Source organism: Methyloligella solikamskensis (assembly GCF_042676065.1).
GTDB lineage: Bacteria > Pseudomonadota > Alphaproteobacteria > Rhizobiales > Methyloligellaceae > Methyloligella > Methyloligella solikamskensis.
Genome location: NZ_JBHTJO010000002.1, coordinates 369,699 through 424,224 on the forward strand (window position 1 = coordinate 369,699; position 54,526 = coordinate 424,224).

Consider the following 54,526-nt stretch of genomic DNA (forward strand, 5'->3'; position numbering starts at 1 on the left):
ACCGCGGGCGAAATTGGTCCCGAAATGCTTCAGGGTCTCGGCGATGAACTCCGCATCGCCGTGACGCGCCACCATGGCCACCACCTCGGGCACCCAGGGCGGGCGCATCTTCGGCGCCAGCAGAAACTGCCCGTGCCAGGTGATGAAGATCTGGGGATCCTGATCCTTCAGGCGCTGGTCGAGATCGTCCGGCGTTCGCCGGATGTCGCTCGTGCCATAGACCAGGTTGATATATTTAGCGCCAAGCCAGCCGGCCAGGGCGACCAGGCGGTTCGAACGGGCGAGACTCTTGAACATAGCCCTCGCGCGCTATTTCGTGGCCAGCGCGACGGCTTCCGGATCGCCGGACTCTTCGTCCGGTTCCGCGTCGGCCGCATCGCCGCCGATATCGAATTGGGTCTTGTGCAGCCGCGCATAGAGCCCGCCCTTGGCGACCAGCTCTCCATGGCGTCCGGTCTCCATGACCCGCCCGTGATCGAGCACGCAGATCAGATCGGCCTTCTGCACCGTGGAAAGCCGGTGGGCGATCATCAGCACGGTCCGGCCGCGCATGAGTTTCTCAAGCGCCTTTTGCACCTTGGCTTCCGCCTCGCTGTCCAGCGAGCTCGTCGGCTCGTCCAGAAGCAGGATCGGCGCGTCCTTGTAGATGGCGCGCGCGATCGCGATGCGCTGGCGTTCGCCGCCGGACAGCAGCGTGCCGGCCTCACCGACGCGGGTGTCGTAGCCCTGCGGAAGCTTCATGATGAAGTCGTGGGCCGCCGCCGCCTTGGCCGCCGCGATCACCTCGTCTTGGTTTTCGGGACGCGAGCCATAGGCGATGTTCGCCCGCACGCTGTCGTCGAACAGCACCGGGTCCTGGGTCACCAGCGCGATGGAATCGCGCAACGACGCGATGGAAACGTCCGAGATGTCCTGCCCATCGATCGTGATCTTGCCGGCGGACGGATCGAAGAAGCGAAGCGCGAGATTGACCATGGTGCTCTTGCCGGAGCCCGAAGGTCCGACCAGCGCCACGGTGGAGCCCGGGGCGACGGTGAGGTTCACGCCTTGCAGCACCGGCTTGCCAGGCTCATAGGCGAAGGTCACGTCGTCATAGGTCAGCTCGCCCTTGGTCAGCTCCAGGGCAGGGGCGTTCGGCACCTCCTTCATCTGGGTCTCAAGGTCGATGATGCCGAAGACGCGGCTTGCCGCCGCCATGCCTTCCTGAAGCTGGGTCTGCAGCGTGGCCGCGCTCTTCAGCGGCGGATAGATCAGCAGGGCCGCCGTCATGAAGCCCATGAAATGGCCGAGCGTCAGGTCGCCCCGAATGCCCTTGGTGCCGGCGAAATAGATCGCCAGTGCGAAACCAAGCCCCGTGATCAGCTCGATAGAGGGGCTGGACAGAGCGCGGGCACGCGTGCCGCGCATGGTGAATTCGAGCGCCCGGTTGATGGCGCTCGCCGCGCGCTCCTTTTCCTTCTCTTCCTGGGCATAGGCGCGCACCACGCGAATGCCGCGAAGCGTCTGGGTCACCAGCGCGGAGAGATCGCCGGTTTCCTGCAGCGACTTGCTGGTCGACTTGCGCATCTTGCGGCGCTGCCGGCCCAGCATCACCCAGCCGATTGGCATGAACAGAAGGATGAGGATGGAGAAGCGCGCATCCATGTAGAACATGGTGGCGACCAGGATGATGATCTTCAGATAGCTCTCACCCAGCGTCACGAGCGAGCGGCTCGCCGCTTGGCGGATCAGGTTTGAATCGTTCAGGAAGCCCGACAGCAGCCGGCCCGAATGGATCGACTGGATCCAGCTCAGATCGGCGAAAGCCAGCCGGTTGAACATGCGGATGCGAAGATCGGCGATAAAGCGGTGGCCCAGATAGCCGACGGTCACCTCGGCCACGTATTCGGCCAGGCATTTGATCACCGAGACGCCGACGATACCGGCGGTCACCCAGTAGATCATCGACTCCTTCTTGGCGACGAACACGTCGTCGGCGACCACCTGAATGAGGAACGGGATCGCGCCCGTCGTCGCCGCGGTCAGCAGCATGGCGATCGCGGCGACGATCAGGATGCCGAGCCGCGGGCGCAGGTTCTCGCGCCAGATCCGGCGGACGAGGTCCCCGGTCGTGTACTCGGTGTCCAGGCCGTCCTTGCTGCGCGCAATGCTGCGCGTATCGCTGAACAACTGGTCTTTCAACGATTGATCCCCAAAGCTTGGGCTGCCGGCGGCGAGCCCGTTGCGGCCGCCCGAAACGCGGTCTGGGCGGGTCTTAACACCAAACGATCCCTTGACCCAACCGGTCTCGTTGCGGCGTGTCGCGCCTGCCGCACGCGGCTCGACCTGATCTGTCTGCTTGGCCCGTCTACTTGGAAGGGTCGATCAGGCTCTGCAGGTCGACGATGAAGTAGCGCCGCAATGCGTCGTCGAGATTGCGGTGGCTCACGTCTTTCCAAGCGTTATAGGCCGCTTCGTAGTCGGGGAATATCCCGATCATGTCGAGCGCATCCGGATTCTTGAACGCCACGCCATCCAGATCTTTTAGCTCGCCTCCGAACACCAGATGCAGGACTTGAGATTTGGGTGCGACGGTTTCGGCCATAAGACTAAATTACTCCCTCAAACGCATTTCCGGCAGACTGCCCAAAGCTGCCGTGGAAATCCAAGCTTGCCCTACAATTCAACGTGCCGCGTGCGCTCGATGATCGCATGGTGGATGGCGGGCGGCGCGCCCACGACGCTCCCGACCCGCGGGTCAGGCTGGTTATAGCGGAAGCCGTGTCCCGCATGATCGGTCGCGCACCCGCCGGCCTCTTCCACGATCAGCGCTGCCGCGGCGATATCCCATTCGCTCTTGGGCGTCAGCGAGATGGTCGCCTCCGCCTTGTTGGCGGCGACCAAGGCCAGCCGGTAGGCGACGGAGTTCACCCATTGGGTCTCCACGTCGGGCCAGGGCTCCCGCCAGACGGGCTTGCGGAACAGTCCGCCGCTGGCGATCAGCCGCGATCCTGCGAGCTCCTTACTGTCGTCGATATGAATGCGCTCATCGTTGAGAAAGGCGCCGCCGCCCTTGATGGCGTGGAAGAACTCGTCCGTGACCGGATTGTAGACCGCGCCCAGCACCGGCTCTTCGTCCCGCACCAGCGCAACGGAGACCGTCCATTCCGGCACGTTCCGGATGAAGGCGCGGGTCCCGTCGATGGGGTCGACCACCCAGACATTCTGACAGTCCAGCCGCTCGCGCGTGTCCTCGCTCTCTTCCGAAAGCCAGCCATAATCCGGGCGGGGCGTGCAGAGATCGAGCTTCAGCGCCGCATCGACCGCCGTGTCCGCCTGACTCACCTCGCTGCCGTCGGGCTTCTTCTTCACGTCGAGCTTCTGCTCGTTGAAATAGGTCAGCGCTAGCGCCCCCGCATCGCGCACGGCGACTTTGAGAAGATCAAGATCCTCTTCGATGGACGGGTGGGGCTCCCGCTTGCTGGCGCTCATAGCTGTCATGGGGGGACTGTATCGCCTCCTTCAGGAACGATCACACCTTCCGATACGGGTTGTTAACACTGTCCCTTAAGCGATTCGGAAAGCTTCTCGTTGAAAGCTTGTCGTCGAAAGGGCTTGGGGATGCCGCCCCAAGCACTCAAATCAAAAAACCATCACCGCAGGAAATTGTCGGCGAGGCGTCTTGGAAGTCCCGGGAATGCGAAAAGCGTCCCGGGATTTCTTTTGTCCGCAGGCTCTAGAAGACCGCGGCGAGATACATATCCAGCACAATTGCGGCGAAAACCACGAAGCCGAAATCCCGGTTTGAGCGGAATCGCGTCAGGCAATTGTCGCCGTCGTCGATATCGAGAGTGGCCACCTGCCAAAAGAGATGGGCGCCCGCCGCGATCATGCCCAGGAGGAAGATGATCTCTCCACCGGCTGCCAGTCCTGCGAGCAGGATGAGCGTCCACGCGGCGGTGTAGAATCCCACCAGCCATGTTCGCGTGTTGCGGCCGAATTTGAGCGAGGTGGATTTCAGCCCGATCAGGGCGTCGTCCTCCCGGTCCTGATGGCCGTAGATCGTGTCGAAGCCGATAATCCAGCAGATGGCGCCCGCATAGAGCAGGAAGGCCGAAAGTGAGAGCCCGCCGGTGACGGCCGCGAATCCCATGAGAGCCCCCCAGCCGAACGCCATGCCGAGCACGGCTTGCGGCCAATAGCTGAAGCGCTTCACGAAGGGGTAGAGGGCCACGATGGGCAATGCCAGAAGGCCGGTCACGATGGCGAAGGGATTGAAGGAGAGCAGCACCGCCAGCCCAATCAGGCAGAGCAGCACCAGGAAGGCGACGGCCCCTTTCAGACTGACCTGACCGCTGGGAATGGGCCGGGAGCGTGTGCGCGCCACCTGGGCGTCGATCTCCCGGTCGACGATGTCGTTATAGGTGCAGCCCGCCCCGCGCATGGCGAAGGCGCCGATGGCGAACAGAAGAAGTAGCCACAGATCGGGAAAGGTTGCGTCCCGGCTCCGCTCCGCCAAGGACACCGACCACAAGCAGGGCATGGCGAGCAGCCAGAAGCCGATCGGCCGGTCCGCCCGCGCCAAGCGCAGGTAAGGCAGCAGGAAGGCCGGAGCGTAGCGATCCGCCCAGTTTCCCTGCGGCGCATCGGCCACGCCGCCCGCATCGGCAGCTTTGCTCTGTCCAGCCGGACGTGTCATGTCTGAAGGTGCCCCATCCTCGGTCATATAGGCCTTTTTCGGAAAATTTCCCGCCCCGGATGTCTGCAAAGCCCGTGCCGATCAAAATGCCGACTGTCTCGCCCGCCAAGCTTCAGAGACTTTATGTCGAAGCCCCCCTCGCTGAAGGGGCCCGGGCCGAGCTTTCCACCGCTCAAGCTCACTACCTCCTGAACGTCCTGCGACTCAAGGCCGGCGATCACGTTCTCCTCTTCAATGGCAAGGACGGCGAATGGCGCTGCATCGTCGCGGAAGCCAAGAAAGGCGCCGCGATCTTGAGCGCCGAGGAGCAAACGCGCGGCCAGGAAGCAGGTCCTGACCTTCACTATCTTTTCTCGCCTCTGAAGCGTGCCCGTCAGGACTACATGGCTCAGAAGGCGACCGAGATGGGAGCGAGCCTGCTGCAGCCCGTCATCATGCGCCATACGGTCGCCGACAGGATCAAGATCGATCGCCTCCAGGCCAATGCGGTGGAGGCGGCTGAGCAATGCGGCCTGCTGCGCGTGCCGGAGGTGGCCGACCCGGTCAAGCTCCCGAAACTCCTTGAAGACTGGGACCCTGCACGGCCGATAATCTTCGCCGACGAGGCCGCCGCGAACGCATCCCCCATCGCCGCGCTGTCGGAATTGCAGCCCCAGCCGGTCGCGCTTCTCGTCGGGCCGGAGGGCGGCTTTCACGAAGAGGAGAGGGCGGCCTTGCTTGAAAAGCCGTTCGTGCTTCCCATGTCGCTTGGACCGAGGGTCATGCGGGCCGATACTGCGGCCGTTGCCGCGTTGGCCCTCGTAAGCGCCGTGATCGGGGATTGGCGCTAGACGTTAGGAAACTTGCAAGGCCCTTCAGCCATACGCAATAAGAACAGCCGGTCTCTATAAGTCGCGCCCCGCAATCTTAGAGTCGGCCCCCTCCAACCACCGGAGTTCCCCATGTCCACACGCGTGGATGGGCCCTCAAGCCCCATCATCGAATCGCGGGATGAGCTGGTTGCTTACCTGGAGAAGGGCTGCAAGCCGCGCGACACGTGGCGCATCGGCACCGAGCACGAGAAATTCGCCTTCTATCAAAAGGATCACATGCCCGTCCCTTACGAGGGGGATCGCGGCATCGGCGCGCTTTTGAAAGGCATGCAGGACCGTTTCGCCTGGGATCCGATCATCGAGGACGGCAAGCTGATCGCCCTCAACCGGACCGATTGCGACAAGGGCGGCTCCGTGACCCTGGAGCCCGGCGGCCAGCTGGAGCTCTCCGGCGCCACGCTGGAAAACATCCATGAGACCTGCGAGGAGGTGCGCCACCATCTCGTCGAGACCGAGGAGATCGGCGACGAGCTCGGCATCGGCTTCCTAGGCCTCGGCTTCACGCCGAAATGGACCCTGCGCCAGATGCCCATGATGCCGAAGGAGCGCTATCGCATCATGGCCAACTACATGCCCAAGGTCGGCCAGCTCGGCCTGGACATGATGTTCCGCACTGCCACCGTGCAGGTGAATCTGGATTTCGCCGACGAGGCGGACATGGTCAAGAAGCTGCGGGTCGGTCTCGCACTTCAGCCCATCGCAACGGCGCTCTTCGCCAACTCGCCCTTCACCGAAGGCCATCCCAACGGCTTCAAATCCTACCGGGCCGAGATCTGGCGCGACACCGATCCCAATCGCACCGGCGGTCTGCCGCAAGCCTTCGAGGAGGGCTTCGGGTTCGAGCGCTATGTCGACTACGCCCTGAACGTGCCGATGTATTTCGTCTATCGCGGAGGCCGCTATATCGACGTGACCGGCGCCTCGTTCAAAGACTTCCTGGAGGGAAAGCTTCCGGCGCTTTCCGGCGAGAAGCCCACCATGGCCGACTGGTCCGATCATCTGACCACGGCGTTTCCCGATGTCCGCCTGAAGCATTTCCTGGAGATGCGCGGTGCCGATGCCGGGCCGATCCCCAATATCTGCGCGCTTTCCGCCTTTTGGGTCGGGCTTCTCTATGACAGCCAGTCCCTGTCGGATGCCGAAGCGCTGGTCTCAGACTGGACGGCTGAAGAGCGTGAAGAACTGCGCGATTCCGTACCGCGCCGGGCGCTCGATGCGCCGTTCCGGGAGCATACGGTGGCAGACATCGCCCAGGATGTGCTGGCGATTTCGGAAGCCGGGCTCGAGCGGCGCAGCCACCTCGACAGCAAGGGCAGGGACGAGCGCCACTTCCTCCGGCCGCTGCATGAGGCTCTGGAACATGGCGTGCCGGCGGACCGGCTGCTCGCGGCCTATGAGGGACGCTGGCAAAGCAATATCGACCGGCTCTTCGAGGAGGAAGCCTACCGGATCCGCCCGCTGGAAACGGCTTGATTAAACAGTTTCGCGGAAGATTGCTTCGGTTCGGGCGAAAAATCTGCTATAAGGACGCTTGAAAGCGTGGTCCGGTATCTCCAGATATCGACCTAGTTCTCCTCCCATCCGCTACCCTGCACGGATGGGATGGACGTCCGTCCCCCGACGGATGCGGATCGGCGGTAGAGGCCTCTACCGCCGATCTTTTTTGTGCTCCCGAGAATCTGAAATGATGCGCAAAAGCGCTGTCACGCCAAGGGTTTAGCGGCTTGCCGCGGGCTATTTGACGGCTGCGGAGCCGCTGGAGAAGCCTTCCAGGGAGACTGGGATGCCGATGCCGGATTCGTAGGTGTCGAAGATGATGAAGACGGCCTGTTTGCCGGACTGCATCTTCTTGACCACCTCGTCCTGCAGCACGACCTCGGCGATGCATCCGTTGCGGCTGCATTTGAGGAAGGGCGCGTTGCCGACATCCTCGCCGTCGATCTTGAGGCCAAGTCCCGTCGGCAGCAGCACGCCGAGCGGCACTACGACCCGCAAAAGCTGCTTGTCCTCGCCGACCGCTTTGTAGAACACCACCGTCAGCCCGACATTGGGCCGGTCTTCCGCCGTCACGCTCTGCACCAGCGCGCATTTCTCGTCCTGGGCGCCGGGTGGCGTGCGGCAGCTCACCTGCCATGCCCCATGGGTCTCCTTGATCACGCTGCCGGGGCCGGTGATTCCCCCACCTTCCTCTTCGGCCTGGCCTTGAGCCAAGGCCGTGCCGTTCAGCGCCATAAGGGTGAAAGCGGCGAGAAGGCTCGCACGGCAAAAAGAAACGAGGCCGGGGAGACGGGGCAGGGTCATGGATGAAAAACGCTCGGTTGAAGACTCGGTTGAAGAGGTGTGTGAGACGGGCCGCTGGCGCGGTGGCGTTAAGCGGCCAAGCTAGCGGAGGAACGCTGGCGCTGCAAAGCGTTAGATGCGCCCCGTCGTCCCGCGATTGGGCTGCCTTGACCAAGGATTGAGGCTAAAATTCGGCTGTTGCGTAAAGGTCTTGTGGCAGCGCCTTCCGACCTCGGTCCCAGCCCCTGAAGCCATTGAGGTTTCGGCAAAAAATCTATCCCTCAAAGCGTGAATATGCCGCATAGCGTGGGAAGGATGAGTATTGCCAATCTATATTGTTTATGATTTTTACACGTTAAAAGAGCTGACGAGCGATGCGCTCTGAAGGCCGAAAGCAAGAACAAAGAGCTGGGGGGACCGCCACGTCGCGATCGGGAGGATCGCGAGGCCCCATCTTTGTCCAAATGCCGGCCCGATCACACGCGCAACGACGCAGCCCTGGAGGTTAGCGCACGGTATTCGACCCGCTTTATGCGGTCGAATAGGGGCAGACTGAGGAGTGTGAGAATGGGGACCTTCAATCGACGTATTGCCGGCGTTTTGGCCGTTGCGGCGCTGCTGTTCAGTGGCCCGGCCTTCGCCCAGATGGGGCAGCCTGCCCCATGGCAGATCGGCATGCAGGACGCCGGATCGCCCATCATGGCGCAGATCCACGACTTCCATAATTTCGTGACGGCAATCATCATCGTCATCACCCTTTTCGTGCTGGCGCTGCTCGCCTGGGTCATGATCCGGTACAACGAGAACCGGAGCCCGGTCCCGTCGCGCACCACGCATCACACCATGCTGGAAGTGGTCTGGACGATCGTTCCGATCCTCATTCTGGTCGCCATCGCGATCCCGTCCTTCCGTCTGCTGTTCGCCCAGTACGACTTTCCGAAGGCCGACATCACCATCAATGCAACCGGTCACCAGTGGTACTGGAGCTACGAGTATCCGGACGAGGATATTCAGTTCGATTCGCTGATGCTCAGCGACAACCAGCTCGAAGAAGGCCAGCCCCGCCTTCTCTCCGTCGACAACGAAGTCGTCGTGCCGGTCGGCAAGAACGTTCTCGTGCAGGTGAAGTCCACCGACGTGATCCACGACTGGGCCGTTCCGTCCTTCGGCGTGAAGATCGACGCCGTGCCCGGACGCCTGCAGACGACGTGGTTCCGCGCCGAGCAGGAAGGCATGTTCTACGGCCAGTGCTCGGAGCTTTGCGGGCGCAATCACGCCTTCATGCCGATCGCCGTTCGCGTGGTCAGCGAGGAGGAGTACGCCAAGTGGCTCTCCGAGACCAAAGAGGCGGCCCTGGACGACGGCAAGAGCGTCGCGGAGGCTGAGCCTGCAGCTGAAACGGACAACGGCGGCGCAGAAAAGCTCGCTGCGATTGAGAACTAGTCAGCGCGGAGACGCGCCTGGGATTGAGATTTAAGAAGCACGCTTGAGGACGAGGAACACCGTTATGGCAGATCAAGCCCACACTGCTGCTGCGGAGCATCATCACGACGATCATCCAACGGGCTGGCGCCGCTGGGCCTACTCGACCAACCACAAAGACATCGGGACGATGTATCTCATCTTCTCGATCGTGGCGGGTATCATCGGTGGCGTCCTGTCGATCGCCATGCGCGCCGAGCTCATGGAGCCCGGCATGCAGTATTTCGGCAATCCGGAAGTCTTCAACGTCTTCACCACCGCCCATGGCCTGACCATGGTGTTCTTCATGGTCATGCCGGCCATGATCGGCGGTTTCGGCAACTGGATGGTACCGCTGATGATCGGCGCGCCGGACATGGCCTTCCCGCGGATGAACAACATCTCGTTCTGGCTGCTGCCGGCGTCCTACGCGCTCCTGCTGATTTCGCTCTTTGTGCCCGGCACGCCCGGCACCAACGGTGCGGGCACCGGCTGGACCGTCTATGCGCCGCTTTCGACCTCAGGCAGCCCCGGACCGGCCGTCGACTTCGCGATCCTTTCGCTCCATCTGGCGGGCGCCTCGTCGATCCTCGGTGCGATCAATTTCATCACCACCATTTTCAACATGCGCGCCCCGGGCATGACCCTGCACAAGATGCCGCTCTTCGTGTGGTCCGTGCTGGTCACCGCCTTCCTGCTGCTTCTGTCGCTGCCGGTTCTCGCGGGTGCCATCACCATGCTGCTGACCGACCGCAACTTCGGCACGGCATTCTTCGACTCGGCTCAGGGCGGCGATCCGCTGCTCTACCAGCACCTCTTCTGGTTCTTCGGCCATCCTGAGGTGTACATCATGATCCTGCCGGGCTTCGGCATCATCAGCCACATCGTATCGACCTTCGCCCGGAAGCCCGTCTTCGGCTATCTCGGCATGGCCTACGCCATGGTCGCCATCGGCTTCATCGGCTTCATCGTGTGGGCTCACCACATGTATGCCGCCGGTATCGACGTGAACACACAGGCCTACTTCGTGTTCGCCACCATGGTGATCGCGGTGCCGACCGGCGTGAAGATCTTCTCCTGGATCGCCACCATGTGGGGCGGGTCGCTCTCCTTCCGCGCGCCCATGGTCTGGGCCATCGGCTTCATCTTCCTGTTCACCGTCGGCGGTGTGACGGGCGTGATGCTGTCCAACGCCGGCGTCGACCGGGCCATGCACGATACCTATTACGTGGTCGCCCACTTCCATTACGTGCTGTCGCTTGGTGCGGTCTTCTCGATCTTCGCCGGCTGGTACTACTGGTTCCCGAAGATGTTCGGCTACATGTACTCGGAGTTCGTCGCGAAGCTGCACTTCTGGGTGATGTTCATCGGTACGAACCTGACCTTCTTCCCGATGCACTTCCTCGGTCTCGCAGGCATGCCGCGCCGCTACGTGGATTATCCGGACGCCTATGCAGGCTGGAACATGGTCGCGTCGATCGGTTCCTACATGGCCGCTCTCGGCGTGGTGATCTTCCTGTTCGGTGTCGCGCAAGCCTTCATCCGGAAGACCCGTGCTGCAGACAATCCGTGGGGCGCTGGTGCCACGACGCTGGAGTGGACCCTGTCCTCGCCGCCGCCGTACCACTGCTTCGAGACTCTGCCTCGGATCAAATAGGACCAACGGACCGGTGCGCCCCACCAATCCAGGGCGCACCGGCTTCCGCCACTTGCTGAGTAGGTGAGAATGTCAGACGTCTCCCAGACATACGCTCCGAGCCTCGACGCCGTCCCCGGTGGCGAGGTCGGTGACTATTGGGAACTGCTGAAGCCCCGGGTCATGTTCCTGGTGGTGTTCACCGGCCTGGTCGGCCTGGTGGCGGCCCCGGTCCACATGCATCCGGTTCTCGCCATCGCGGCGCTGCTCTGCATCGCAGTGGGCTCTGGTGCTGCCGGTGCCCTCAACATGTGGTTCGACTCCGATATCGACCAGCGTATGGCGCGCACAGCCTCCCGGCCCATCCCGCAAGGCAAGGTCACCGAGAGCGAAGCGCTCACCTTCGGCGCCGTGCTATCTGTCGGGGCCATCGGCTGCCTGGGCCTGATGGTGAACTGGCTGTCCGCCGGACTGCTGGCGTTGACCATCGGCTTCTATGTCTTCGTCTACACCATGTGGCTGAAGCGCTGGACGCCGCAGAACATCGTCATCGGCGGTGCCGCGGGCGCGATGCCGCCCATGATCGGCTGGGCCGCAGCCACGGGCAGCATCAGCCTGGACCCGATCGTTCTCTTCCTGATCATCTTTATCTGGACGCCGCCCCATTTCTGGGCCCTGGCCATCTGCCGCTCCAAGGAATACGAGCGCGCCGGCGTACCGATGCTTCCCGTCACCCATGGCGACGATCACACCCGCAACCAGATCCTGGCCTACAGCCTCCTGCTCGCGCCGCTCGGCTGCGTGCCCTCGCTGATCGGCCTGGGTGGCATGCTCTATCTGGTGTCGTCGGCTGTGCTCGGCCTGCTGTTCGTCGCCTTTGCCATTCACTGCTGGCGGACCCGCGAGGGTCAGGACGCCTACCGCGCGGCCAAGCAGCTCTTCGCCTATTCGGTGCTCTATCTCTTCCTGCTCTTCGCCATCCTCCTGGTGGAGAAGGGCTTCGGGGTCGGGGGCGGTCCGCTTCCGGCGTTATGGACGATCTGATGGAAGATGGGGATGAGGAATTCAAACGCCGTCGGCACAAGCGAAACATCGCAATCGCTTTGGTGCTCGCCGGGCTTGTTGTGCTCTTCTTCATCGTCACCATCGTGCGGCTTGGCGGCAATGTCGCCAATCGCGCTATTTGACGTTGAGCGAGGATTGGTCGCGTGACGAAGGATAACGAACGCAGCGAAGAGACGAAGGAGCGCAAGCCGTCACGCCACGGCTTTGTGGCGCTTAGCCTCGCCGCGGTGGTCGCCGGCATGGTCGGCCTGTCCTTCGCCGCCGTGCCGCTCTATCGCATCTTCTGTCAGCAGACCGGCTATGCGGGCACGCCCCAGCGGGCCGACGTCGCGCCCGACGAGGTGAGCGATCACACCGTCAATGTGCGCTTCGACGCCAACACCATGCCCGACCTGCCGTGGAGCTTCGAGCCTGAGACGAACGAGATGACAGTGCGCATCGGCGCGTCGAATCTCGCCTTCTTCAAGGCTACGAACAATTCCGACGAGCCGATCGTCGGAACGGCCGTGTTCAACGTCGCGCCCAACAGCGCGGCCCAGTATTTCAACAAGATCCAGTGCTTCTGCTTCACCGAGCAGCGGCTCGAGCCCGGCGAGTCCATGGAGATGCCGGTGACCTTCTTCATCGAGCCGAAATTCCTCGACAACGTGAGCACGAAGCACATTTCGGATATCACGCTCTCCTACACCTTCTACCGGAGCGATAAGGGGCAGGGGGTTGCCGCCGCACCGACGGAGAGCAAGGGGAAATCCGGCTCGTAAGAGACGGAGCGTTATGGGAGGGAGGCGCGTGGATCGCCTCTAGTAGGGAAAGAACGGAGCGCAACGATGGCTGAGACCCACGCCAAGAACCACGATTACCACCTGCTCGATCCGAGCCCCTGGCCGATTGTCGGCGCAGTGTCCGCCTTCGTCCTCGCCGTCGGCACGGTGCAGTTCTTCGTCACCCACAAGGCTGGCGCCTCCGAGCCGCTCTGGCTCCTGCCCGGCATCATCCTGGTGCTCTTCACCATGATCGCCTGGTGGAGCGACGTCATCAAAGAAGGCCGTCAGAACGAGCACACGCCGGTCGTGCAGCTCCATTTCCGCTACGGCATGATCCTGTTCATCGCCTCCGAGGTGATGTTCTTCGTGGCCTGGTTCTGGGCTTATTTCGACGTCGCGCTCTATCCGGACGACGCGGTGACTTATGCCCGGACCGCCGTGACTGGCGGTGTGTGGCCGCCCGTGCCCAGCACCGACACCGATGTTGCGGGCCTCGGCTGGTTCGCCAACACGTACAATCCCTGGGGCCTGCCTCTGGTGAACACGCTGATCCTGCTGCTCTCGGGCACCACGGTCACCTATGCTCATCATGCGCTGCTGGAGAACGACCGTAAGGGCGTCATCCGAGGCCTGATCGCGACCGTGATCCTCGGCATGATCTTCACCGCCGGCCAGGTCTACGAATACATCCACGCCGGCTTCGGCTTCGGCGACCACATCTATGGCTCGACCTTCTTCATGGCGACCGGTTTCCACGGCTTCCATGTCATCGTCGGCACCATCTTCCTGGCGGTCTGCCTGTTCCGTGCCTGGGGCGGCGCCTTCACGCCGGAACGCCACTTCGGCTTCGAAGCGGCCGCCTGGTACTGGCACTTCGTCGACGTGGTCTGGCTCTTCCTGTTCGCCTCGATCTATATCTGGGGCGCAGGCGCCGACTACCCGGCCCACTAGACGGTCGGATCCAATCTTCGAAGGGCGGCCGGAAACGGCCGCCCTTCTCGTTTGAGCGGGAATCAAATCATGACCAGCAAGCACGAGCCCGCAGAGCCGATCCCGCCGCTGGGCCAGACGGCCTGGCGCGGCATCGCGGGGAAGTGTCCCGATTGCGGTCAGGGCAGCCTGTATTCCGGCTTTCTCACCTTGAAGAGTGAGTGCGACGCCTGCGGCCGGGATTTCACCGCCGCGGACGCGGGCGACGGTCCGGCCATCTTCGTCATGCTGATCACCGGCTTCATTATCGTGGGAGCGGCCCTCTTCGTGGAGGTCTACTACCAGCCTCCATACTGGTTCCATGCGCTGCTCTGGCTGCCGCTCGGCATCGTACTGCCCCTCGCCATGCTGCGCCCCCTCAAGGGCCTGCTGCTCGCCCTGCAGTACCGGCACCAGGCCGCTGAAGGCCGTCTCGCCGACTGATGGCGGAGCACGAGACCCAATCGCCGCAATCCGAACCGGAAAGCGTGAAGCGCTTCGTCTGGTTCACCATCTTCATGGTGCCTGTCTTCGCGCTCACGGTCTGGCTGGGCGTCTGGCAGCTTCAGCGCCTGGAATGGAAGCGGGGACTGCTCGCCGCCATCGAAGAGCGCAGCGAGGGCCCGCCCGTTGCCCTTGAGACGGTGCTTGAGAAAGCGAAGGACGGCGAGGACATCGAATACACTCGCGTGACCGTGGACGGCCGCTTCGACCACGCTAGGGAAGAATATCTCTATGCCCTGGATGAAGGCGATCCCGGCTGGCACGTGATCACGCCGCTTGAGACTGACGAAGGCTCCACCGTCTTGATCGACCGCGGATTCGTCCCCGCCGACAAAAAGGCGCCGGAGGCCAGGGAAGAAGGCCAGCTTGAGGGCGAGGTGGAGGTCACGGGCCTCGTGCGCCAGCCTCAGGAGCCGGGCCCCTTCACCCCCGACAACGAGCCTGCCAGGAAACAATGGTTCTGGCGCGATCTGGATGGCATGCGCCAGGCCATGTTCCCCGATAGCGGCAAGAGGGTCGCGCCGTTCTTTATCGAGGTGGAGCCTTCCGACATCCCGGGCGGTCTCCCCAAAGGCGGCCAGACCAACCTCACGCTGCCCAACAACCACCTGCAATATGCCTGGACCTGGTTCTGCATGGCCGCGGTTCTGGGCGGTGCCTATCTCGCCTATGCCTGGAGTGTTTTCCGGAAGAAGAAGGCTTGAATATCGCCCGTCCCATTAGCCTTACACAGCCGCATTTGGTTGCGGCGAAGCCTCCCGCCGATTACCTTCAGCCCACCATTTCAAGCCCGTATTCGAGTCCGCCGTGAAATATGTCAGCACACGGGGCGAAGCCCCTTCGCTCTCCTTTGAAGGTGCCCTTCTCGCAGGTCTTGCGCGCGACGGCGGACTGTACATGCCCGAGACCTGGCCGCATTTCTCGGAAAAAGAGATCGCCGGCCTGGCGGGCCTCGATTACATCGACGTCGCCGAACGGGTCATACGCCCCTTCCTGGAGGACGACCCCTGCCTCGACGATCTGCGCGAGGTCCTCGAAGAGGCCTATGCCGGCTTCGACCATCCCGCCGTCACGCCCCTGAAGCAGATCACGCCGAAGCTCTGGATTCTGGAGCTGTTCCACGGACCGACGCTCGCCTTCAAGGATCTCGCCATGCAGGTCGTGGCGCGCCTCATGGACCGCGCCCTCATCCGTAAAGGTGGCCGCGCCACCGTGCTCGGCGCCACCTCCGGTGACACGGGCGCTGCGGCCATCGACGCCTTCCGGGGCCGCAAGGCCATCGACGTCGTGATCCTTCATCCCAAGGGCAGGGTGACCGAGATTCAGCGGCGGCAGATGACCACTGTCGACGATCCCAACGTGCACAATATCGCCCTCGAAGGGACCTTCGACGACTGCCAGGCCATCGTGAAGGCGCTGTTCAACGATCTGCCCTTGCGCGACCGGCTGCACCTCACGGGCGTGAACTCCATCAACTGGGCACGCATCGTCGCCCAGACCGTCTATTACTTCACCTCGGCCGTGGCCCTCGGCGCCCCGTGGCGTCCTGTCTCATACACGGTGCCGACCGGAAATTTCGGCGATATTTTCGCAGGTTACGTCGCTCAGCAGATGGGTCTGCCGATCCAGCGCCTCGTAATCGCCACGAACGCGAACGATAGTCTGCCCCGCGCTTTCGCCACCGGTATTTACGAGCCGAAAACGGTGATCGCGACCTCCAGCCCCAGCATGGATATCCAGCTTGCGAGCAATTTCGAGCGCCTGATGTTCGAGCTGGTGGACCGTAATGTCGGCCGGGTGAAGGAGCTGATGACCGAGCTTCAGGACACGGGCAAGTTGACCATGACCCCGGACGAGCTGACCAAGCTCAAGGAGGTCTTCGGCGCCTACAGCATCTCCGAAGAAGAGACCCAGGAGACCATCGCCAGGGTCTACCGGAAGACCGGTGTGCTGACCGATCCTCATACGGCGGTCGCCATCGGTTCGGCCCTGGACGAGCGCCGCGCGCTGGATCAGGGCAACACCACAACGCCCATGGTGATCCTTTCCACTGCCGACGCTGCCAAGTTTCCCGAGACCGTGGAGCGCGCCACGGGGCGCGTGCCCGAACAGCCCCAGCGGCTCAAGGACCGGCTCGGCGAAACCGAGCGCTGCACCTCTCTGCCGGCGGATTACCAGACGGTCGCGGACTTCATCTCGAAGCATTCCCGGGCAGGCCAGGGCGAAGAGGTGGACGCGTGAGCGTGACGACCACCAGAAGCTCCGCTCCCACTTCTGAAGTCAGCAGGCTCGCAAACGGCCTGACCGTCGCCAGCGTCACCATGCCCGGCGTGGAGACGGTGTCTCTCGGCATCTGGATCGGAGCCGGTAGCCGCTGCGAGACGGCGTCCGAGCACGGCGTCGCCCACTTCCTGGAGCACATGGCCTTCAAGGGCACCGAGCGGCGCAGCGCCCGCGACATCGCCGAGGAGATCGAGGCGGTGGGCGGCGATATCAATGCGGCCACCGGCGTCGACAGCACTGCCTATTACGCGCGCGTCCTGGCGGAGGATTTTCCTCTCGCTCTCGACATCCTGAGCGACATTCTGCTGAAGCCCCGCTTCGAGACGCAAGAGCTTGAGCGCGAGCGCGGCGTCATCCTCCAGGAGATCGCTGCCTCCTTCGATTCCCCGGAAGACACGGTCTTCGATCTCGCCCAGGAAGCCGCCTATCCCGATCAGCCCTTGGGGCGGCCGATCCTCGGCACCATGCAGAGCATCGGGGAGTTCGGCCGCGAGGACCTCACCCGCTATCTCGGGGCCCATTATCACGCGCCCAACATGGTGCTTTCGGCCGCCGGCGCCATCGATCATGCCGATTTGGTCAAGGCTGCCGAGAACTGCCTCTCCGGCCTCGACGCCACGCCGGCCCCACAGCCGGAGGACGCCCGCTATAGCGGCGGCATCCGCCATTCGGAGCGCTATTTCGAGCAGACCCATCTGGTGCTCGGCTTCGAAGCCCCTGCGCTCCACGATCCCGGCTATTTCCAGATGCAGATGCTGGCCGGCGCGCTTGGCGGCGGCATGTCCTCGCGCCTGTTCCAGGAAGTCCGCGAGAAGCGGGGCCTTTGCTACGCCGTCTATTCCTTCGCCCATAGCCTGGCCGATACGGGCACGTTCAGCATCTATGCCGCGACGGGGCCGGAGTATTCCGACGAGCTCTTCGCCGTGATCCGTGACGAGATCCGCCGCGCCGCCGAGGATGGTTTCCACCCGGACGAACTCGCCCGCGTGAAGGCGCAGGCCAAGATGGGTCTGTTCGCGTCGCTCGAAAGCTCCGCCGCCCGCGCCGAGCAGCTCGCCCGGTATATTCTTCTCTATGGCCGGCCGCTCACCACCGAAGAGCTGCTGGAGAAGGTCGAGGCGGTAACCGCGGACGATCTTCGCCACCAGGCGATGCAGCTTCTCGCTTCGCCACTTACCCTTGCGACAGTCGGCCCGATCGCCAATCGCGCCCGCTTCGATGGAATAGCGGAAGAATTCGTGTTGCCGCCCCGCAAGGCGGCTTAGGGGACGTAGCCATGGCCTTGCTGCGCACAGCCAGTTCCAGCGATATCGGTCCCGTCATCCGGACCGACCGGGTCATGCTGCGCACGCCTCAGATGGCAGACTATCCGGCCTGGGCGGAGCTGCGCGCCGGCAGCAAGGAATTTCTCGCTCCCTGGGAGCCGCTCTGGCTTCCCGACGAGCTGACCCGCGCGTCCTATCGCCGCCGGGTGCGTCACTATTTGCGCGATCTGCGCGAGGATGTGGGCTACGCGCTCTTCGTCTTTACCGCCGATGGGGAAGAGCTTCTGGGCGGTATCACCCTGTGCAACGTGCGCCGGGGCGTGACCCAGGCTTGCACGCTGGGATACTGGATCGGCGAGCCTCACGCCCGGAAGGGTTACATGACAGCCGCGGTGCGGGCTGTTATCCCATTTGTCTTTGATTCGCTTGAACTACATCGGCTCGAGGCCGCATGCCTGCCACATAATTTGGCCTCGAAGCGCCTCTTAGAAAGGACCGGGTTCAGGCGCGAGGGATTTGCGCGCCGTTATCTGCGGATCAACGGCGCATGGCAGGACCATTTGCTTTACGCGCTTCTCGATACGGACGAACGGATCTAAAGCGCGCAAGCCGCATAAGGCTGAGGAGATCGGTACGGGAGTGACGACGTCCTTGCGAGGGAATGCGGCCGTTTCAATGCGAAAGCTCACCGGCTTCTCGCAGCGGTCGGCTTTTGCCTGCTGGCTGGGCGCGCTTTGCACCCTGGCGATACTCCTCTTGTGCGGGCCCGCATCCGCCGTCGACTCCGTTACCGTCAATCCCGACTACACCCGCCTCGACATCACCGCCTTCGCCGAGCTCTACCGGGGCCGCGGCGACCGGCTTCAGATTGAGACCGCGCCGGGGCCAGACGGCTTCGCCGGCCGCATGGCCGTCCAGGCCCAAACCCCGGGCACCACGCCGAGCTGGCTGGTCTTCGCGCTGAGCAATCCGAGCACCGAGCGCATGGTCCGTTGGATCGTCGCGCCGCGTTACACCCTGACCGCCTCGGGCTTGCGCTGGCCCGATCTCGATGCGGACCGGGTCACCGACGTCACGCCCTCTCTCGGCTTCAAGCCAGAACGGCTGGACGAGACCCGCGCCGATACCTTCCGCGTCAGCCTGGAGCCCGGCCAGACCATCACCTTCGCCGCCGAGCTTGCATCGGAAGATGTGCCCCGCCTGTTCCTGTGGGATCCCGACGCCTATCAGGACAAGCAGAAGGACAAGATGCTGTTCAACGGCGTGTTGCTGGGCATCGCCGGCGTTCTGGCCATCTTCCTGACCGCCATCTTTGCCGCCAATCACCGCGCCATCTTCCCCGCCACCGCGCTCGTGGCCTGGGCGGGGCTGGCCTATCTCTGCGTCGATTTCGGTTTCTGGAACAAGCTTTTCCCGGTCAGCGTCGACCGCATGGCGGTCTACCGAGCGGCAGCAGAAGCGGCCCTTGCCGCCTCCATCGTCCTGTTCCTCTACACGTTCTTACGCATCGGGCTCTGGCATAACTGGATCAAGACGGTGTTCTGGGGCTGGATCGCGGTCCAGTTCGGCCTCGTGGTGCTCGCCGTCATCGATCCGGCGGTGACCGCCGGACTTGCGCGCCTGTCGTTCGTGCCCATCGCGGCCGTGGGCTCCGCTCTGATCGTGTATCTGGCCTTCCGCGGCCAGGACCGTGCACTCGCCCTTATCCCGACCTGGCTGCTCTTCCTGGTCTGGCTGTTCGGCGCCGGCATGATCGTCATCGGCCAGCTCCAGGGCGATCTCGCCGTCTCAGGCTTCCTCGCCGGCCTTGTGCTGATCCTCGTGCTGCTCGGCTTCTCGGTTACCCAGTTCGCCTTCCGCAGCGGCCCCGTCGCTCAGCTCGGACCGCTGACCCAATCCCAGATGAAGGCACTTGCCGTGGACAGCGCCGGCGCCTCGACCTGGCAGTGGGACAGCAGCAATTCGGAGATTTCCGTGAGCCCGGAAATCGAGGAGATGTTGGGCCTCGCCCCCGGCACTCTCAACACCAATGTCGACGATTTCGTCAGCCACATCCATGCGGGCGACCGGGACCGCTTCCGGTTGACCCTCATGTCGCTCCAGGAGAACCATGGCGGCGACGTCGATATCGACTTCAGGCTGCGGCGCCATGACGGCACCTATCTCTGGTACGAGCTCAAAGGTCATGCACCGGAGAGCGATAATCCGCGGCTGCTGCGCTGCATCGGTTTGCTGCGCGACGTCACCCCGGAGAAACGCTCCCACGAGCGGCTGATGCACGATTCCGTGCACGACAACCTCACCGGCCTGCCCAATCGCGAGCTTTTCATGGACCGGGTGCAGGGCGCCATCACCCGCCTGAAAGAGGGGCAGGGCAACCGCCCCACGGTCATCTTCATCGATATCGACCGGTTCCGGAACGTGAACCAGAGCCTAGGTCTCGTCACCGGCGACACCATGCTCCTTACCCTCGCCCGCCGGCTGCAGCGTCACCTCAATCCGCAGGACACGCTCGCCCGTCTCGGCAGCGACCAGTTCGCCATCCTGCTGATCTCCGAGATCGATCCGCGCAATGTCGCGCTGCTCGCTGACCGGGCACGTCGCGCGCTCCGCACCCCCATGAAGATCGAGGGCAAGGAGATCGTACTCACCGCCTCCATCGGCATCGTGGTCCATGACGGTACTCAGGACACCGCCCAGGACTTCATGCGCGAGGCCGAGATCGCCATGCTCCAGGCGAAGCGGAGCGGCGGCGACCGTATCGATATCTTCAATCCGGCGACCAGAACCGAAGAGGGGCGTCTGCCGCTGGAGACCGATTTGCGCATGGCCATCGAGCGCAAGCAGATCTCGGTCCTCTACCAGCCCATCACCCGGCTTGCGAACAACCAGCTCGCGGGCTTCGAGGCGCTGATGCGCTGGGATCATCCGACCCGCGGCCGCCTCGGCGCGGAGGACTTCATTCCGATTGCCGAAGAGACCGGCCTGATCGTGGAGCTGGGCTCCTACGTGCTCACCCAGGCCCTGGAGCAGGCGGCCGAATGGCACCGAGCGCTGCCGCGCGTGCGCGATCCGCTCTTCGTCAGCGTCAACGTCTCAAGCCGTCAGCTCTTCCGCCAGGATCTGGTGCAGGAGATCCGCCATCTGCTCGCCCGCGAGACGGTGCCCCGCGGCACCCTCCGACTTGAGATTACCGAGTCGCTGATCATGGAGAATCCGGAGCGCGCCACGGAGATGCTGGAATGGCTGCAGAGTTTCGGCGCCCGCATCGCGCTCGACGATTTCGGCACCGGCTATTGCTCCTTGAGCTACCTGCACCGCTTCCCCTGCGACACCATCAAGGTCGACCGGTCTCTGGTGCGCGACGGCGGCATGAGCGGCACGAGCCCGCTGATCCTGAAATCCATCATCGCCCTCGCTCATGACCTGGAGAAGGAAGTGGTGGCCGAAGGGATCGAGACCGAAGAGCACGCCGCCTATCTGCGGTCTCTCGGCTGCGAATTCGGTCAGGGCTTCTATTACGGCGAGCCCATGTCGGTGAAGCACGTGGCGGCTCTGCTCCACGCCCTGAACAGCCATAAGGGCCGCCGGGAAGAACCGGTCGAGACCGGCGCGATCGCCGCCGGAAATGGCAATGGCAACGGGAATGGCGCGGGCCACGAGACAGCTTCGGAAGATTTCGAGGTCGTCGAGCCTATCGAGACGGACCGTCCTCAGGCAGGCACACCGCCCGACGCACCGCCGTCGAGCACTTAGGCGTGACCGGAATCGTTGACCAGCCGCCCGGCATCGATGCCGATCCGGCTTAGAGCCAGCTCGTATTTCTGCTCCACATCGGGATCGAACAGCAGTTCCGCATCGGCTGGGCAATTGAGCCAGCCATTGGCGTGAATTTCGCTTTCAAGCTGCCCCGGCGCCCAGCCGGCATAGCCCAGCGCTAGAAGCGCCTTGTCGGGGCCTGCGCCGGCGGCGATGTCCCGCAGGATATCGACGGTCGCCGTGAGGCAGACACCTTCGTCGATGGGAAGCGTGCTTTCCGCCTTGAAGTAGTCGGAGCTGTGCAGCACGAAGCCGCGCCCCGTCTCCACCGGTCCGCCAAGATGCACGGTCAGGGAATCGGACCCGTAGCCGGGCAGCGCAATCCGCTCGTCTTCCGGCGCGATATTGAGCTGCTCGAGAAGTTCGCCGAAGCTGATATTCGGAGCGCGCTGATTGACCATGATGCCCATGGCGCCGTCGCCGGAATGGGCGCAGACATAGATCACGGCGCGGTCGAAACGCGGATCGCCCATGGAGGGCATCGCGACGAGCATCTGACCGTCGAGGTAGCCCTCGCGGTCATTGTGATCATCTGTGATCCCTTCTGCCATCGGACAAAGACTATGCTCGCCATTGGATGTTGTGAAGCGGCAATGACCTCGAATGCCATTGATCCGAACAGCGCCGCTCCGGTAGAGCTTGTATCGAACGCACAGATATATGATTGATTTCATGATGTTGAAGAGACGCGCGAAATTCCGGTGCCTGGTCGCCGTATTGGCCGCTGTGCTCATGGCCGGGGTGAGCTTCCCGTCCGGCCAGGCCCAGGCGGCAAGTTCCAAATGGGTCGAGGCGGCGGATTCGAAGCTTCGGCTCATCACCGGCGGCGAGCTGCCTGACGGCGAGGGAAGCTGGGCCGGTATCGAGATCCGTATGGAGCCGGGCTGGAAGACTTATTGGAAGAGCCCCGGCGACACGGGCGTTCCCCCCTATTTCGACTGGTCGGGCTCTGAGAATCTGAAGTCCGCCGAGATCCTCTACCCGGCGCCGAAGAACCTGCCCGATGCCGGCGGCCAGGCCTATGGCTATAAGGGCGAGGTCGTCTTCCCCGTGAAGGTCACGCCGGAACGCGAAGGCGAGTCCGTCACCCTGAAGCTCACCATGGATTTCGGCCTCTGCAAGGATATCTGCATCCCGAACCATGCGGAGCTGAGCATCCGGATCCCGGCCGAGCCGAAGCCGAGCGTTGCCGACTCTCTTCTGATCGACCGCTATCTCGCCTGGGTGCCGAAACCAGTAGAGCAGGGCGATCTGCCCGACATAGCCAATATCGAGAAGCGGTTCGACAAGCTGGAGCCGGAGCTCGTCATCGATATCCGCTATCCGGAAGGTGCCGAGCGCGCCGATCTCTTCGTCGATGCCGGCGAGGACTACATCCCGCCGGCGATGGAAGAGGGCGACGGGAAAGACGGTGCCAAGCGCTTCGTCATCACCTTCCGCGACAAGGATGAGGTTCAGGATCTGAAGGGCGAGGTGCTGACCTTCACCATGGTCAGCGACCGCGGCGCGCGGGAAGCCAAACGAACTCTGGAATAGAGCGACCCCTTCGAATAGGCCGCCCTTGAAGAGCGGTGTGCAAGGACCCCATCTGCACGGGGAACAGCCCGCCGCTTGTCTTCGTTCTTCGAGCCAGTAAGGTGGGCGCCACACCAGTTGACACCCCAATCGACAGCACGAGGAAGAGGCCAATGACCATCGCCGTAGGAGATCGCCTGCCCGACGCCACCTTCATGACGATCGGCGAAAAGGGACCGGAGAAGAAGGCAGCATCGGATATCTTTTCCGGCAAGAAGGTCGTGCTCTTCGCGGTGCCCGGCGCCTTCACCCCCACCTGTCATCTCCAGCACGTGCCGGGCTTCATCGAGAACGCCGACGCGCTGAAGGCGAAGGGCGCCGACACCATCGCCTGTGTCTCCGTCAACGACGCCTTCGTGATGGATGCCTGGTCGGACGTCACGGGTGCTAAGGGCAAGATCACCTTCCTGGCCGACCCGGACGCGGAGTTCACCAAGGCCATCGGCATGGATTTCGATGCCAGCGGCGCCGGTCTCGGCATCCGCTCCAAGCGCTACGCGATGCTGGTCGAGGACGGTGTCGTGAAGGTTCTCAACGTCGAGCCGTCTCCCGGCGAGGCCGAGGAGAGCACCGCCGAGAAACTCCTGGAGGGCATGTAGGAATTAGGGAGGCTAGCGCCCCTGAAAGGGCGCCATGCCCTCCCGCGCCAGCTCGTCGGCACGCTCGTTGTCGTCGTGGCCAGCGTGACCTTTCACCCAATGCCAGCGCACCTCGTGGCGCTGGGCGGCTTCGTCCAGCGCCTGCCACAGCTCGACATTCTTCACCGGCTTCTTGGCCGATGTCTTCCAGCCGTTCTTCTTCCAGCCATGGATCCAGCCGGTGATGCCGCCGCGCACGTAATTGGAGTCCGTATAGAGGTCGACGACCGAGGGGCTCTTCAGCGCGTTCAACGCCTCGATGGCCGCCATCAGCTCCATGCGGTTGTTGGTTGTGTTCGCTTCGCCGCCATTGATTTCCTTGCGGTGGGCGCCGGATTCCAGGATGGCGCCCCAGCCGCCCGGGCCGGGATTGCCGGAACACGCCCCATCCGTATGGATGACCACTTCGGTTTTCTTGTCGCTCGATGCCATCAGCTCTCGTCCAGCCCGTAATCGGATGCCGAGCGGACCTGCCGGTGGAAGCGCAGTTTCCGCAGATACTCGTCTGGCTTCTTCGGCTGCACCAGCGCGCCCGCATCGCGGTTCAGCCAGTCATAGGTGCGGGTCAGCAGGAAGCGTAAGGCAGCGCCCCGCGCCAGGATCGGCAGCGCTTCCCGCTCCGCCGCGCTCAACGGGCGGACGGCCTGATAGGCCTCCAGCAGCGCCCGGGACTTCGTCACGTTGAAGCTGACATCCGGCTCGAAGCACCACGCGTTCAGGCAGATCACCACGTCGTAGGCGAGCTGGTCGTTGCAGGCGAAATAGAAGTCGATGAGCCCGGACACCTTGCTGTCGAGAAACAGCACGTTGTCGGGGAAGAGATCGGCGTGGATGACGCCTTCCGGCAAATCCTCCGGCCACTTGCCCGAAAGCGCATCCAGCTCATCTTCGAGCTCGTCCGCCAGATCCGGGATGATGCCGTTGGCCTCCATCTTTACGGCCTCGAAGAGCTGTGCCCAGCCGTCCGGCCCGAGGCTGTTCTCCCGCCGCATCTGGAAATCGGCGCCGGCCTTGTGAAGCCGTCCCAGCACGTCGCCAAGCGCCGCGCATTGGGCCGTGCTCGGCCGCCGGGCGGAGATGCCGTCCAGAAACGTGATGAGCGCGGCAGGGCGCCCCGCCAGCTCCCGCAAGGCCTTTCCCTCGAGGTCGTGCACGGGCAGGGGGCACGGCAGGCCCTTGTCGGCCAGGTGCTCCATGAGCCCGAGAAAGTAGGGGAGGTCGGCCGCCGAGACCCGCTTCTCATAGAGGGTCAGGATGAAGCGGCCCTTCTCGGTCTCCACCAGGAAGTTGCTGTTCTCCACCCCTTCGGCGATGCCCTTGAAGGAGATGAGCCGGCCCATCCCGTAGCTTTCCAGGAAGGATTGAAGCTCCCCGTCGGAGACATCCGTGTAGACGGCCATCCTAAGACGCCGCGTTTTCGCGCAACGGGCGCGGCAGCTTGAAGGAGATGTTCTCCTGGGCCGTCGTCACGGTCTCCACATCGGCCCTGAAACGCGCCCGGAAGGCGTCGATGATCTCGTCCACCAGGACCTCCGGGGCCGAGGCGCCGGCCGTGATGCCGAGGCTGCCGATCCCGTCGAACATGTCCCAGTCGATCTCCTGGACGCCCTGGAGCAGCACCGCCTGGGGGCAGCCGGCGCGCAACGCGACCTCGACCAGCCGCTGGGAGTTGGAGCTGTTGGGCGAGCCCACCACGATCATCCGGTCGCATTTCGGTGCGATGGATTTCACGGCCTCCTGCCGGTTGGTGGTCGCGTAGCAGATGTCGTCCTTGGTGGGCACCCTGAGCGCCGGGAAACGCGCCTTCAGCGCTTCCAGGATCTCCTTGGTGTCGTCCACCGAAAGGGTCGTCTGGGTCGTGCAGGCGAGCATCTCAGGATCGCGTGGCGTGAAGGTCCTTGCGTCTTCCACGGTCTCGATCAGGGTCACGGCGCCTTCGGGCAGCTGCCCCATGGTGCCGACCACTTCCGGATGGCCCTCATGGCCGATCAGCAGCACCTCATTGCCCGACAGGAACTGCCGCTGAGCCTCCACATGGACCTTGGTCACCAGTGGGCAGGTGGCATCGAGATGGAACATGTTCCGCCGGGAGGCCTCCTCAGGCACCGATTTCGGCACCCCATGGGCGGAGAACACAATCGGAGCTTCCGTATCCGGGATTTCGTCCAATTCTTCGACGAAGATGGCGCCCTTGGAGCGGAGATTTTCGACCACGTAGCGATTATGCACGATCTCATGACGCACATAGACCGGCGCGCCGTACTTGGCCAAGGCCAGCTCGACGATCTGGATGGCCCGGTCCACGCCGGCGCAGAATCCGCGCGGCGCTGCCAGATAGATGGTCAGCGGCTCGGCCTCGGCAGGCTCGAAGCGTGTCGGTTTCAGCTCGTCTTTCAGCACCATTGGCTTTCGGCGATTCGCCTTGTCGTATCGAAGGTTAGGAGCTCAGGCCCCTTGTGGCCGAGGCTGCGGACCGTTAATTTCGCGCTTCCTAGCAGCCTGCGGGATTTCCGGCCAGTCGGCCGGTCTGTCGATCCGCGGCATTTCAGGTGCGCAGGCCCAGCCTGTCAAGCCGACCACGGGGTTAAGTTGACGCGTACGAGTGCAATGAAGTTGCGTAGCCTTGCTTACACGGCCGCGATCCTCGCGATGCCGGTGGTCCTGTCGGGCTGCGCCGTCGGCTCTCTCTCCAATCCGTTCAACAAAAACGATTCGGCCGACGCGCCGCCGCTGCCGCCGAGTACCCTTCCGCAGAACGTGACTGGTTCGGCCCCCGCGCCCTCGAGCGGCATGCCCGAGGCGCCGGTTGCTCCGGTGGCCCAGGCGCAGACATCGGCGCCGCCGGCCGGCGCTCCCTCCACCAATCCGGGCCTGGCGACCTTGCCTTCAGGGCAGGCGGCCAATTGCCCGGAAGTCGTCTCCTGGCCTCAGGACCGCCTGGTCACCGTCTATCAGTCGGGCCATTCCGGCGAGGCCATGGCCATCCGTCATCGCGGTGAGCTGACCAAGCTTTCCCGGGAATGCCGGGTCTATGGCAATCGCATGACCGTGCGCTACGGCATAGCGGGCCGGGTTCTGCTCGGGCCGAAGGGAAGCCCCGGCACGGTCAGCCTGCCAGTCAGCATTCGTGTGGCGGCCGCCGACCAGCGGATCATCCAGTCCAACTCGATTCGGGTCTCCGCCAGCGTTCCGGCCGGCAATCCGGTGGGCTATTTCTCCACGGTGCAGGAAGTCTCCTTCCCCGTCACCACCGGCACGCGTCCGCAGGACTACAAGATCTATGTGGGCCTGAAGCAGACCTAGCGTTTGCTGTGCTATCCCGCGCGCCGCGGAGCAGCCCCGCAGGGTTCATCCGGCCAAAAGAAATCTCGTCCGGCCATAAGAAAAGGGCGCCGGCCCTTTCGGATCGACGCCCTCGTATCTCTTAAGCGAAGAGGCTTAGAAGCGGCCGCTTAGTTCAGCTTCGACTTCAGCGAATCGATGCTTTCGTTGAGCAGCTTGTCTGCCGTCGCCGGAGTGATCTTGTCGGCGATCAGATGTTTCGCGGCGCCGACCGCGGCGTCCACCGCAGCGCTGCGCACATCGTTCACGGCCTGCTCCTCGGCCCGGGCGATCTTCTCTTCCGCCAGCCGGGTGCGCCGCTCGAACTGCTCTTGCATGCTCTTGCGGGTCTCTTCGGCGTAGGATTTGGCCTCACGCTTGGCCAGATCGACGATGTCGTCCGCCTCCTGCTGGGCTTCCTTCTGCTTCCGCTTGTACTCCGCCAGAACGTCCTCGGCCTCCTCGCGCAGGCGGAAGGCCTCGTCGAGCTCGTTCTTGATCTCGGCCGCACGCTTGTCCAGCGCTTGGCCCAGCTTATGGAAGGTCTTGAAATAGACCGCCAGGCCGATGAACAGGAAGAAGGAGACGGCGACCCAGAATTCCGGTGTGAAGAGTTCCATTCAGTCGCCCTCTAGCTCTGCCGGGCCGCCGAAACGGCCTTCTCGGTCTCGCCCTTCGACGGGCTCACGCCGATCAGCTTGTCGACGAGGTCCGCCGCGACGTCCGTAGCGATGCCGTCGACTTCCTTCAGCGCCGAGGTCTTGGCCGCTTCGATGCGCTCCTCGGCGTTCTTCGCCTTCTCGTCGAGCTCTTTTTCGAGCTTCTCGCGTTCCGCCGAGAGCTCGTCATTGAGCTCGTCCCGCGCCTCTTGGGCGATGGCATGAGCCTTCTGCTTGGCCTCCGCCAGGGCCTGCTCGTAGGAGGCGATGGCCTCCTCCGTGGCCCTGCGGAGATCCTCGGCGGTCTGAAGATCCGACTGGATCTTGTTCCGCCGCGCATCCAGCACGCCGCCGACCTTCGGCAGCGCCACCTTCGCCATCAGCACGTAGAGCGCGACGAAGGTGATCGCCAGCCAAATAAGCTGCGGGAGCCAATCACTTGGAACTAGCTGCGGCATGGTCCTATTCGCTTACCAGCTTCTGGCTGATTAAAAGACGAAGAGGATGATCAGCGCCACGACCAGGCCAAACAGGCCGGTCGCCTCGGCGAGAGCAAAGCCGAGCAGCAGGTTCGGGAACTGGCCCGCGGCTGCAGACGGATTGCGCAGAGCGCCGGAAAGATAATTGCCGAAAATCGTACCGATACCGAGACCGGCACCGACCAGGGCGATCGAGGCAAGGCCTGCGCCGATAAACTTAGCTGCTTCGGGTTCCATTCATTCCTCCCATTGGGACTGTGACTAACGACTAGAGATGATGCTCCGTCTCAATGCAGATGAAGCGCGTCATTGAGATAGATACAGGTGAGGATCGCGAACACATAAGCCTGGAGGAACGCGACCAAAACTTCCAAAGCGGTGAAGCCCACCATGAAGGCGAGCGGCGCCCAGCCGCCCAGGAAACCAAGCGCCACGACGAAGGCGCCAAACACCTTCAGCATGGTGTGGCCGGCCATCATGTTGGCGAACAAACGAACGGAGAGGCTCACCGGGCGCGTCAGATACGAGATCAGCTCGATCACCGTGATGAGCGGCACCAAAACGACGGGCACGCCCTTGGGCACGAAAAGCCGCAGGAAACCGGCGCCGTGCTTGATGAAACCGAGAATGGTGATGCCGATGAGGATCGCCAGGGCAAGCGCGAAGGTGACGATGATGTGGCTCGTCACCGTGAAGGAGTAGGGCACCATGCCCAGCATGTTCAGCGCCAGCAGGAACATGAACAGCGTGAAGATGAACGGGAAATAGGGCATGCCGGCCTGGCCGGTATTGTCCCGCACCATGTTCGCGACGAACTCGTAGGAGAGCTCGGCGACCGACTGGCTGCGGGAGGGCACCATCTGCTGACGGCGCATGGCCCAGACCAGGAACCCGGTGATCAGCACGACGGCGATCACCATGAAAAGCCCGGAATTCGTGAACGAAGCGTCGATGCCGAAGACGTCCAGCTCAACCAGACGCTTGATCTCGAACTGGTGCATCGGGTCCGGAAGACCGCCACCGTCGCCATGGCCCCCATGGGCCGATTCTGCTGCGTATGCCTCGAACACCCGTCTACTCGTCCTTTTCCGAACTATCCGGCGGCAGGTCTTTTCCGGGCAACGGCTCGCCCTTCGCCTGCATCGCCTTGGCGCTTCGGATCACGTTCAAAATTCCAGCGGCGGACCCCAGCATGAGGAACACCACCATCATGATCGGGGCTGTGCCGAACCATTGGTCCAGAGCCCAGCCGATAAACCCGCCGACGATGACGCCGGCCACCATCTCGGTGCCGAGCCGCATCGCGTTTCCCATGGCCCGGCCGCGTTCGGAGCGTTCCTCCTCGGCTTTCGGGTTGTGGCGCGCGCGGATCTCTCCGAGCTTCCCCTCAAGACTGTCCAAGCGCCGACGGATCGTGTCGGTGTCCTGGTCGCTTTTTCCGCGTCCCGGGCCCTTGGGTCCGGCCATGGCACTTGCTCTCTTCAAGGGGAACGGCCGGCGGACCGGCTGGTCCTCAGCCCGCGCGCACCTTAGTGAACCTTTCGGCCCTGTCAAGATTTCGCCAGACGAGTCTTTTGTCGCTGGTGAAAAGCCTTAAGAGCTTAGAAAAGTGGGAAATATCGAATGTGTCGCCGGGGGTGTGATTCCGCACGATACCCCTAGCTCGCATCCCGCATCTGCTCGGCCGTCTCCAGATTGACGGAGACGAGCTGGCTCACGCCGCGCTCCGCCATGGTGACGCCGAACAGGCGGTTCATTCGCGCCATGGTGAGCGGGTGATGGGTTATGATGAGGAATCTCGTGTCGGTGGTCTCCACCATCTCCTCCATCATACGGCAGAAGCGCTCCACATTGGCGTCGTCCAGCGGCGCGTCCACCTCGTCCAGCACGCAGATGGGGGACGGGTTGGTGAGGAACACCGCAAAGATCAGGGCGAGTGCCGTCAGCGCCTTCTCGCCGCCCGAGAGCAGGGTCAGCACTTGCGGCTTCTTGCCGGGCGGGCAGGCCAGGATCTCAAGGCCCGCCTGAAGCGGGTCGTCGGATTCCACCAGCTGCAGCTCCGCCGAGCCGCCGCCGAACAGCACGCTGAACAGCCGCTTGAAGTGGGCGTCGACCGTGTCGAAGGCTTCCAGCAGGCGCTTCCGGCCTTCCCGGTTGAGGTTCGAGATGCCCTGGCGGAGGCTGGCGATGGCCTCTTCCACGTCCGCCTTCTCGGTCTCGATCTCTTCCAGCTGAGCGGCGATCTCGGTCTCTTCCTCTTCGGCGCGCAGATTCACCGCGCCGAGCCGCTCCCGGTCCGCCTTCAGCTTGTGCAGCTCCGCCTCGACCTGGGAGATGTCCGGCATGGTCGCCTTCGGCTCCAGACCTGCGATCTTCAGGCAGCCTTCCGGCGCGCAATCGAACGCTCCGCGGATCTGATGGGCGATATCGCTGCGCTTGGCGCGAGCGGCTTCCAGCCGGGCTTCGCTGCGGGCTTTGGATTCGCGGGCCGCGGACAGCCGCTCCTGAACCTCCCGCAGAGCCTTGTCGTGCTCCCGGCGTGCCGTATCGGCTTCGGCCAGGGCGTCGGCAGCCGCAGAACGCTCTTTCTCGGCCTCAGCGATGGAATCGAGCAGCGTGCGCCGCCGCGCTTCGATCTCCTCGGGCAGCTTAGCGATGCCTTCCAGATCGCTGCGGATTTCCTGCTCGCGCGACTGCAGGGTCTCGATTTGCTCCCGCGCTTTGGTGATGCGCTTCTGCCAAAGGTCGTTCTCCGCGGAAATCGCCTCGATCCGCTCCTGACGCAGACGGATAGCCCGCGCATGGCTTTCCAGCTCGGCCTTGGCGTCCGCATGGGCCGCACGCGCCGTCGAAGCCTCCTGCTGGGCTTCCTGCTGCGCCTGCTCGAGGCTGGCGAGCTTGTCCGCAAAGTCCGATGCGTCGCTCAGCTCCGAAAGCCGAGTCCGCGCTTCGCTCAGCGATTCTTCCGTGCGGGTCCGCGCTTCCACCAGGCGGCCGAGCTCCCGGCTCCGCTCCTGCATGGCGTGCTCGATCTCACCGATCTTGTCCCGGGTCGCGGCCAGCTCGTTCTGAGTCTCGCGCAGCTTCTGGCGCAGGCTCTTGGTATTTTCGGAAGCCTCGCGCAGGGCCTCGGTGCTCTTCTCAAGCGCCTCTTGCGCAGAGGTGAGCTCGGATTCCGCCTTGTCCGCCTCGCCTCGCAGGCTCTCAAGCCGGTTGCGTTCCTGCAGCCGCGCCGCTGCCGCCGTGGCCGCACCGGAGCGGATCCGGTAGCCGTCCCAGCGCCACAGATCGCCGTCCTTGGTGACGAGGCGTTGGCCGGGCTTCAGCTCCGCCTGGAGCCGGTCGCCGTCATCCGCTTCGACCACGCCGATCTGAGCGAGCCGGCGGGACAGAAGGTCGGCACCGGTGACGAACCGGCTCAGCGGCTCCGCGCCTGAGGGCAGGGCCGGATCTGAGTCCTGCGCCGAAAGCTTGCGCCAGAAGGCGGGGGCGGCCTCGTCGCTCGCCGCATCGAGATCGTCGCCGAGCGCCGTGCCGAGCGCCTGCTCGTAACCTTCCGCCACCGAAACGTGAGAGATCAGCGGTTCGAATTCTTCGTCCTGGGCGGGCTTCAGAAGCTTGGTCAGGGTTGCAAGCTCGGTCTCAAGCTCCTGACGGCGCAGCCGCGCCGCAGCGGCATCGGACCGCCGGTCGCTCTCCTTGGAGCGGGCGACCTCTTCGGCTTCTTCGGCGCGCCCGAGATCGTCCTCAAGGCTCTGCACGGTGTCGCGCAGCTGCTTCGACGTTTCTTCCAAGCTCTGAAGATCGCTGCTCTCGCCGGCCTGGGCCTCTTCCGCTGCCAGGGTCTGGCCGATCTCGGCCGCCTGGGTTTCCAGCCGGGAGATGCGGCTCTCCAGCTCGGACTTTTCGCTCTCCAACCGGCGCTGCTCGGCCCGGGCCTGGGCGAATTGCTCCGTTGCCGCACTCAAAGCCTCTTCGGCCTTGGAAAGCGCTTCCGCGGTCTCGTTTGCGGCCGCTTCCAGCTTCGGCGCCTCGGTCTCGTCGGCGCTTGCCTCCTGCAGCTTGCGTTCTTCTTCGGCCAGGCCGCGGAGCATCTCCTCGGCTTCGCCGATCTGCTCCTGTTCGCGGGCCAGATCGCTCGTCATCTGGGAGAGCCGGGTCTCCAGCTCCGCCTGGCGCGACTGCGCGCGCTGCTCTTCCCGGTCGAGCGCGTCACGCTCCACCGACAGCCGATGCAGGACCGCCGCCTTGTTGGCTTCCTCGTCCCGCAGGGGCTGCAGCTTCTCCGCCGCCAGATGCTGATCGCGCAGGGCATCGGTCTCGACGCGCGTCTCGTCGCCCACCGCGGTCAGGGCCGTCTGGAAGGCTTCTTCCTCCTGCTCGACCGCCGTGCACGCGTTCGACCACATCAGATGATGATGCAGGGCCTCGCGCTCCTGGATCGTGTCGGTGACCTCCCGATAACGCTTCGCCTGGCGGGCTTGGCGCTTCAGCGCGTTGAGCTGGGTGGTGAGCTGGCCGATCAGATCGCCGAGCCGCTCCAGATTGGCTTCCGTCGCCTTCAGCCGAAGCTCGGCCTCATGACGGCGACTGTGCAGACCGGCGATGCCGGCGGCATCTTCCAGAACCCGGCGCCGCTCTTGGGGCTGGGCGCTGACGATCTCGCCGACTCGGCCCTGGCCGACGAGGGCCGGAGACCTTGCGCCGGTGGAGGCGTCTTCGAACAGCAGCCGTACGTCCCGGGCGCGCACGTCGCGGCCATTCACACGGTAGGCGGACCCCGCCTCGCGCTCGATGCGGCGCGTGACTTCGAGGTCGTCGCTGTCGTTGAACTCGGCGGGGGCCGTGCGGTTTGAATTGTCGATGAAAAGGGTGACTTCAGCGGAATTGCGCTGCGGGCGGCTTTGGGAGCCGGCGAAGATCACGTCCTCCATATTCGAGCCGCGCATGCTCTTATACGAGGTCTCGCCCATGGCCCAGCGCAGCGCTTCCAGGAGATTGGATTTGCCGCAGCCATTCGGACCCACCACGCCCGTCAGCCCCTTCTCGATGATGAGTTCGGTCGGCTCGACGAAGGATTTGAATCCCAGAAGGCGGAGGCGGTTGATCTTCAAAGCTGCTCGACCCTTCAGCTGTTGCGCGAACCAGCGCTTAGGCCATTCCTGAGACGGAGCGTCAAGCCGCGCCGCCCGTTTGTCCCCGCGATTCGATCATCCGCTTGATCTCGTCATAGGTGACGGTTCCTTGGGCCTTCTGGCCGTTGACGAAGAAGGTCGGCGTACCCTTCACCCCCAAGCGCCGTCCTCGCTGCTTTTGCTCGTCTAGCGCGTCGATCATGCTTTGATTCGCAAGGCAGTTGTCAAACTGCGCCCGGGTCATACCAACGCGTTTCGCGACGCCGTAGATGGCGTCGAGCCGCACCTCCTGGGAAACCCATTCCCGCTGGTTGTTCAGGAACAGCCCATAGAGCTGGAAATACTTATCCGCCGGCGCGCAGCGATTGATGATCGCCGCATTGCCCGCCGAGCGCCCGATGGGGAATTCCCGCACCACGTAACGGACCTTGCCCGTGTCGATATAGTTGCGCTTCAGCTTGGGAAAGACGTTCTGGTGGAACGCCCGGCAATGGGGGCAGGTGAGGGAGGCGTATTCGATCACCGTGACGGGCGCGTTCGCGCGGCCCAGAGCCCGGTCGCCCAGCGGGCCGGGCTTGGTCACGTCGTCGGCCGTCTCGCTCACCTCCGAGCTGCCGGGGCCTGCACCGCCGCACCCGGCGAGCGCAGGCGCCAAAGCGAGACTTAAGACGATCAGGCAGGCGACCCGCCTCAACTGGTGCGCCGCACCGCCAACCATCAAATCGTTATTCCGCGGGGGCGGACTCCGTCTTGTCGTCGGCGCCGGCATGCTCTTCTTCGAGGATCGCGTCGAAATCCTCCAGCTCATGCTCGCGGCCGAGCTTCTTGCCGTCGATGAAGAAGCTGGGGGTGGAGTTCACGCCGAACTCCGAGGAGGCGCGGGCGCGCATCTTGACGATGTTCTGATAGAGCTCCTCGTCGGCCATGCACTCGTCGAAGCTCTCCTTGGAGAAGCCCGCCTGGCGCGCGATGCCCAGCAGCTTGTCCATGGCCTCGGGCTCGTCCCGCACCGCCCAGCTCTGCTGGGTCTCGAAGAGGGCGGAGGTGAGCGCCATGCGCTTCTCCGGTCCGGCGCAGCGCGCCAGCATGGAAGCCCGCGCCGCCAGGATATCCAGCGGGAACTCCCGGAAGATGAACTTCACCTTGCCGGTGTCGATGTACTTCTCTTTGACCTTCGGGAAGGTCTCGGTGTGGAAGTGAGCGCAGTGGGGGCAGGTCATGGAGGCGTATTCGATGATGGTGACGGGCGCGTCTTCGTCGCCGATCACCACATCGTCCAGCGGGCCGCCATCCAGCAGCTCCGACATGGGCACGTCGGCATCGGCGCGGCTCGCCGCCTGAGTTTCGGTCTGGTCGCCCATGCCGAGAAAATAGACGCCGCCAGCGATCACGATCGCCACGACCGCCACCGCGGCCGCGATCACCAGGCCTTTGCTTCCGGTGCTGTGGGATTTGGGTGTTTCCGCCACGTCTCTACTCCGCTGTTCGAGCTGTCATTAAGGCATTTGGTTAAGGCAAGAGAGCGGCGAAAGCCAGCCCTCAAACGTCACGCTTTCTTGAGCGTTTCGCCGCCGTGCCGAGCCGCACCAGCGCTTCGCGCAAAGGCTCGTCGGTGATGTCGGCCTCTTGCGGCAGGACGCTGGGGTCAGGCGGCAGGGGCGCGGGCGGCTGGGGCCGGACGAGCCTGCCCACCGGCGCCTGCTTGATGCGCATCTCCACCACGGCGCGGTAGCCGAAGAAGCTGTTCACCCGCTCCATGATCTGCCGCGCCTTGTACTGCACCTCGATGGAGCGAGGTCCGTCGACCCGCAGAACGAGGGTGGCGCCTTCGGGACGCTTCCGGGCCTGTTTGGGCTCGTCATCCGGCGCCTCCCGGGGCTGGCGCGGCCAGATCAGCCGGTCGGGCTTGGTGAATTTCGCGGTGCTGCCGCCCACGATGCTGGCCCATTGCTCCAGGAGCGCCATGGTGGTGAAGCCGCGGGCGCGCGCCGCCGGCGCCAGGGTCTGGGCCGCAAGCCCGCCGACAGGCTTCAGCCCTTGCGTCCGCCGCTTGGGCGCCGACGCATAGCGCTGATTGCTCGTCTGCTGGGTATTGTTGTCGCCGGCCATGTTCGCGTCTTGATGGGTCGCATCTACTTCGCCGCGCTTCTGGATGCTCTTGGGGATCATCCGCCGCGGCGCCTTGCCTTCATGGCCGCGCAGCCTACACCATCGGGAGCGGCGTGACGAAGCCGCGAGATGTGCGATTAGGAGTTTTCCCTTTTGCCCGGAATTCAGGATGCAGAGCAGACGGCGAAAGCCGACGCAACAAAGGCCGATGGTGCAATGGCGGCCAAGCTGCTCGCCTGGTACGATCGGGAAGGGCGCACACTGCCTTGGCGCATTCGGCCCGGAGCTGAAGAGACGCCCGATCCTTATAAGGTCTGGCTCAGCGAGGTGATGCTGCAGCAGACCACCGTGAAGGCGGTGCTGCCGCGCTACGGACGCTTCCTGGGCCGCTGGCCGCGGGTGGAAGACCTGGCAGCCGCTCCCTTGGGCGACGTGCTCGCCGAATGGGCCGGCCTCGGCTACTACGCCCGCGCCCGCAACCTGCATGCCTGCGCTCGCGTCGTCGCGGAAGAGCACTGCGGCGAATTCCCGTCGACCGAAGCGGGGCTTAAGAAGCTGCCGGGTATCGGCGACTACACGGCCGCCGCCATCGCTTCCATCGCCTTCAATGAGCCGGCAACCCCGGTCGACGGCAATATCGAGCGGGTCATGGCGCGGCTCTTCGCCCTGAAGACGCCGCTCCCCGAAGCCAAGCCGGAGATCAAGGCCATGGCGGCGAGCCTGACGCCGCCGGATCGCCCAGGCGATTTCGCGCAAGCGCTGATGGATCTCGGGGCCCAGATCTGCACGCCCAAGCGCCCGGCTTGCGGCCTATGCCCCATCCGGCCCGATTGCGAAGGCTTGGCGGAAGGTCTGGCGGAGGTGCTGCCCTACAAGGCGGAGAAGGCCGAGCGACCGACCCGGCTGGGGACGGCATTTCTGGGCGTTCGCGCCGATGGCGCCGTGCTCCTGCGCGAGCGACCGCCGAAAGGGCTATTGGGAGGAATGCTGGAAGTGCCGTCGACCCCGTGGGGGCCGAAGGATGCGGCTGAGCCTCTGGCGTTTGCGCCCTTAGAGGCGGATTGGCGGATGACGGTCGGGTTGGTGGAGCACACCTTCACCCATTTCCACCTGAAACTTCAGGTCTATGCCGCTGCGGTGCCTGAAGACGCCACTCTATCGGAGGCGGCGGAGCCGGAGCGCTGCCGCTGGGTGGCCCGGCGGGATCTTGCGAGCGCGGCACTCCCCAGCGTTATGCGCAAAGTGCTCCGCCAAGGCCTAGGTGAGTAGAGGAGGCGGCCGCCGATCTACTCGGCCGCGATGACCTGGGGCTGCCTCGGCGCTTGTGCAACGCGCTTCGGCGCAACGTTCTGAGGCATCAAGCTCTCGGGCAGGCGATAGGCACGCGCCGGCTTCATGGGGGCTTCTGCCGCCTTGCGGGCCTCAGACGGCTCGGGCAGCTTGGCCACCGGCGGAATCCAGAATTTTTTGCGGCGTTCCTCGGTCAGCCGCGAGCGGAACAGCTTCATGATGTTGCCTCCAATTGGCGCCGCGCGACATCGCGCAAGCTATCGATCGGGGTGAGCGTCCCTTCCTTCTCCACATGCCAGAAGGTCCAGCCGTTGCAGGCCGCGGACCCTTGGACCTGGGCGCCCATTTTGTGAATCGAGCCCTGCGCACCCTCCACGGCGATGCTGCCGTCGGCGCGCACACGGGCCTCGTACTGGGCCCGGTTGTCGTAAAGAACGGTGCCGGGCGAGATCAGCCCGAGCTCCACCAGGGAGCCGAAGGGGATGCGCTGTTCCTGGCGCTTGCCCTGCATGACCTTCATGGCGTCATCGCCGAGCGGCTCGATCTCGGCCAGGCGCTTGCGGGCGATACGCGCGTAATCGGGGTCGCGCTCGATGCCGATGTAATGGCGGCCGAGCTTCTTGGCAGCGGCGGCCGTCGTGCCGCTGCCGGAGAACGGGTCGAGGACGACATCGCCTTCGTTGGAGGAGGCGAGGATCACCCGGCCGAGCAGGGCTTCGGGCTTCTGGGTCGGATGGGCCTTCTTGCCGGTCTCTTCCTTCAGGCGCTCAGGGCCGGAGCAGATCGGCAGCAGCCAGTCGGAGCGCATCTGAAGATCGTCGTTCAGCGCCTTCATCGCCTCGTAGTTGAAACGGTAGCGGCTCTTCTGGCTCTTGGCCGCCCAGATCAGCGTCTCATGGGCGTTGGTGAAGCGGCGACCGCGGAAATTCGGCATCGGGTTGGTCTTGCGCCAGATCACGTCGTTCAGGATCCAGAAGCCGAGATCCTGGAGCCGCACGCCGAGGCGGAAGATGTTGTGGTAGCTGCCGATCACCCAAAGGGCGCCGTCGTCTTTCAGGACGCGGCGGCACTGGGCCAGCCAGTCGTCGGTGAACTGATCGTAGTTCTCGAAGCTGGCGAACTTGTCCCAAGCGTCGTCGACACCGTCGACCTTGGAGTTGTTCGGACGGAGCAGGTCTTTCTGGAGCTGCAGGTTATAGGGCGGATCGGCGAAGATCAGATCGACGGAGCGATCCGGAAGCTCTGCCAGTTCTGCCACGCAATCGCCGAGAATGATGCTATCGATCGGGAGCGAAGCCCCCGCCTTTTCCTTGAGCATGACCGCCTCCGAAGACGCTGAAACAAACAGTCGGAGCGCCCCGGCAAATCGGCCGCGGCGATAGATCAAACTTGAGGAAAGTTGGTAAAGACCCTGTTAACCGAGCTGAAGCTCTGGCGTTTCGGCGACGCCGAGGGCCTTTTCGATGGGGCTGAAGGAGCGGCGGTGATGCAGGCAAACGCCGTGCTTTTGGATGGCTTCGGCGTGCTCACGCGTGCCATAGCCCTTGTTCCGCTCCCAGCCGTATTTCCGATAGCGCTTTGAGAGTTTCACCATCATCCGGTCGCGGGTGACCTTGGCGACGATGGAGGCGGCCGCGATGGAGACGGAGATTCCGTCGCCCCCGACCACGGGCCGGGCAGGGCAGGGGAAGCGCTTCGGCTTGATGTTGCCGTCGATGAGGGCTGCGACCGCGGGCGCTTCCATCTCCCGGAAGGACCGCCGCATGGCCCACAGGCTCGCCTGGAGGATGTTGTCCCGGTCGATCCGCTTCACATGGCCGATCGCGATGCCGACGATGGCCGACGCCATGATCTCCTCGAAACGCTCCTCCCGCTCTTTTTCGGTGAGCTTCTTGGAGTCGTTGAGGCCTTCAGGGATGCGGTCGGGATTGAGGATGACGGACGCGGCGACAACCGGCCCGGCCCAGGGGCCGCGTCCGGCTTCGTCGAGCCCCGCAACCGGCCCCTTGTGCTTATCCATGAGATCGGCCTCCAGCACGAAGCTGGGTGCGTCGGGCAGAAAGGCCGATTCGAAGAGCGCATCCATGGAGCCGACTTTTGCGCTCCGGATGCGCGCTTGCAATCCCCCTCAACGGAGGGTCGCCCCGACAATGTGGAAAAGCGTGCGGCCTGAAGCTCAGCCGTCAGCCTAAAACAGCCGCATCTGCTGGCCCTGCAGCACGGGAGGCTCGAACAGATCCGTTCGCAGCTTCGCCTTGTCCTTGTTCAGGCCGAGACGCTGTACCGCCATCTCGAAGCGCCGGCCGATCATCCAGGCGTAAGGCCCGGTGCCTTCCATGCGTTCGCCCCATTTGGCGTCGTAGAGCTTCCCGCCCCGGGACTGACGCATGAGCGACAGCACCTTCTCCGCCCGGTCCGGGCAGTTCGCCTCAAGCCATTCGGTGAACAGATCGGCGATCTCAAGCGGAAGCCGGAGCAGCACGTAGCCGGCTTCCGTCGCGCCTGCGACCGAGGCCCGCTCAAGGATGCGCTCCATCTCCATATCCGTAAGCCCCGGCATCACCGGCGCAACCATGACGGAAGTGGGAATGCTCGCCTCGTTCAGCGCGGCGATCGTCTCCAGCCGCTTCTCAGGCGCCGCCGCCCGGGGCTCCATGGCCCGGGACAGCTTGCGGTCCAGCGTGGTGACGGAAAGCGCCACCTTGGCAAGCCCGCGCTTCGCCATGGAGGAGAGAATGTCGATATCCCGCAGCACAAGGGACGACTTGGTGACGATGGCGACCGGATGGTTCGCCTCGTCCAGCACCTGCAGGATGTCCCGCATGAGCGCGTATTGCCGGTCGATAGGCTGGTAGGGGTCCGTGTTGGTGCCGATGGCGATGGTCGCGGGCTTGTATTTCGCATGCGCCAACTCGCGCTTCAGCTGCTCCGCCGCGTTCACCTTGGCGAACAGCCGCGTCTCGAAATCGAGCCCCGGCGATAGGCCCATGAAGGCGTGGGTCGGCCGCGCGAAGCAATAGACACAGCCATGCTCGCAGCCGCGATACGGGTTGATGGAGCGGTCGAAACCGATATCCGGGGAATCGTTCCGGGTGATGACGGTCTTCGCCCGGATTTCCTGAACCTGGGTAGAGAGCGCTTCCAGCTCGCCGACAGAGCCCCAACCGTCGTCCGCCGGCTGATAGGCGATCGGCTCGAACCGGCCCGACCGGTTGGTCAGCGCACCGCGGCCGCGGCGGCGCTCCGCGGCGACGCCTCCCGCTTCAAGCGGGAAGCTCTCATGCTTCTCAGGCTTTCTAAGGTCCACGCTCATGGCTCCTATATAGGTCTCACTTTGGAACAAATCAAGAACATTGACGCAATATCGTCTTGAGCCAGCGACGCGGAACGGATTGCCGCTCGCAGACTAAACGCTATAGTCCCGCCATGATTTCCATAGTTATCCCCAGCTTTAATGCGGGAAGGACGCTGGTCCCGACCCTGAACGCGCTGATTCCCGGCGCGGTTGAGGGGCTGGTGCGCGAGGCCATCCTGGCCGATGGCGGCTCCACGGACGGGACGCTGGACATCGCCGAGGCCGCAGGGATGGAGATCGTGAAGGCCGAGCGGGGCCGGGGCACCCAGCTGCGCGCCGGCGCCGCCCGCGCGAAAGCCGACTGGCTCCTCTTTCTTCACGCCGATACGGAGCTCGACCAGACTTGGCTGGACCACGCCGTCCACTTCATGTCCCGCGTCGATCGCGGCGAGCGGGCGCCCGCGGCCGCCACCTTTCGCTTTGCCCTGGACGATGATGGGCTCATGCCCTGGCTGCTGGAGAAGCTTGTGGCGCTCCGCTTCATGATCTTCCGCCTGCCGTACGGCGATCAGGGCCTGCTGATCCCGCGCAGGCTCTATGAAGAGCTCGGCGGGTTCGAGAACGTGCCGCTCATGGAAGATGTCGCCCTGGTTCGGAAGCTGAAGCGGAACCAACTGGTGATGCTGAAGGCGCGGGCCGTGACCAGCGCGGAGCGCTATCGCAGTGAGGGCTATATCCTGCGTGGCCTCCGCAATCTCTTCTGCATGCTGCTCTATACGTTCCGCGTGCCGCCTCGGGTGCTCGCCCGGCTCTACGGCTAGGCCTGCGCGGCGCGGATATGCCAGGCGTGCGACCCACCCTCATCCTCATGGCCAGAACGCCAAAGCTGGGGCGGGGGAAGCGCCGCCTGGCGGCCGAGATCGGCCATGTGGCGGCATCTCGTTTCTATCGAACTTGTCTTGAAACGACCCTGCGCCGGCTCGGAGCGGACCCCCGCTGGCGGCTGTTGATCGCCGTGACGCCGGATGCCGATTGGCGGGCGCCATGCTGGCAGCGTTTTGCCGCCGAATGCGGTGCCGCCCTCAAGCCCCAAGGGCAGGGCGATTTGGGAACCCGGATGCATCGGCTGCTGTGTGATGAGGGGACGCCGTCGCTTCTCATGGGCAGCGATATCCCAGGCGTCGTGCCCAAAGACATAGCCGGCGCCTTCAAGACCCTCGCTGGCGCAGATGCGGTGTTCGGTCCGGCGGAAGATGGTGGCTTCTGGCTCGTCGGGATGAAGCGGCCGAAACGGCTTCAGCCTTTCGAGAACGTCCGCTGGTCGAGCCGCTATACGCTCACCGACACCCTGGAAAATTTCCGGGGAACGGAGGTCGGCTTCGCTCCGCTGCTGGCCGATGTGGACACCGAGGCGGCCTATCTCCGGCTGCGGCGAGGAGCGGAGCGGCTGGTGCCGCCCCGCCGTCTTTGATCTCGCCGTGGCTACTGGGCCGTCGTCGGATCGATCATGGTCTTCACTTCGGTGACCTTCGTGGCCGGAAAGCCGGAGAGCTCCGCATGCTTTTTGATCGCGTCCTCGTCCTTCGCCAGATAGACGCAGAAAGTCTTGTCATCTGCGACATAGCTCTCGACCCACTGGATGTCCTCCGCGCCGATCTTGCAGAGCGCATCGTTGGACGTGTTGGCAGCGCCCGAAAGCTCGTCGCCGTCCATTTTACCGACACCGGGAATGTCCCGCTCGATGATGTATTTCTTCAAAGCCATGCTGTTTCCTCCTTGCTGGTTTGAGTCTTGTCGTCGCCAACCTTCTAGTTGGTAGGGTAAAAAGTCAAAAAATATCGAGGCGAGAAATCACGCCTCGATGGTCCGGAGCACCGAGTCGATCGCCGGCTTGATGGTGGCCGGATCCTTCAGCGCCCAAGCGACGAGGCTGGCGCCCTCCAAAGTGCTGAGGATGAGGGTGGCCGTCTGCTTCGGCTTCAGGTCGGATCTCAGCTCGCCGGCCTTCTTGCCGTCGCGGATCACGCCCTGCAGCCAGTCGAGATGCAGCTCGAAGAACTCCTTCACGCGCTCCTGCAGGGATTCCGGCAGCACGTAGGCTTCCGCCGAGAGGGCCCCGCAAAGGGGCATCATGCCGCCCTCCATGCTTTCCACGAAGAACTCCGAGTAGCGGCTCAGCCTACTCGTGGCCGTCGCCTCCGTCGCGACGATGGCATCCAGCGCGGCGCGGAAATCGCCCAGATAGCTGTCGATCAGCGAAGCGCCCAGCGCTTCCTTGGTGGGAAAATGGTGATGGATGGAGGCTTTCCGGATACCGACCTTCTCGGCGAGATCCGCATAGCTGAAGGCCGCATAGCCGCGCGTGCGCAGCAGCGTCTCCGTCTCTTTCAGCAAAAGCTCTCGCGTTCCAAGCGCCATGGGCCACCTTCCGCAGCGGACAACGGGTGCTATCCGCTATTGTTATTATCTGCCTACCAGATGGTAGGCGATCGTCAACTTGCAAGATCGACGCAGGAACAGCCGTCCGCATCCCGTCATACCGGCAGCCATCGCGGTACCACTTCGATTCCACGTCATTCTGAGGTGCTCGCGAAGCAAGCCTCGAAGGAGACGTGGCCCAAACATGCTGCCCATCCTTCGAGGCTCGGCGCTGCACGCCGAGCATCTCAGGATGACGAGTCGGGTTAGGGCGCTCGCGTTCCTCTCGGAGAGAGAACGTTACGCCGGCTTGCCTTCTTTCAGCCGCGGCATGATCTCGATGAAGCTGCAGGGGCGATGGCGGTTGTCGAACTGGAACTTCAGCACCTTCGTCCACGCGTCCTCGCAAGCCCCGGGCGAACCGGGCACGGAAAAGATATAGGTGCCGTTGGCAAGCCCACCGCAGGCCCGCGATTGCAGCGTCGAGGTGCCCACCGTCTCGAAGCTCACCATGTGGAAGATCACCGAGAAGCCCTCGATCTCCTTGTCGTAAAGCGGGCGCACCGCCTCAGGCGTCACGTCGCGCCCGGTAAAGCCCGTGCCGCCGGTGGTGATCACCACGTCGATCTGCGGATCGTCGATCCAGGCCTGCACCTGGGAGCGGATGGACTCCACATCGTCCGTCGCCGTCTCCCGCGCCGCCACCACATGGCCGGCCTCGGTGATCATCTCCGCGAGTAGCGGGCCGGACTTGTCGGTCTTCTTCGTGCGCGTGTCGGAAACGGTGAGCACGGCGATGCGGATCGGGATGAAGGGGCGGGTCTCGTCGAAACGGGGCATGGGTGCTGATTCTCTCCACTCTCTTGAGTCATGCCCGGCGCAAGCCCGGCAATGACGCTCAACTTCAATCGTCCGCCAGCCGCTGCTTCACCATAAGCAGATCCTGCCAGGCTTTCCGCTTCGCGGCCGAGTTTCGCAGCAGATAAGCCGGGTGGAGCGTCGCCATGACGGGGATCGGCGTGCCGGCCTTGTCGTAGCTCTTCCATTTGCCCCGCAGGCGCATGATCCCTTGGGTGGTCTGTAGCATGGTGGAGGCGGCCGCCCCGCCCAGCAGCATGATCGCCTTCGGCTTCAGCAGCGAAATCTGGTGCTCAAGGAAGGGCAGGCATGCACCGATCTCCTGGGGCGTCGGCGTGCGGTTGCCGGGCGGGCGCCAATAGACCGTGTTGGTGATGTAGACCGACTCCTCGTCGCGCCCGATGGCCGCCAGCATTTTGTCGAGAAGCTGGCCCGCGCGCCCCACGAAGGGCTTTCCTTGAAGATCCTCGTCGCGCCCTGGGGCCTCGCCGATCAGCATCAGCTCGGCGCTCTCGCTGCCCCGGGAAAAGCAGAGGCTTTTCGCCGTCCGCTTCAGGGGGCAGCCGTCGAATTGCTCCACAAGCGCCCGGAGCTCGGCGAGCGTCCTGGTCTTCGCGATTTCCGTCGGCGAAGGCATGTCCGCCGTCTCTTTCCCACGCGGCGGGACCGGGCGCGGCTTGACGGTCTTCGGCGTCGGGCCAGGCTCAGGCCTGCGCGCCGGCCTAGGCTCCTCCGCTTGCGAAAAATCCGGCCGCTGGAGCGGGCGCCGCGCCGGGGCCGTCCGGGCCAGGGACTGGGCCTTGGCGCTCACCTCGAAGGCATCAAGCGGCGTCTCCGCGATCGCCTCGTCCGCGCCCATGGCGGCATACCAGTCGAGCAGCGCCGCTGCCTCGCCTGCAATGCTTTGCGGTTCTTTCCGGTGACCTGCCATGGCTCTTGAGTAGCACAGCTCAAACGCCGCGGACACTTGACGTTATGCGACCGAAAGGGGAGGTTGGCTACAAGATGATGGGGAGGGTTGAGAGGAACTTCACCACTCCTCTCCCGTTCCCATTTCGCCGGTCCGAATGCGTGGGCAGACGCGCCGGGCCGGTTTGTCATGTCTGAGATGAGTTTGGCTGGGAGCCTGAATTTTGAGCGAAGAATCCGAACGCGGGGCCGAAGAGGCTGAACGCGAAACGATGGAGTTCGACGTGGTGATCGTCGGTGCCGGACCTGCGGGTCTGGCCGCGGCGATCCGCCTGAAGCAGCTCGCTGCGGAGAAGGACCAGGACCTCAACGTGGTGGTGCTGGAGAAGGGCGCGGAAGTCGGCGCTCATATCCTCTCCGGCCTGGTGATGGACCCGATCGGCCTCGATAAGCTGATCCCCGATTGGCGCGAGCAGGATTGTCCCCTTGAGACGAAGGTGACGGACGACCGCTTCTATTATCTGTCGTCTGAGAGCGGAAGCTTCGGCATTCCCACCTTCCTGAATCCGCCGCTCATGAACAACCACCACTGCTACACGGGCAGCCTGGGCGCGCTGTGCAAATGGCTGGGCGAGCAGGCCGAGGCTCTGGGCGTGGAGGTCTATCCCGGCATCGCCGTGACCGGCGCCATCTATGGCGACGACGGCGAGGTGAAGGGCGTCATCACCGGCGATATGGGCATCGGCCGCGACGGCGAGAAGAAGGACAGCTACACTCCCGGCATCGCGCTCACCGGCAAGTACACTCTGCTGGCGGAAGGCGCGCGCGGCTCCCTCAGCAAGGAGGTCATCAGCCGCTTCGAGCTGAACCACGAGAGCGGCCCCCAGAAATACGGTATCGGCCTGAAGGAGCTCTGGGAGATCCCGGCCGAGAAGCACAAGCCAGGCCTAGTGCAGCACACCATGGGCTGGCCCCTGGACGACCACACCGGCGGCGGCACCTTCCTCTATTATTTCGGGGAGAATCTGGTGTCCGTCGGGTTCGTCATGCATCTCGACTACGACAACCCGTATCTCCACCCCTTCAAGGAGTTTCAGCGGGCCAAGACCCACCCCGCCATCAAGAAGCATCTGGAAGGCGGCAAGCGCATCTCATACGGCGCCCGCGCGCTCACCGAAGGCGGCCTCCAGGCGATCCCGAAGCTCACCTTCCCGGGCGGTGCGCTGCTCGGCTGCGCGGCGGGCTTCATGAACGTGCCGCGCATCAAGGGCAGCCACAACGCCATGCTCTCCGGCATGGCCGCGGCGGAATCGGTCTTCGAGGCCATCGGCGAGGAGCGCAGCCACGACGAGCTCACCGCGTATGAGGAGAAGGTCCGCAACGGCGACATCGCCAAGGATCTGACCCCCGTGCGCAACGTGAAGCCGCTCTGGTCGCGCTACGGCACGCGGCTCGGCGTCATGCTGGGCGGCCTCGACATGTGGGCGAACACGCTTCTGCCCTTCCTCAAGCACACCCTGAAGCACCTGAAGCCGGACTTCGCGACCCTGAAGCATGCCGACAAGGCAAAGCCGATCGACTATCCGAAGCCGGACAACGAGCTGACCTTCGATATTCTATCCTCGGTGTTCCTGTCGAACACCAACCATGCCGAGGATCAGCCGGTGCATCTGAAGCTGGGCGATCCGTCGATCCCGATTCAGGAGAACCTGCCGGAATATGCGGAGCCCGCTCAGCGCTACTGCCCGGCGCAGGTCTATGAGGTGATCGAGGACGGCGGCGAAAAGCGTTTTCAAATCAACGCCCAAAACTGCGTCCACTGTAAGACTTGCGATATCAAGGACCCGGCGCAAAATATCAATTGGGTGCCGCCCGAAGGGGGCGATGGGCCCGCTTACGCCAATATGTAGGCGCGACGGCAAGGCCTTCTTCGTTAAGCGCTTTTAAGTTTTCAGGCGGCGGCAAAACCCTTAAACCCGAAGCCGGGGCTATTTGCGTTCACATTCAGCCGGAGACGCCGCATGCCGATGCCGAGCACCGAAACCAAGCGCAACGCGATCCTGGAGATTGCCGAACGGCCCATTCTGCGCTGGGCCTTGCTATCTCTTCTGATCGTGGTGCTGGCGGCGCCCGCCGCCTATTCGGAGGTCGGCGAGGAGAACGGTGAGACGGCGGCCAGGGGAACGTTGCTCGGCAACTATCTCTCGGGCCGAATCGCCCGCAACGAGCACGATATCGACACCGCGGCGGATTATTACGCCAAGGCCCTAGACGAGGATCCGGACAACGTTGTCCTCCTGGAGCAGGCCTTCCTGCTCGAGGTTGCCAATGGCGATTGGGACCGCGCGGTCACTCTCGCCAACCGGCTGATCGAGACCGATCCCACCCATCGCATCGCCCGCTTCTTGCTTGGCCTGCATGCCACCAAGCAGGAAAAGTTCGACGATGCCGAGCAGGACTTCGCTTCCGCCCGCCAGGGACCGATTGCGGATCTCGCCTCGACCCTATCCCGCGCCTGGGTAGAGCAGGCTCGCGGCGATACCGATAAGGCGCTTTCCACCCTCGACGGTCTGAGCAGCGCGAGCTGGGCCCAGTTTTATCAGCGCTATCACCGCGGGCTCATCGCTGATGTCGCCGGCCGCCCCGATGTGGCCGAGCAAGCTTACGCGGAGGCCTTCGCCTCCAGCCCCGGCACGATCCGCGTGGCCGAAGCCTATGCCCGCCACCTCGTCAATAACGGCAAGCGGGACAAGGCGATCGTCATCATCAAGACGAATATGGAAGCCGCCGCCAAGCACCCGATCACCGAAGGGCTGCTGAAGGAGCTTGAGGACGGCGAGACGCCGCCGCTCGTGGCTCGGAATACCGATGAAGGCATGGCCGAGGTCTACTATGGGATCGGCGATGCGCTGGCCGGCGAGGGCGGTCTCGATCTCGGTCTCGTCTTCCTGCAGTTCGGCATCTACATGAAGCCCGAGCTCGACCTGGCCTATGTCGCTTTGGCGGAAGCCTACGACAATGCCGAGAAATACGATCTGGAGCTCAAGGCCTTCGATCAGGTGAGCGAGGATTCGCCCCTGTGGCTCAACGTTCAGATCCAGAAGGCCTTCGCCCTCAACGGGCTGGAGCGGGTCGAGGATGCCAAGGCGACCCTGGAGCACCTCATCGAGGAATATCCGGACGACATGCGTCCCCTGGACGCCCTGGGCAACATCTTGCGCTCCCACGAGCGCTACGAGGAGGCGCTGCCCTATTACGACAAGGCCATCGCCCTGATCGACGAGCCCCAGGAGCAGCACTGGTCCATCTACTATTCCCGCGGCGTCTGCTACGAGCGCCTGAAGGATTGGGACAAGGCGGAGAAGGACCTCAAGCAGGCTCTGGCCCTGAAGCCGGAAGAGTCCCTGGTGCTCAACTATCTCGGCTACACCTGGGTCGATCAGAAGACCAATCTGAAGACCGCCATGGACTACATCCGCAAGGCGGTGAAGCTGAAGCCCGATGACGGCTACTACGTCGACAGCCTGGGCTGGGCCTATTACCGCCTCGGCAATCTCGATGCGGCCGTGAAGCATCTGGAGCGCGCCGTCGAGCTGGAGCCCAACGATCCGATCATCAACGATCATCTGGGCGATGTGTATTGGCGCGTCGGCCGCAAGCTCGAAGCGAAATACCAGTGGCAGCAGGCCCTGGAACTCGAGCCGGAGGAAGAGGACGCCAAGAAGATCCGGCAGAAGCTGGCCGACGGCCTCGAGGACAAACCCAACACCAAGGCCGCCGAGCGCACGCCCCCAGGCGAGGCCCCGACCGCGCAGTAGGCGATACGTCTGCAGCGCCGCTAAGTTCGTAAGTCTGCCGGCATCTCAAGATGAGCGTTCTCACTGAACCCGCACGGGCCAAGCTCAACCTGACCCTGCTCGTCCACGGCCGCCGCGCCGACGGCTATCACGAGCTGGAGAGCCTGGTCGCCTTTGCCGATCTCGCCGACGAGGTCTCGCTGGAAAGCGGCGATGCGCCGATCCTCGACGTCTCCGGGCCCTTCGCTGAGGCCATCGACGGCGAGAATCTCATGGAGCGCGTTTCGCTCGCCGCTGCCGCCCATGTGCCGGGGCTCCAGACAGGGCGCATCGGTCTTGAGAAGCACCTGCCTGTCGCCGCAGGCCTGGGCGGCGGATCGGCCGACGCGGCGGCCTGCCTGCGTCTTCTCATGCGCATGGAGCCCCATCGCCTCACCAACAACATCGCCGAGACAATCGCCAACGCTCTTGGTTCCGACATTCTCGCCTGCCTCAAAAGCGAGGCGGCCCTCATGCAGGGGCGGGGCGAGCAGCTGACGCCCGTCTCCGGTCTGCCCCGGGCCGGCGTGGTGGTGGTCAATCCCGGCGCGCCGCTCTCGGCCGCCGAGATCTACGGCGAACTCGGCGCCGACGATCTGGAAAAGGATTTCGCGCCCGAGATCGTCCGGCTCGATTTCGACCGGTCTTTCGAGGCGCTGGCCGAGTATCTCGAGACCCGTGGAAATCACCTCCAGGCAACCGCGGCGAAGCGGCTTCCCGTCATCGCCGAAGTGCTGAAGGGTCTCGAGGATCTGGAAGGCGCGCGCTGCGTCCGCCTCTCAGGCAGCGGCCCAACCTGCTTCGCCCTGTTCGAGGACGAAGCCCAGGCGGCGGCCCAAGCGGAAACGCTCGCCCAACACCATCCGGATTGGTGGGTGAGGGCGACGGCGATCGGCGGCTGACGCCGGTATGTCGTTGGTTGGCTAGTAGGCCCGCGAGACGCAGAACTCGACCGTCTCCAGCATAGCGTCCTTGGCGTCCGAATCGGGGAAGATCGCCAGCGCATCCCGGGCGATGGCGCCGTAATCCTTCGCTCGCTCCACCGTCGCCGCCCGCGCGCCGCGGCGCTCGATCAAGCTGATGGCGTGCTCCAGATCGCCGTCCTGGATATCGCCGTCCTGCAGGGTGCGGCGCCAGAAATCGCGCTCGGCCTCGTTGCCCCAGCGATAGCTGAGCACCGTGGGCAGGGTGATCTTGCCTTCGCGGAAATCGTCACCGATGGATTTGCCGAGATCGGCCTGCTCGCCGGAATAATCCAACGCATCGTCGATGAGCTGGAAGGCGAGGCCGAGATTGCGCCCATAGGCGCGCAAGGCGGAGGTCTCGTCCTTCGGCCGGTCGGCGATCGAACCGCCCACCTCGCAGGCTGCCGCGAACAGCGCCGCCGTCTTGCAGTTGATGACCGCGAGATACTCGTCCTGGGTGGTCGCCGTGTTGTTGGCCGTGACGAGTTGCATCACCTCGCCCTCGGCGATGGTCGCCGCCGCGTTGGAGAGAATCCGCAATGCATCCAGCGAGCCCACATCCACCATCATCTTGAACGCTTGGCCGAGCAGGTAGTCGCCCACCAGCACGCTCGCCTCGTTGCCCCAGAGCATGCGCGCCGTCTTCTTGCCTCGGCGCAGCTCGCTCTCGTCGACCACGTCGTCATGGAGCAGGGTGGCGGTGTGCATGAACTCCACGCTGGCTGCGAGATGCACATGGCCGGAGCCCGTGTAGCCGCACAGCTTGGCGGCAGCCAGCGTCAGCATCGGCCGCAAACGCTTGCCGCCGGAGTCGATCAGATGCCGGGCAAGTTCGGGGATCAGATCCACATGGGAGCGCGCACGCTCGATGATGATCGCGTTGACGCGACCCATATCCTCTTCCACCAGGGTGGTGAGCATGTTCGCGCTGCCGGCGGCCTTGCGCGCCTTGTCGAGTTCGACGACGACTCCCAAAGCGATATCTCCCCAAAGTTTTCCTGAGGCCAGAGACTTGACCGGCCCTAAGGTCCTATATTCGGACGAGCCAGTCCAAGGTTCAAGATGCGGAAAAACACCGCAGGACGATGGAGACGAAGCGAGGCCCGATGAAAGAATTGATCCGAACCAACGACGCTGTGTTGATCTCCTTTGTCACCAGTCTGCTATCGGAGGCGAATGTCGACTTTATGGTCGCCGACACCAATATGAGCGTTATGGAAGGCTCGCTTGGCGTGTTGCCGCGCCGCGTGCTGGTGGCAGAGGACGAGATGGAAAAGGCCCGCCGTATTCTCGAAGAGGCGGGCGTGGGCGACGCGATCAAAGATGCCGGCAAATCCTGACCCCGACGCGGACGACGTCTGCACCGAAGAGACGACCAGGGATGCCTTTCTCGGCGGGCTGATCGAGGCCGTGCAGCCTGTCTCGGGCCACCGGTCCGGCACCGATGCGGTCTTTCTGGCCGCCGCTGCTCTGGACGAGGCGGAAAGCGATCCCATCCGTCTGCTCGATGCTGGCGCTGGCACTGGCGTGGCTGGGCTCTGCCTGCTGGCCCGGTTCCCGAACCTGTCCGTCACGGCCGTGGAGCGAAATGCCGCCGCCTGCGCGCTCGCCCGCGCCAACGGCGCTGAGAACGGATTTGCTGCGCGATACCAGGTGATCGAGGCCGACCTCACGGCACCCGGCAAGACCCTCGCCGCCGCCGGTCTCGAACAGGGCAGCTTCCACCGGCTGATTGCCAATCCTCCGTTTTATCTGGAAGGCGCGGTTCGGCCCGGACAAGGCCGAGAGGACGCCCATGTCATGGCGCCGGGCGGGCTGGAATCCTGGGCGCGCTTTCTGGCCGCTATGGCGGCGCCCGAGGCGATCCTCACCATGATCCATCGGCCCGATGCCCTCGACGAGCTGATCGGCGTGCTCGGCCGCCGTTTCGGCGATCTTACGATCTATCCGCTCTTCCCGAAGCAGGGCGCACCGGCGAGCCGCGTGCTGATCCAGGGGCGGAAAGGGCGGCGGGGCCCGTTGCGTCTCCGCCAGGGGCTCGTCCTGCATGAGACGGACGGCCGCTATACGCCGAAAGCCGAAGCGGTTCTCCGCCACGGCGAGGCGCTGCCCATCGCGGGCTGACAGCTCTTCATTTTGGAAATTGGGGGGCGAAGACCGCCGCCGATTTGGGGGGAGAGGCGTGGCGGCGGCCTTCGCGTTACGCCGGCGTGAGGCTAGGGCCGGCGGCATTGCGGGCTCATGGCAGACCCGCTTGCTTCGTGGGCGCTACCACCAATTGCGATAGTAGCGATGCGCCCAAGAGTTGGAGTAGCGGTCACGGTGGTAATCGTGATGCCGGTAGGCGTGATACCGGCGGTCGTGATGGTAGCGGTCGTGGTAGCCGTAATGACGGTGGCGGTCGTAGCGGTGACCGTAATGGTGTCCGCGATCCCAGCGATTGCCGATCTCGATGGAGAACGAGCTGGCCTGCGCGGGCGTTGCCACCATGGTCAGCGGCGCGAGAGCAACCAGGCCCAGAGCAGCCGCACCCAAAAGCATCTTCTTCAACATTGCGATCCTCCGTTGTGGCGCACCCTCGCGCCTTTGTCTTCGCGCCCGGGCCGAACCGCCGGGCTCATGAGACCTGTTTAGGAGAACCGCGCTGAACCGAAGCTGAGCCGGCCATTCATCCGGCATTCAGCTTGGCGGACCGCGGGAGAGGCGGCGCCGAAACGAAAAGAGCCGCCCCGGTTTCCCGGAGCGGCTCTTCGATTGCCTTATCGGCGGATCGGCTTAGCGCCAGCGGCGCCGATAGTTGTAGCGATACCGGGGCCGGTAATTCCGATAATACGGCCGGGGGGCGTAATAGGAGCGCGGGGCGTAGTACGGCCGTCTCCAATAGGGATAGTAGGCGTAAGGATAGGCACCACGATACCGGTAGCGGTAGGGATAGCTGTAACCGTATCCGTAGCCGGGACCGACATAGATGCCCACGCCGGCATTTGCGCTCTTCACTGGTACCAACGAAACCAGCCCGAGCACCGCCGCGGCGAAAGCGAAGGTCATAACCCTTCTCATCTTATCTCCTCCATGAGGACGCGCGGCTCCTCGGCGTAAGGAAAATCCCGCCACACATCCCGTCAATTCCAGCGGGGCTGGAATCTATCAAATAAGAACGGGGGTTCGGCGCGGCAAGGTTGATCGCGCTTAACCAAGCCTTACGGCGTGTCGCGCGGCGTGGCGTTTTCAAGCCCGGGCCCACCTTGATTTAAGCCGCGCCGTCTATACCTTCACCGCCATGGAAACACCCACACCCGCCGAACCGGCCATCCCCCCTTCTTCAGACTCCGTTCCTTCCAAGACCAGCAAGCCTCCGCGCCCCTGGTACAAGCGCATCATTCCTGAGAAATGGTTTCACAAGGGACCGCTGATCCCGGTGCTGCGTTTCGAAGGCACCATCGGCGCCGTGACGCCGCTGAAGCCGGGGCTGAGCCTCACCGCCACGGCCGGCGCCATCGAGAAGGCCTTCACCATGAAGGGCGCGAAGGCCGTCGCCATCCAGATCAACTCCCCCGGCGGCTCGCCGGTCCAGTCGACCCTGATCTTCAAGCGGCTCCGGGCGCTGGCGAAGGAGAACGATCTCAAAGTCTATGTCTTCGCCGAGGACGTTGCGGCCTCCGGCGGCTATCTGCTGGCCCTTGCCGGCGACGAGATCTACGCCGACGAGAGCTCGGTCATCGGCTCCATCGGTGTCGTCACGGCCGGTTTCGGCTTTCACGAGCTGATCAATCGTCTCGGCATCGAACGCCGCGTGATCACCGCCGGCGAGAACAAGACGACCCTTGATGCCTTCAAGCCGGAGAAGCCGGAAGATGTGGAGCGCATAAAGGCGATCCAGCGCGACGTGCACGCCTCCTTCACCGATCTCGTGAAAGACCGCCGCGGCACCAAGATCGAATCCCATGGCGATAGCCTCTTCACGGGCGAATTCTGGTCCGGCAAGCGCGCCGCCGAGCTCGGCCTGATCGACGGCTTGAGCGATTTGCGCACCCGCATGCGGGAAATTTATGGGGACGATACGCGTTTCAAGCTCGTGCAGGCCAAGACGAGCTGGTTCCGCAAGAAACCTCATGTTGGCGCGGCCGGAGGCCTCGGCGCCTTGCGGGACTTGCCTCAAGGCCTTGCCGGTGATGTGATTTCAGCTCTTGAGGCGCGATCCTTGTGGTCGCGATTCGGGTTCTAGCCTTTGGGTCCCAGAAGATGCCGCAGATCATCCTCCTTCTTGCTGCCGGTGCCGGAATGATCCTGGCCGGCAAGCTGCTGCGCGGCGCTTCCGGCCGTGTGGAGGAGGATTTGCGGCAGGCACGCGAGGCCATGGACCGCAAGGAGCAAAGTCGCGATCGCACCACGGCCACACCGCTGGAGCGCGACCCCGAAACCGGCGTTTACCGTCCAAAGCGCCCCGACATTTCTTAAGCTTTTTCGCCCATTTCAGCGCATATTCGGCGGCCGCACCTTGATCTTGCTGCACCGATCCGAAATAGAGGGGCGCGAGATTTCGTGAACCACTCCGCTGCCACCAATTCGCCTGCCCCTGGGCGCACAAGGTCCAGATGACCGCTAGCCAGCCTGCCAAAGCGACCGCACCGAAGGCCTTGAGCCCGAAAACCTCCTTTCAGGACCTGATCCTGACCCTGGAGAATTATTGGGCCGGCCAGGGCTGCATTATCCTCCAGCCCTACGACATGGAGATGGGAGCGGGCACCTTTCACCCGGCGACCACCTTGCGCTCCCTCGGCCCGAAGCCCTGGAAGGCGGCCTATGTGCAGCCTTGCCGCAGGCCCAAGGACGGGCGCTACGGCGAGAACCCGAACCGCCTCCAGCACTATTACCAGTTCCAGGTGATCCTGAAGCCGTCGCCCATCGACCTTCAGGACCTCTATCTGAAGAGCCTCGAAGCCATCGGCATCGATCCCCTCAACCACGACATACGCTTCGTCGAGGACGACTGGGAGAGCCCGACGCTTGGCGCCTGGGGCCTCGGCTGGGAGGTCTGGTGCGACGGCATGGAAGTCTCCCAGTTCACCTATTTCCAGCAGGTCGGCGGCTTCGACTGTGAGCCCGTCTCCGGTGAGCTGACCTATGGGCTGGAGCGCCTGGCCATGTACGTCCAGGGTGTCGACAACGTCTACGACCTGAACTTCAACGGCGGGGAGGGCGACGCCAAGGTCTCTTATGGCGACGTCTTCCTCCAGGCCGAGCAGGAATATTCCCGCTTCAATTTCGAATATGCCGACGTGCCGCGCCTCTTCGAGCATTTCAAGGATGCCGAGGCCGAGTGCCAGTCGCTGCTGGAGAAGGGCGCTCATGGCGACCGTCACGCGCTGGCGCTGCCGGCCTATGACCAGTGCATCAAGGCCTCCCACATCTTCAATCTGCTGGATGCGCGCGGCGTCATCTC

The 54,526-nt window shown here is 64.0% G+C and carries 58 protein-coding genes (2 of these 58 only partly in view); 28 read left to right on the forward strand and 30 right to left on the reverse strand.

Annotated features, from left to right (window positions below; translation table 11 throughout):
- The 5 genes from ACFQ2F_RS14780 to ubiA form a co-directional block, all read right to left on the reverse strand.
- Positions 1 to 297 carry the start of a glycosyltransferase N-terminal domain-containing protein gene (locus ACFQ2F_RS14780; RefSeq protein ID WP_379091371.1) on the reverse strand. The gene continues 1,722 nt to the left of window position 1, outside the view, so only the first 297 of its 2,019 coding nucleotides appear in the window; it begins with the start codon at positions 295 to 297; its stop codon lies off the left edge, out of view.
- Between the two features lie 12 nt (positions 298 to 309).
- Positions 310 to 2,181 carry an ABC transporter ATP-binding protein gene (locus tag ACFQ2F_RS14785; RefSeq protein WP_379091373.1) on the reverse strand — a complete coding sequence of 624 codons (1,872 nt, stop codon included), beginning with the start codon at positions 2,179 to 2,181 and terminating at the stop codon, positions 310 to 312.
- A gap of 166 nt (positions 2,182 to 2,347) precedes the next feature.
- Positions 2,348 to 2,584 (reverse strand): DUF4170 domain-containing protein, encoded by a 237-nt coding sequence (locus tag ACFQ2F_RS14790; protein WP_379091375.1) that lies wholly within the window; start codon positions 2,582 to 2,584, stop codon positions 2,348 to 2,350.
- Between the two features lie 71 nt (positions 2,585 to 2,655).
- Positions 2,656 to 3,480, reverse strand: coding sequence for an inositol monophosphatase family protein (locus tag ACFQ2F_RS14795; RefSeq protein ID WP_379091377.1), 825 nt, complete (start codon positions 3,478 to 3,480; stop codon positions 2,656 to 2,658).
- Positions 3,481 to 3,715: 235 nt separating this feature from the next.
- Positions 3,716 to 4,678, reverse strand: coding sequence for a 4-hydroxybenzoate octaprenyltransferase (gene ubiA / locus ACFQ2F_RS14800; RefSeq protein WP_379091379.1), 963 nt, complete (start codon positions 4,676 to 4,678; stop codon positions 3,716 to 3,718).
- 59 nt (positions 4,679 to 4,737) lie between these two features.
- Between ubiA and ACFQ2F_RS14805 the strand changes: the two genes are divergently transcribed.
- Complete coding sequence (locus ACFQ2F_RS14805) at positions 4,738 to 5,508, forward strand: 16S rRNA (uracil(1498)-N(3))-methyltransferase (protein ID WP_379091381.1); 771 nt, start codon at positions 4,738 to 4,740, stop codon at positions 5,506 to 5,508.
- 111 nt (positions 5,509 to 5,619) lie between these two features.
- Complete coding sequence (locus ACFQ2F_RS14810) at positions 5,620 to 7,023, forward strand: glutamate--cysteine ligase (RefSeq protein WP_379091383.1); 1,404 nt, start codon at positions 5,620 to 5,622, stop codon at positions 7,021 to 7,023.
- Positions 7,024 to 7,284: 261 nt separating this feature from the next.
- Here the strand turns inward: ACFQ2F_RS14810 and ACFQ2F_RS14815 are convergent, their stop codons facing one another.
- Positions 7,285 to 7,851 carry an invasion associated locus B family protein gene (locus ACFQ2F_RS14815; protein WP_379091385.1) on the reverse strand — a complete coding sequence of 189 codons (567 nt, stop codon included), beginning with the start codon at positions 7,849 to 7,851 and terminating at the stop codon, positions 7,285 to 7,287.
- Positions 7,852 to 8,397: 546 nt separating this feature from the next.
- Here ACFQ2F_RS14815 and coxB point away from each other — a divergent pair.
- The 12 genes from coxB to ACFQ2F_RS14875 all read left to right on the forward strand — a co-directional run bounded on the left by coxB (position 8,398) and on the right by ACFQ2F_RS14875 (position 21,533).
- The gene (gene coxB, locus ACFQ2F_RS14820; RefSeq protein ID WP_379091387.1) at positions 8,398 to 9,273 is read left to right on the forward strand and encodes a cytochrome c oxidase subunit II; all 876 of its coding nucleotides are present in this window, start codon (positions 8,398 to 8,400) and stop codon (positions 9,271 to 9,273) included.
- Positions 9,274 to 9,337: 64 nt separating this feature from the next.
- A complete protein-coding gene (gene ctaD / locus ACFQ2F_RS14825; protein ID WP_379091389.1) occupies positions 9,338 to 10,948 on the forward strand; it encodes a cytochrome c oxidase subunit I in 1,611 nt (536 codons plus the stop codon).
- 69 nt (positions 10,949 to 11,017) lie between these two features.
- Positions 11,018 to 11,971, forward strand: a complete 954-nt coding sequence (gene cyoE, locus ACFQ2F_RS14830; protein ID WP_379091391.1) for a heme o synthase — start codon at positions 11,018 to 11,020, stop codon at positions 11,969 to 11,971.
- Positions 11,971 to 12,114 carry a hypothetical protein gene (locus ACFQ2F_RS14835; protein WP_379091393.1) on the forward strand — a complete coding sequence of 48 codons (144 nt, stop codon included), beginning with the start codon at positions 11,971 to 11,973 and terminating at the stop codon, positions 12,112 to 12,114. The genes cyoE and ACFQ2F_RS14835 overlap by 1 nt, the downstream gene beginning before the upstream one ends.
- A 21-nt stretch (positions 12,115 to 12,135) precedes the next feature.
- Complete coding sequence (locus tag ACFQ2F_RS14840) at positions 12,136 to 12,753, forward strand: cytochrome c oxidase assembly protein (protein ID WP_379091395.1); 618 nt, start codon at positions 12,136 to 12,138, stop codon at positions 12,751 to 12,753.
- A gap of 66 nt (positions 12,754 to 12,819) precedes the next feature.
- Entirely contained in the window at positions 12,820 to 13,707 is an 888-nt protein-coding gene (locus ACFQ2F_RS14845) for a cytochrome c oxidase subunit 3 (protein ID WP_379091397.1), read from the forward strand.
- Between the two features lie 69 nt (positions 13,708 to 13,776).
- Positions 13,777 to 14,169 carry a DUF983 domain-containing protein gene (locus ACFQ2F_RS14850; RefSeq protein WP_379091399.1) on the forward strand — a complete coding sequence of 131 codons (393 nt, stop codon included), beginning with the start codon at positions 13,777 to 13,779 and terminating at the stop codon, positions 14,167 to 14,169.
- A complete protein-coding gene (locus tag ACFQ2F_RS14855; protein ID WP_379091401.1) occupies positions 14,169 to 14,933 on the forward strand; it encodes an SURF1 family protein in 765 nt (254 codons plus the stop codon). Before ACFQ2F_RS14850 ends, ACFQ2F_RS14855 begins: the two co-directional genes overlap by 1 nt.
- Before the next feature lie 103 nt (positions 14,934 to 15,036).
- Positions 15,037 to 16,470 (forward strand): threonine synthase, encoded by a 1,434-nt coding sequence (gene thrC / locus ACFQ2F_RS14860; RefSeq protein ID WP_379091403.1) that lies wholly within the window; start codon positions 15,037 to 15,039, stop codon positions 16,468 to 16,470.
- The gene (locus ACFQ2F_RS14865) at positions 16,467 to 17,777 is read left to right on the forward strand and encodes a M16 family metallopeptidase (protein ID WP_379091405.1); all 1,311 of its coding nucleotides are present in this window, start codon (positions 16,467 to 16,469) and stop codon (positions 17,775 to 17,777) included. The genes thrC and ACFQ2F_RS14865 overlap by 4 nt, the downstream gene beginning before the upstream one ends.
- 11 nt (positions 17,778 to 17,788) lie before the next feature.
- Complete coding sequence (locus ACFQ2F_RS14870; RefSeq protein ID WP_379091406.1) at positions 17,789 to 18,376, forward strand: GNAT family N-acetyltransferase; 588 nt, start codon at positions 17,789 to 17,791, stop codon at positions 18,374 to 18,376.
- Positions 18,377 to 18,452: 76 nt separating this feature from the next.
- Entirely contained in the window at positions 18,453 to 21,533 is a 3,081-nt protein-coding gene (locus tag ACFQ2F_RS14875; RefSeq protein WP_379091408.1) for an EAL domain-containing protein, read from the forward strand.
- Here the strand turns inward: ACFQ2F_RS14875 and ACFQ2F_RS14880 are convergent.
- Positions 21,530 to 22,147: a YqgE/AlgH family protein gene (locus tag ACFQ2F_RS14880; protein ID WP_379091410.1), complete on the reverse strand. Its 618-nt coding sequence runs from the start codon at positions 22,145 to 22,147 to the stop codon at positions 21,530 to 21,532. The genes ACFQ2F_RS14875 and ACFQ2F_RS14880 overlap by 4 nt on opposite strands.
- A 121-nt stretch (positions 22,148 to 22,268) precedes the next feature.
- Between ACFQ2F_RS14880 and ACFQ2F_RS14885 the strand changes: the two genes are divergently transcribed.
- Both ACFQ2F_RS14885 and ACFQ2F_RS14890 read left to right on the forward strand, forming a co-directional pair.
- Positions 22,269 to 23,132, forward strand: coding sequence for a protein-disulfide reductase DsbD domain-containing protein (locus ACFQ2F_RS14885; protein ID WP_379091412.1), 864 nt, complete (start codon positions 22,269 to 22,271; stop codon positions 23,130 to 23,132).
- A gap of 152 nt (positions 23,133 to 23,284) precedes the next feature.
- Complete coding sequence (locus ACFQ2F_RS14890; protein ID WP_379091414.1) at positions 23,285 to 23,770, forward strand: peroxiredoxin; 486 nt, start codon at positions 23,285 to 23,287, stop codon at positions 23,768 to 23,770.
- A gap of 12 nt (positions 23,771 to 23,782) precedes the next feature.
- Here ACFQ2F_RS14890 and rnhA read toward each other — a convergent pair whose 3' ends face one another.
- Genes rnhA through ispH form a run of 3 tightly spaced genes read right to left on the reverse strand, consistent with a single transcriptional unit; the run spans position 23,783 to position 26,212 of the window.
- The gene (gene rnhA / locus ACFQ2F_RS14895; protein WP_379091415.1) at positions 23,783 to 24,241 is read right to left on the reverse strand and encodes a ribonuclease HI; all 459 of its coding nucleotides are present in this window, start codon (positions 24,239 to 24,241) and stop codon (positions 23,783 to 23,785) included.
- A complete protein-coding gene (gene thrB, locus ACFQ2F_RS14900; protein WP_379091417.1) occupies positions 24,241 to 25,209 on the reverse strand; it encodes a homoserine kinase in 969 nt (322 codons plus the stop codon). Before thrB ends, rnhA begins: the two co-directional genes overlap by 1 nt.
- A 1-nt stretch (position 25,210) precedes the next feature.
- On the reverse strand, positions 25,211 to 26,212 hold the full coding sequence (ispH, locus tag ACFQ2F_RS14905) for a 4-hydroxy-3-methylbut-2-enyl diphosphate reductase (RefSeq protein ID WP_379091419.1): 1,002 nt from the start codon (positions 26,210 to 26,212) through the stop codon (positions 25,211 to 25,213).
- Between the two features lie 204 nt (positions 26,213 to 26,416).
- On the opposite strand from ispH, the gene ACFQ2F_RS14910 reads away from it, so the two are divergent.
- On the forward strand, positions 26,417 to 27,112 hold the full coding sequence (locus tag ACFQ2F_RS14910) for a hypothetical protein (protein ID WP_379091421.1): 696 nt from the start codon (positions 26,417 to 26,419) through the stop codon (positions 27,110 to 27,112).
- A 149-nt stretch (positions 27,113 to 27,261) separates the two neighbouring features.
- Here ACFQ2F_RS14910 and ACFQ2F_RS14915 read toward each other — a convergent pair whose 3' ends face one another.
- From ACFQ2F_RS14915 to ACFQ2F_RS14955, 9 genes are all read right to left on the reverse strand, one after another.
- Positions 27,262 to 27,750 carry a F0F1 ATP synthase subunit B family protein gene (locus ACFQ2F_RS14915; RefSeq protein WP_379091422.1) on the reverse strand — a complete coding sequence of 163 codons (489 nt, stop codon included), beginning with the start codon at positions 27,748 to 27,750 and terminating at the stop codon, positions 27,262 to 27,264.
- A gap of 11 nt (positions 27,751 to 27,761) precedes the next feature.
- The gene (locus ACFQ2F_RS14920; protein WP_379091424.1) at positions 27,762 to 28,247 is read right to left on the reverse strand and encodes a F0F1 ATP synthase subunit B family protein; all 486 of its coding nucleotides are present in this window, start codon (positions 28,245 to 28,247) and stop codon (positions 27,762 to 27,764) included.
- 30 nt (positions 28,248 to 28,277) lie between these two features.
- Positions 28,278 to 28,505, reverse strand: a complete 228-nt coding sequence (locus tag ACFQ2F_RS14925; RefSeq protein ID WP_069095241.1) for a F0F1 ATP synthase subunit C — start codon at positions 28,503 to 28,505, stop codon at positions 28,278 to 28,280.
- A gap of 50 nt (positions 28,506 to 28,555) precedes the next feature.
- On the reverse strand, positions 28,556 to 29,269 hold the full coding sequence (locus tag ACFQ2F_RS14930; RefSeq protein WP_379091589.1) for a F0F1 ATP synthase subunit A: 714 nt from the start codon (positions 29,267 to 29,269) through the stop codon (positions 28,556 to 28,558).
- Between the two features lie 73 nt (positions 29,270 to 29,342).
- On the reverse strand, positions 29,343 to 29,735 hold the full coding sequence (locus ACFQ2F_RS14935; protein ID WP_379091427.1) for an AtpZ/AtpI family protein: 393 nt from the start codon (positions 29,733 to 29,735) through the stop codon (positions 29,343 to 29,345).
- Positions 29,736 to 29,926: 191 nt separating this feature from the next.
- A complete protein-coding gene (gene smc / locus ACFQ2F_RS14940) occupies positions 29,927 to 33,382 on the reverse strand; it encodes a chromosome segregation protein SMC (RefSeq protein ID WP_379091429.1) in 3,456 nt (1,151 codons plus the stop codon).
- 61 nt (positions 33,383 to 33,443) lie between these two features.
- Positions 33,444 to 34,121, reverse strand: a complete 678-nt coding sequence (locus ACFQ2F_RS14945; RefSeq protein ID WP_379091431.1) for a DsbA family protein — start codon at positions 34,119 to 34,121, stop codon at positions 33,444 to 33,446.
- A 7-nt stretch (positions 34,122 to 34,128) separates the two neighbouring features.
- A complete protein-coding gene (locus ACFQ2F_RS14950; RefSeq protein WP_379091433.1) occupies positions 34,129 to 34,872 on the reverse strand; it encodes a DsbA family protein in 744 nt (247 codons plus the stop codon).
- A gap of 70 nt (positions 34,873 to 34,942) precedes the next feature.
- Positions 34,943 to 35,572: a DUF721 domain-containing protein gene (locus ACFQ2F_RS14955; RefSeq protein ID WP_379091435.1), complete on the reverse strand. Its 630-nt coding sequence runs from the start codon at positions 35,570 to 35,572 to the stop codon at positions 34,943 to 34,945.
- A gap of 156 nt (positions 35,573 to 35,728) precedes the next feature.
- Between ACFQ2F_RS14955 and mutY the strand changes: the two genes are divergently transcribed.
- Positions 35,729 to 36,781, forward strand: a complete 1,053-nt coding sequence (gene mutY / locus ACFQ2F_RS14960) for an A/G-specific adenine glycosylase (protein ID WP_379091590.1) — start codon at positions 35,729 to 35,731, stop codon at positions 36,779 to 36,781.
- A 17-nt stretch (positions 36,782 to 36,798) separates the two neighbouring features.
- Here mutY and ACFQ2F_RS14965 read toward each other — a convergent pair whose 3' ends face one another.
- The 4 genes from ACFQ2F_RS14965 to ACFQ2F_RS14980 form a co-directional block, all read right to left on the reverse strand.
- Positions 36,799 to 37,020 carry a hypothetical protein gene (locus tag ACFQ2F_RS14965; protein ID WP_379091437.1) on the reverse strand — a complete coding sequence of 74 codons (222 nt, stop codon included), beginning with the start codon at positions 37,018 to 37,020 and terminating at the stop codon, positions 36,799 to 36,801.
- On the reverse strand, positions 37,017 to 38,120 hold the full coding sequence (locus tag ACFQ2F_RS14970; RefSeq protein ID WP_379091439.1) for a site-specific DNA-methyltransferase: 1,104 nt from the start codon (positions 38,118 to 38,120) through the stop codon (positions 37,017 to 37,019). Before ACFQ2F_RS14970 ends, ACFQ2F_RS14965 begins: the two co-directional genes overlap by 4 nt.
- 96 nt (positions 38,121 to 38,216) lie before the next feature.
- Entirely contained in the window at positions 38,217 to 38,888 is a 672-nt protein-coding gene (locus ACFQ2F_RS14975; RefSeq protein ID WP_379091440.1) for a ribonuclease HII, read from the reverse strand.
- 102 nt (positions 38,889 to 38,990) lie between these two features.
- A complete protein-coding gene (locus ACFQ2F_RS14980; protein ID WP_379091441.1) occupies positions 38,991 to 40,115 on the reverse strand; it encodes a PA0069 family radical SAM protein in 1,125 nt (374 codons plus the stop codon).
- A gap of 113 nt (positions 40,116 to 40,228) precedes the next feature.
- Here ACFQ2F_RS14980 and ACFQ2F_RS14985 point away from each other — a divergent pair, with 113 nt between their 5' ends.
- On the forward strand, positions 40,229 to 40,918 hold the full coding sequence (locus tag ACFQ2F_RS14985; RefSeq protein ID WP_379091443.1) for a TIGR04283 family arsenosugar biosynthesis glycosyltransferase: 690 nt from the start codon (positions 40,229 to 40,231) through the stop codon (positions 40,916 to 40,918).
- A 26-nt stretch (positions 40,919 to 40,944) separates the two neighbouring features.
- Complete coding sequence (locus ACFQ2F_RS14990) at positions 40,945 to 41,568, forward strand: TIGR04282 family arsenosugar biosynthesis glycosyltransferase (RefSeq protein WP_379091445.1); 624 nt, start codon at positions 40,945 to 40,947, stop codon at positions 41,566 to 41,568.
- 11 nt (positions 41,569 to 41,579) lie between these two features.
- Here ACFQ2F_RS14990 and ACFQ2F_RS14995 read toward each other — a convergent pair whose 3' ends face one another.
- From ACFQ2F_RS14995 to ACFQ2F_RS15010, 4 genes are all read right to left on the reverse strand, one after another.
- Positions 41,580 to 41,861: a DUF4242 domain-containing protein gene (locus ACFQ2F_RS14995; RefSeq protein ID WP_379091447.1), complete on the reverse strand. Its 282-nt coding sequence runs from the start codon at positions 41,859 to 41,861 to the stop codon at positions 41,580 to 41,582.
- 87 nt (positions 41,862 to 41,948) lie between these two features.
- Complete coding sequence (locus ACFQ2F_RS15000; protein ID WP_379091449.1) at positions 41,949 to 42,515, reverse strand: TetR/AcrR family transcriptional regulator; 567 nt, start codon at positions 42,513 to 42,515, stop codon at positions 41,949 to 41,951.
- Between the two features lie 300 nt (positions 42,516 to 42,815).
- Positions 42,816 to 43,355, reverse strand: a complete 540-nt coding sequence (moaB, locus tag ACFQ2F_RS15005) for a molybdenum cofactor biosynthesis protein B (protein ID WP_379091451.1) — start codon at positions 43,353 to 43,355, stop codon at positions 42,816 to 42,818.
- 64 nt (positions 43,356 to 43,419) lie between these two features.
- Positions 43,420 to 44,304, reverse strand: coding sequence for a uracil-DNA glycosylase (locus ACFQ2F_RS15010; protein ID WP_379091452.1), 885 nt, complete (start codon positions 44,302 to 44,304; stop codon positions 43,420 to 43,422).
- Positions 44,305 to 44,554: 250 nt separating this feature from the next.
- On the opposite strand from ACFQ2F_RS15010, the gene ACFQ2F_RS15015 reads away from it, so the two are divergent.
- The 3 genes from ACFQ2F_RS15015 to ACFQ2F_RS15025 all read left to right on the forward strand — a co-directional run bounded on the left by ACFQ2F_RS15015 (position 44,555) and on the right by ACFQ2F_RS15025 (position 49,020).
- Complete coding sequence (locus ACFQ2F_RS15015; RefSeq protein WP_379091592.1) at positions 44,555 to 46,192, forward strand: electron transfer flavoprotein-ubiquinone oxidoreductase; 1,638 nt, start codon at positions 44,555 to 44,557, stop codon at positions 46,190 to 46,192.
- A gap of 111 nt (positions 46,193 to 46,303) precedes the next feature.
- Positions 46,304 to 48,100 (forward strand): tetratricopeptide repeat protein, encoded by a 1,797-nt coding sequence (locus ACFQ2F_RS15020; RefSeq protein WP_379091454.1) that lies wholly within the window; start codon positions 46,304 to 46,306, stop codon positions 48,098 to 48,100.
- Between the two features lie 50 nt (positions 48,101 to 48,150).
- On the forward strand, positions 48,151 to 49,020 hold the full coding sequence (locus ACFQ2F_RS15025; protein WP_379091456.1) for a 4-(cytidine 5'-diphospho)-2-C-methyl-D-erythritol kinase: 870 nt from the start codon (positions 48,151 to 48,153) through the stop codon (positions 49,018 to 49,020).
- Positions 49,021 to 49,041: 21 nt separating this feature from the next.
- Here the strand turns inward: ACFQ2F_RS15025 and ACFQ2F_RS15030 are convergent, their stop codons facing one another.
- Positions 49,042 to 50,058 carry a polyprenyl synthetase family protein gene (locus tag ACFQ2F_RS15030; RefSeq protein ID WP_379091458.1) on the reverse strand — a complete coding sequence of 339 codons (1,017 nt, stop codon included), beginning with the start codon at positions 50,056 to 50,058 and terminating at the stop codon, positions 49,042 to 49,044.
- A 131-nt stretch (positions 50,059 to 50,189) separates the two neighbouring features.
- On the opposite strand from ACFQ2F_RS15030, the gene ACFQ2F_RS15035 reads away from it, so the two are divergent.
- Together ACFQ2F_RS15035 and ACFQ2F_RS15040 are read left to right on the forward strand one after the other, a co-directional pair.
- Positions 50,190 to 50,423 (forward strand): putative signal transducing protein, encoded by a 234-nt coding sequence (locus ACFQ2F_RS15035; protein WP_379091594.1) that lies wholly within the window; start codon positions 50,190 to 50,192, stop codon positions 50,421 to 50,423.
- On the forward strand, positions 50,407 to 51,207 hold the full coding sequence (locus ACFQ2F_RS15040; protein WP_379091460.1) for a tRNA1(Val) (adenine(37)-N6)-methyltransferase: 801 nt from the start codon (positions 50,407 to 50,409) through the stop codon (positions 51,205 to 51,207). The genes ACFQ2F_RS15035 and ACFQ2F_RS15040 overlap by 17 nt, the downstream gene beginning before the upstream one ends.
- A gap of 144 nt (positions 51,208 to 51,351) precedes the next feature.
- On the opposite strand, the gene ACFQ2F_RS15045 is transcribed toward ACFQ2F_RS15040, so the two are convergent.
- Both ACFQ2F_RS15045 and ACFQ2F_RS15050 read right to left on the reverse strand, forming a co-directional pair.
- Complete coding sequence (locus ACFQ2F_RS15045) at positions 51,352 to 51,636, reverse strand: hypothetical protein (protein ID WP_379091462.1); 285 nt, start codon at positions 51,634 to 51,636, stop codon at positions 51,352 to 51,354.
- 222 nt (positions 51,637 to 51,858) lie between these two features.
- The gene (locus ACFQ2F_RS15050; protein ID WP_379091464.1) at positions 51,859 to 52,131 is read right to left on the reverse strand and encodes a hypothetical protein; all 273 of its coding nucleotides are present in this window, start codon (positions 52,129 to 52,131) and stop codon (positions 51,859 to 51,861) included.
- A 232-nt stretch (positions 52,132 to 52,363) separates the two neighbouring features.
- Here ACFQ2F_RS15050 and ACFQ2F_RS15055 point away from each other — a divergent pair, with 232 nt between their 5' ends.
- From ACFQ2F_RS15055 to ACFQ2F_RS15065, 3 genes are all read left to right on the forward strand, one after another.
- Complete coding sequence (locus ACFQ2F_RS15055; RefSeq protein ID WP_379091466.1) at positions 52,364 to 53,308, forward strand: S49 family peptidase; 945 nt, start codon at positions 52,364 to 52,366, stop codon at positions 53,306 to 53,308.
- 17 nt (positions 53,309 to 53,325) lie between these two features.
- Positions 53,326 to 53,541, forward strand: coding sequence for a hypothetical protein (locus ACFQ2F_RS15060; protein ID WP_379091468.1), 216 nt, complete (start codon positions 53,326 to 53,328; stop codon positions 53,539 to 53,541).
- Between the two features lie 137 nt (positions 53,542 to 53,678).
- A protein-coding gene (locus ACFQ2F_RS15065) for a glycine--tRNA ligase subunit alpha (RefSeq protein ID WP_379091470.1) crosses the window boundary here: on the forward strand, positions 53,679 to 54,526 show its 5' portion. The gene runs 100 nt beyond the window's last position; the window shows 848 of its 948 coding nt (coding positions 1-848); it begins with the start codon at positions 53,679 to 53,681; its stop codon lies beyond the right edge, outside the window.

Coding starts and splice junctions, on each gene's coding strand:
- ACFQ2F_RS14870 (WP_379091406.1), top strand. CDS start 17,789: ATGGCCTTGCTGCGCACAGCCAGTTCCAGCGATATCGGTCCCGTCATC.
- ACFQ2F_RS14925 (WP_069095241.1), bottom strand. CDS start 28,505: ATGGAACCCGAAGCAGCTAAGTTTATCGGCGCAGGCCTTGCCTCGATC.
- ACFQ2F_RS14790 (WP_379091375.1), bottom strand. CDS start 2,584: ATGGCCGAAACCGTCGCACCCAAATCTCAAGTCCTGCATCTGGTGTTC.
- ACFQ2F_RS14885 (WP_379091412.1), top strand. CDS start 22,269: ATGATGTTGAAGAGACGCGCGAAATTCCGGTGCCTGGTCGCCGTATTG.
- ACFQ2F_RS14805 (WP_379091381.1), top strand. CDS start 4,738: ATGTCTGCAAAGCCCGTGCCGATCAAAATGCCGACTGTCTCGCCCGCC.
- ACFQ2F_RS14935 (WP_379091427.1), bottom strand. CDS start 29,735: ATGGCCGGACCCAAGGGCCCGGGACGCGGAAAAAGCGACCAGGACACC.
- ACFQ2F_RS14850 (WP_379091399.1), top strand. CDS start 13,777: ATGACCAGCAAGCACGAGCCCGCAGAGCCGATCCCGCCGCTGGGCCAG.
- ACFQ2F_RS14845 (WP_379091397.1), top strand. CDS start 12,820: ATGGCTGAGACCCACGCCAAGAACCACGATTACCACCTGCTCGATCCG.
- ACFQ2F_RS15010 (WP_379091452.1), bottom strand. CDS start 44,304: ATGGCAGGTCACCGGAAAGAACCGCAAAGCATTGCAGGCGAGGCAGCG.
- ACFQ2F_RS14985 (WP_379091443.1), top strand. CDS start 40,229: ATGATTTCCATAGTTATCCCCAGCTTTAATGCGGGAAGGACGCTGGTC.
- rnhA (WP_379091415.1), bottom strand. CDS start 24,241: ATGGCATCGAGCGACAAGAAAACCGAAGTGGTCATCCATACGGATGGG.
- coxB (WP_379091387.1), top strand. CDS start 8,398: ATGGGGACCTTCAATCGACGTATTGCCGGCGTTTTGGCCGTTGCGGCG.
- thrB (WP_379091417.1), bottom strand. CDS start 25,209: ATGGCCGTCTACACGGATGTCTCCGACGGGGAGCTTCAATCCTTCCTG.
- ACFQ2F_RS14945 (WP_379091431.1), bottom strand. CDS start 34,121: ATGGTTGGCGGTGCGGCGCACCAGTTGAGGCGGGTCGCCTGCCTGATC.
- ACFQ2F_RS14910 (WP_379091421.1), top strand. CDS start 26,417: ATGAAGTTGCGTAGCCTTGCTTACACGGCCGCGATCCTCGCGATGCCG.
- ACFQ2F_RS14875 (WP_379091408.1), top strand. CDS start 18,453: ATGCGAAAGCTCACCGGCTTCTCGCAGCGGTCGGCTTTTGCCTGCTGG.
- ubiA (WP_379091379.1), bottom strand. CDS start 4,678: ATGACACGTCCGGCTGGACAGAGCAAAGCTGCCGATGCGGGCGGCGTG.
- ctaD (WP_379091389.1), top strand. CDS start 9,338: ATGGCAGATCAAGCCCACACTGCTGCTGCGGAGCATCATCACGACGAT.
- ACFQ2F_RS14965 (WP_379091437.1), bottom strand. CDS start 37,020: ATGAAGCTGTTCCGCTCGCGGCTGACCGAGGAACGCCGCAAAAAATTC.
- ACFQ2F_RS15020 (WP_379091454.1), top strand. CDS start 46,304: ATGCCGATGCCGAGCACCGAAACCAAGCGCAACGCGATCCTGGAGATT.
- ACFQ2F_RS15050 (WP_379091464.1), bottom strand. CDS start 52,131: ATGACCTTCGCTTTCGCCGCGGCGGTGCTCGGGCTGGTTTCGTTGGTA.
- ACFQ2F_RS14915 (WP_379091422.1), bottom strand. CDS start 27,750: ATGGAACTCTTCACACCGGAATTCTGGGTCGCCGTCTCCTTCTTCCTG.
- ispH (WP_379091419.1), bottom strand. CDS start 26,212: ATGGTGCTGAAAGACGAGCTGAAACCGACACGCTTCGAGCCTGCCGAG.
- ACFQ2F_RS14855 (WP_379091401.1), top strand. CDS start 14,169: ATGGCGGAGCACGAGACCCAATCGCCGCAATCCGAACCGGAAAGCGTG.
- ACFQ2F_RS15025 (WP_379091456.1), top strand. CDS start 48,151: ATGAGCGTTCTCACTGAACCCGCACGGGCCAAGCTCAACCTGACCCTG.
- ACFQ2F_RS15055 (WP_379091466.1), top strand. CDS start 52,364: ATGGAAACACCCACACCCGCCGAACCGGCCATCCCCCCTTCTTCAGAC.
- ACFQ2F_RS14980 (WP_379091441.1), bottom strand. CDS start 40,115: ATGAGCGTGGACCTTAGAAAGCCTGAGAAGCATGAGAGCTTCCCGCTT.
- ACFQ2F_RS14795 (WP_379091377.1), bottom strand. CDS start 3,480: ATGACAGCTATGAGCGCCAGCAAGCGGGAGCCCCACCCGTCCATCGAA.
- ACFQ2F_RS14880 (WP_379091410.1), bottom strand. CDS start 22,147: ATGGCAGAAGGGATCACAGATGATCACAATGACCGCGAGGGCTACCTC.
- ACFQ2F_RS14810 (WP_379091383.1), top strand. CDS start 5,620: ATGTCCACACGCGTGGATGGGCCCTCAAGCCCCATCATCGAATCGCGG.
- ACFQ2F_RS14975 (WP_379091440.1), bottom strand. CDS start 38,888: ATGGATGCGCTCTTCGAATCGGCCTTTCTGCCCGACGCACCCAGCTTC.
- cyoE (WP_379091391.1), top strand. CDS start 11,018: ATGTCAGACGTCTCCCAGACATACGCTCCGAGCCTCGACGCCGTCCCC.
- ACFQ2F_RS15040 (WP_379091460.1), top strand. CDS start 50,407: ATGCCGGCAAATCCTGACCCCGACGCGGACGACGTCTGCACCGAAGAG.
- ACFQ2F_RS15015 (WP_379091592.1), top strand. CDS start 44,555: ATGGAGTTCGACGTGGTGATCGTCGGTGCCGGACCTGCGGGTCTGGCC.
- ACFQ2F_RS14970 (WP_379091439.1), bottom strand. CDS start 38,120: ATGCTCAAGGAAAAGGCGGGGGCTTCGCTCCCGATCGATAGCATCATT.
- ACFQ2F_RS14920 (WP_379091424.1), bottom strand. CDS start 28,247: ATGCCGCAGCTAGTTCCAAGTGATTGGCTCCCGCAGCTTATTTGGCTG.
- ACFQ2F_RS15035 (WP_379091594.1), top strand. CDS start 50,190: ATGAAAGAATTGATCCGAACCAACGACGCTGTGTTGATCTCCTTTGTC.
- ACFQ2F_RS14930 (WP_379091589.1), bottom strand. CDS start 29,269: ATGCACCAGTTCGAGATCAAGCGTCTGGTTGAGCTGGACGTCTTCGGC.
- ACFQ2F_RS15000 (WP_379091449.1), bottom strand. CDS start 42,515: ATGGCGCTTGGAACGCGAGAGCTTTTGCTGAAAGAGACGGAGACGCTG.
- ACFQ2F_RS15045 (WP_379091462.1), bottom strand. CDS start 51,636: ATGTTGAAGAAGATGCTTTTGGGTGCGGCTGCTCTGGGCCTGGTTGCT.
- ACFQ2F_RS14835 (WP_379091393.1), top strand. CDS start 11,971: ATGGAAGATGGGGATGAGGAATTCAAACGCCGTCGGCACAAGCGAAAC.
- ACFQ2F_RS14995 (WP_379091447.1), bottom strand. CDS start 41,861: ATGGCTTTGAAGAAATACATCATCGAGCGGGACATTCCCGGTGTCGGT.
- ACFQ2F_RS15060 (WP_379091468.1), top strand. CDS start 53,326: ATGCCGCAGATCATCCTCCTTCTTGCTGCCGGTGCCGGAATGATCCTG.
- moaB (WP_379091451.1), bottom strand. CDS start 43,355: ATGCCCCGTTTCGACGAGACCCGCCCCTTCATCCCGATCCGCATCGCC.
- ACFQ2F_RS14890 (WP_379091414.1), top strand. CDS start 23,285: ATGACCATCGCCGTAGGAGATCGCCTGCCCGACGCCACCTTCATGACG.
- mutY (WP_379091590.1), top strand. CDS start 35,729: ATGGCGGCCAAGCTGCTCGCCTGGTACGATCGGGAAGGGCGCACACTG.
- ACFQ2F_RS14955 (WP_379091435.1), bottom strand. CDS start 35,572: ATGATCCCCAAGAGCATCCAGAAGCGCGGCGAAGTAGATGCGACCCAT.
- ACFQ2F_RS14815 (WP_379091385.1), bottom strand. CDS start 7,851: ATGACCCTGCCCCGTCTCCCCGGCCTCGTTTCTTTTTGCCGTGCGAGC.